Source organism: Cupriavidus sp. P-10 (assembly GCF_003402535.2).
Lineage (GTDB): Bacteria > Pseudomonadota > Gammaproteobacteria > Burkholderiales > Burkholderiaceae > Cupriavidus.
Genome location: NZ_AP025170.1, coordinates 1863883 through 1919016 on the forward strand (window position 1 = coordinate 1863883; position 55134 = coordinate 1919016).

A 55134-nucleotide genomic window follows, 5' to 3' on the forward strand; every position below is an offset into this window, starting at 1 on the left:
CAGGCCAGAGATCTTCACGGCAACATTGGGTTGCCCGGCCAGCTCGGCCATCGCGGCGCGCCACCCGGCAAGGCCAGCTTCGCTGCGGTCAGCCGGCAGCCCGGTATGGTTCAGGATCAGCTGCGTGCCCGGAAAATCCCGCGCCAGCGCAGCCGCCTGATCCAGGTTCCACCACGGCGCCTGCAGGTCGAAGGACATGCCATGCCGGGCCAGCAAGGCATAGCCTCGCCGCCAGCGCTCATCGTCCATCGAGCCCGGCACGCCGCGCCGCGCGTCCTCGCGCCGCGCCGCGTTGACTGGCTTGTTGCGGATGCCGCGCATCATGGCGAAGGCGGCATGGCCTGCCAGCACTTCCTCGACATCGCCGCGGTCAAGCTGGGCATGGCCGACGATCACCGTGGGCCGCCCCGTCCGCGCGGCGAGCTGCGTCAGCCAGGCGGTCTCGTCGACGGGATTGGCGCGCGCCCATTCGGCTTCCACGTGCACCGTCTTCACCGGCACGCAGCCGGCCGTGTCGCGGGCCAGATCCTCGGGAAGATAGTTCCTGCGCAGCGCCGCGTAATCGCCATAGCGGAAGTTCGGCACCGTCTCGTCCTGCAGCCACGGGTATGGGTTGCGCTGCAGGTCCCAGAAATGCTGGTGCGCGTCGATAAAGGGCTCGACGGGCGCCGCGCCCTCCGCGTTTGTATCGCGCATCGACCTACTCCTTGACACTGATGCGGCTGGCGAGCTGCTTGAACTGCGCCGACTCCTTCACCATGGCGGCCTGCAGCGTCACGTCGTCGGCATAGGTGTCGGTGCTGAAATGCAGCTTCTCCAGCGTCTGGCGCATCACCGGCTCCTGCACGGATTTCGCAATCGCTGTCTTCAGTACCGCGATCACCTCGGGCGGCGTGCCCTTCGGTGCCGAGATGCCGCGCCAGATCCCCATCGACAGGTCGATATTGCGCTCCTTCAGCGTCGGCACGTTCTCGAAGCCGCTGACCCGCTTGTCGGCCATCACCGCCAGCACCTTGAGCTTGCCCGCCGCGACATGCGTGAAGACCTCCGCCGTACTGACCGTGACCGCATCGATATGCCCGCCGAGCAGAGCGAGCGTGGCGGGAGCGCCGCCGGCATAGGGGATATGGTTGAACTTCGCACCGGTCTTGTCGGCCAGCGCTGCAGCGGCCATATGCCACGCGGAGCCCTGCCCTGCGTTACCCACTCGGATATTGGCGTCCGGCTTGCGCCCATCGGCGACAAACTGCTCGATCGTGCTCCACGGCGCATCAGCCCGTACCGCCACGGCGGCCGGGTCCGCGTTCAGGCGTGCGATGGGGATCAGGTCCTGGTAGGTGAACTTGGCCAGCCCAAGGTAATTCAGGAAGGTCAGCTCGCTGGACGACAGCACCAGCTTGTAACCGTCCGGCTTCGCGTGGACCACTTCACCCAGGCCTACCGCGCCGGTGGCGCCCGGCTTGTTGATCACCACGATCGGCTGCGGCAGGTGTTTGGCAGCCGCGGCGGACAGCGCGCGCGCCACCACGTCCGCCCCGCCGCCCGCCTGCCACGGCACAATCAGTTCGATGCGCCGGCTAGGGTATGTTTCCGCATTCGCCGTGGCCGTACCGCCCAGCAGCCCCAGCACCACGGCCGCCGGCATCGCCCAGCGCCGCATTAGCGAACGTGACATCGTCATGGTTGTCTCCTGTCTTTTATCGGTATAGATGATGATCGCGGTGCGCTCAGGCGGCACCGCGTTCCAGTTCCTGTGCGCGGGCCGGTGCGCCGAACGCCCCCTGCGCACGCAGCCGCGTGACCGTGGCCGCGTCCAGGCCGAACTCGCCCAGCACCTCATCGGTATGCTGGCCCAGCAACGGCGCCGGATAGCGCACCTGCTGCGGCGTTCCGCTCAGCTTGACCGGAAAGCCCAGCGCCTTGACCCGCCCTTCGACCGGGTGATCGATCTCCAGCACCATGTCCCGCGCCACCGCCTGTTCGCTGGCCAGCGCTTCGTCGTAGGTGAAGATCGGGGCCGCCGGCACACCGGCCGCGAGCAGCGCGTCCACCCACTCCGCCGCCGGCTTGCGCGCGAATTCTGCCTCAATTTCAGGGATCAGCGCAGCGCGGTTGCGGATGCGGGCGGCGTTGTCGGTAAAGCGCGGATCGGCCAGCAGGTCGGGCCGTTTGATCACCTCGCACAGCGCGGCCCACAGCTTGGGGTTGGCCGCGCCGATGACAAAGTGCCGGTCGGCGGCCCGCACCGCCTGGTACGGCGCGCTCATGCGGTTGGCGCTGCCGATCGGCACCGGCACGTCGCCGGTGCCCCAGAACTCGGCCGACTCCCATACCGACAGGCCCAGCGCCGTTTCGAACAGCGACGCATCCACGTATTGCCCCTGCCCGGTATGTTCGCGCCCCATCAGCGCGCTGAGGACGCCATACGCGGTGAACAGCCCGGCCCCCAGGTCGGCGATCGGCACGCTGGCCTTGACCGGCGGCGCGTCCGGATGCCCCATCACGCTCATCACGCCCGACATGGCTTGCGCGATCAGGTCCAGCCCCGGGCGCCGCGACCACGGCCCGGTCTGGCCGAAGCCGGAGATGCTGGCATAGACCAGGCGCGGGTTGATCTCGCGCAGCACCGCATAGTCGATCTTCAGGCGAGCCGCCACGCCCGGACGGTTGTTTTCCACCAGCACGTCGGCACCGCGCACCAGTTCATAGAAGGCTTCCAGTCCGGCCGGGTTCTTCAGGTCGATCTCGACACTGCGCTTGTTGCGGTTCAGCGCCAGGAAGCCGCCGCTGTCATCGCCCTTGAGCCGGAAGCCCATCGACTTGCGGGTCTGGTCGCCGGCACCCGGCGCTTCGACCTTGATGACGTCGGCGCCCATGTCGCCCAGCAGCATGCAACAGAACGGACCCGCCATGATCTGGCTGACGTCCAGGACCTTGATTTTGGATAACGGCAAATTCATGGATACCACCTGAGGTTAGGGCAGCCGACATGTGAGTGACGGCGCCGCGATGTTTGCAGAGAAGGTGCTTTCAACGGCCTACGAACTGCGGCCGGGTCTTGTCGATAAAGGCGCGGTGGCCGATGCGGAAATCCTCGGTGTCGAAGCAGGCATAGGACTCGGCATGCTCTTCCGGACGCAGCGGCGTGGGATCGAGCAGCCTGCGCACGAACTGCTTGTGCCAGCGCGCCACCAGCGGCGCGCCGGCGGCGATGCGCCGTGCCGCCGCGTAGGCTTCGTCCGGCACGGCCTCGTCCGCCACCACGCGATTGACCAGGCGCTTGTGCAGGGCCTCGTCAGCATCGAACACGCGGCCTTCCAGGACGATCTCCAGCGCGGTCGCCGGCCCCGCCAGCGCCACCAGTCCGCCCAGTTCGCCATACGACATCACCAGCCCGAGCCGGTTGACCGGCACGCCGAACCGGCTCGACTTGCCGCAGATGCGCAGGTCGCACATCGACGCGATCTCCAGCCCGCCGCCGACGCAGGCGCCCTGGATCAGCGCGATGGTGGGGTGCCGGCATTCGGCGATGGCGCGCATGGTGGTGTTGGTGATCTCGCCATACTGCTGCGCCTGCGCGGCATTGGCGCGCATGGTGTCGAACTCGGCGATGTCGGCGCCGGCGGCGAAGGCCTTGTCGCCGGCGCCGCGCAGCACCACGCAGCGCAGCGTGTCGTCGGCCGACAGGCCGTGGATGGCTTCGGTCAGGTCCTGCCACATGGACAGATCCATCGCATTGAGCTTGTCCGGGTTGTTCAGCGTGATGGTGGCGACCTGCGCGTCGCGCTCGATCAGGATCGGTTGTCTCATGGTTGTCATTGGTGTGGAGGAGGCCCGGCAGGTGCGGGCGGTGGTCCGGAATCCGGCTGATCTGCGCCAGTCTAGGGCCCGCGCCGCGCGCCGCAAAACGAGAAAATCTCAGCGCCGTTTCAAGAAAAACTAGGCGTACGTTGCTGTGAGTTTTTCTTGGGGTGCCTTCAAGTAAATCCACGTTGTGACCCGCGGGGCTTGTTCCTAGACTTCGTCACCAATGCAGCCGGCCCGCCCACCCCGCGGCATCCGGCACACCAAACACAGCATGGAGACAAGATGGCCCTCATCAACTACATCACCCAGATCCAGATCGACTTCGGCGCGATCGGGCTGCTCGCCCAGGAATGCGAACGCATCGGCATCACGCGCCCGCTGGTGGTCACCGACGCCGGCGTCAAGGCCGCCGGCATCGTGCAGCGCGTGCTGGAGCAGCTGCGCCCCGGCTGCGAAGCGGTGATCTACGACGGCACGCCGTCCAACCCGACCGAAGCCGCCATGCGCGATGCCATGCGCCTCTATGGCGAGTACCGTTGCGACGGCATCATTGCGGTGGGTGGCGGCTCGCCGATCGACCTCGCCAAGGGGGTTGCGGTCTGCGCCACCCACGACGGGCCGCTGCGCCAGTTCGCCGCGATCGAGGGCGGCGTGGCCCGCATCACGGCGGCCACGGCACCGGTGATCGCGATCCCGACTACCGCCGGCACCGGCAGCGAAGTCGGCCGCGGCGCCGTGCTGATCCTCGACGACGGCCGCAAGGTCGGCGTGCTGTCGCCCTACCTGGTGCCGCGCGTGGCAATCTGCGATCCGGAGCTGACGCTGGGCCTGCCGCCGATGCTGACGGCGGCCACCGGCATGGATGCCATCGCGCATTGCCTGGAAACCTTCATGGCCCCGGCCTTCAACCCGCCCGCCGACGGCATCGCGCTGGATGGCCTGCGCCGCGCCTGGCTGCATATCGAGCGCGCGCGCCGGGATCCGCAGGACCGTGCCGCGCGCCTGGCCATGATGAGCGCATCGATGCAGGGCGCGCTCGCTTTCCAGAAGGGGCTGGGCTGCGTGCACAGCCTGAGCCATGCGCTCGGCGGGCTGATGCCGACCCTGCACCACGGCACCCTGAACGCCGTGCTCCTGCCTGCGGTGATCCGCTTCAACGCCGACGCGCCGTCGATGCGCGCCGACGACAAGCTGGCCCGCATCGCGCAGGCCATGGGACTGTCCGATGCCGGCGCCGTCGGCCCGGCCATCACCGACATGAACCGGCGCCTGGGCCTGCCCTCGGGCCTGCGCGAGATGGGCGTCGATCCGGCCCTGTTCCCGCGCGTCATCGACTACGCGCTGGCCGACCACTGCCACAAGACCAACCCGCGCGAAGCCAGCGCGCAGGACTACCTGGCGATGCTGCAGGCCTCCCTGTAAGGCCAACGCTTTCCCTACAGCAACAACAACATCAGGAGACAACGCATGCAACGTCGCACATTCCTGTCCGCGGGCGCGGCCGCATTGGCCACGCCGCTGGCAGCCTGGTCCCAGGCACTGCCGGCCGGCCCAATCCGCATCATCGTGGGGTTCCCCCCAGGCGGCGGTACCGATGTGATGGCGCGCGTGATCGCGCAGCAGCTCTCGGCGCTATGGCGGGTGCCGGTCATCATCGAGAACCGGCCTGGCGCCGCCGGCGTGGTCGCCGCCGAGTACACCGCGCGCCAGGCGCCGGACGGCACCACGCTGCTGATGACCAATATCAGCAACCATGCCATCGCCCCCAGCCTGTACCCGAAGCTGGGCTACTCGGTGGAAAAGGACTTCACGCCGGTCATGCTGGTCGGCGTCACGCCCAATCTGCTGATCTGCCATACCGGCGGGCGCGCGCGCTCGGTGGCCGACGTGGTCGCGCTGTGCCGCAGCCAGCCGGGCAAGGTCACCTTCGGCTCGTCCGGCGCCGGCGCGGCGCAGCACCTTGCGCTGGAGATGTTCAAGCTGCGTGCCGGCGTGGATGCGCTGCACGTGCCGTATCGCGGCTCGGCGCCGATGCTGACCGACCTGATCGGCGGCCAGATCGACTTCAGCTTCGAGACCATGACCTCCGCCACGCCGCAGATCCAGGGCGGCAAGGTGGTGGCGATCGCGCAAACGCGCCCGCGCCGCGCGGCCAGCTATCCCAACGTGCCGACGCTGGCCGAATCGGGCTTTCCCGGCTTCGATGCCGGCACCTGGTACGGGCTGGTCGGCCCCGCCGGGCTACCCACGCCCATGGTCCAGCGCATGAACGCGGACATGAACAAGGTGCTGGCGATGCCCGACGTGGCGGGCAAGCTAGCCGGCTTCGGTGCCGAGGACGGCGGCGGCACCGCGGCGCGCTTCGCGCAGTTCATCGCCACGGAGCGCGCCAAGTGGGCGCGCGTGGTCAAGGACGCCAACGTCAAGGTGTGACATGACACGACGCATCCCGGTTGAGGAAACCCTGCCGCGTGACGCGGACCGCGCCTTGCTGGTGGGACGCGCGTGGCTGCCCGGCCCGCACGGCGGCCCCGTGACGGTAGTCGTACGCGGCGCGGAGCTGTTCGATATCACGGCCACCGCGCCCACCATTGCCGGCCTGCTCGCACTCCCTGACTGCGCCGAACGCGTGCGGCAGGCCGTCGGGCCTTCGCTGGGGCCGCTGCAGGACTGGCTCGACGCGACCTGTGCGCACGGGCCGGACCCGGAGCATCGCCACCTGCTGGCGCCGAACGACCTGCAGGTGGTCAAGGCCGCCGGCGTGACCTTTGCCGCCAGCCTGGTCGAGCGCGTGATCGAGGAGCGGGCGCGCGGCGACGCGGCCAGCGCCGCCGCGGTGCGCGACAGCGTCAGCGCCATCGTCGGGACGGGCTTTGCCTCCATCCGCCCGGGCTCGCCCGAAGCCATGCGCATCAAGGATGTGCTGGTCGCGCAGGGGTTGTGGTCGCAATACCTGGAAGTCGGCATCGGACCGGACGCGGAGATCTTCACCAAGGCCGCGCCGCTATCGTCGGTCGGCACCGGCGTGGATGTCGGCCTGCATCCGGCATCGACCTGGAACAACCCCGAGCCGGAGGTGGTGCTGGCAGTATCGCCGCGCGGCGAGATCGTCGGCGCGGCGCTGGGCAACGATGTCAATTTGCGCGACTTCGAAGGGCGCAGCGCGCTGTTGCTGGGCAAGGCCAAGGACAACAACGCGTCCTGCGGCATCGGCCCGTGGATCCGGCTGTGCGATGCGCATTTCGGCATCGACGAGATCGCGCGTACCGAGATCGGCCTGACCATCGAGGGCGAGGATGGCTTCGTGCTGCATGGCGCCAGCGCGATGACGCAGATCAGCCGTTCGCCGCAGGAACTGGTGGCGCATGCAATGGGCGCGCACCACCAGTACCCCGACGGCATGATGCTGTTCTGCGGCACGCTGTTCGCGCCGGTGCAGGATCGCGACGCGCCTGGCGCCGGCTTTACCCATCATCCAGGCGACCGCGTCAGCATTTCGGCGGCGCGCCTCGGCGGGCTGGTGAACTGGGTCGGCACCAGCAGCGCGTTGCCGCCGTGGACCTTCGGCATCGGCGCGCTGATGGACAGCCTGGCCCGGCGTGGCCTGCTGCATCCGCCGCCCTGACCACAGCCGCCCCTGATCCGCCCCTGCATGGGGCAACCAGAGCCCGGCGCACAACGACCGGGCCGCATGACAAACCCAGGAGACACCATGAAACACGTTATCCCGCATATCGTGCTGGCAGCGCTATTGTCCGTTGCCGGCGTGGCACAGGCAGAGGCACCGGTAAAGCTGCGCTTCGCCCATACCGTTCCGGAAAGCGATTCGCAGCACCTGGCCGCGCTCGCCTTCAGCAAGAAGGTCAAGGAGCGCACCCAGGGCGGCGTCGAGATCCAGGTCTTTGCCAACAGCCAGCTCGGCAACGACACCACGCTGGTCACCGGCGTGCGCAGTGGCACCATCGATATCGGCGCCACCGGCAATCCCTTCGTCACGGGCCTGGCGCCACGCCTGAACGTGCTCGACCTGCCCTACCAGTTCGAGGACGGGCCGTCTGCCTACAAGGTGCTGGACGGCCCGGTCGGCCGCTCGCTGCTGGAGGAGCTGGGCGCCCACCGCATCAAGGGCCTGGCCTTCTGGGAGATCGGCTTCCGCAGCCTTGGCAACAACAAGCGCCCGGTCAACAAGGCCGAGGACATCCGCGGCCTGAAGATCCGCACCACGCCCAACCCGTCGCATATCAAGGCCTTCCAGTTGCTGGGCGCGAGCCCGCAGCCGATGCCGTTCGCCGAGGTCTTCGGCGCGCTGGAATCCGGCGCGGTCGACGGCCAGGAGAATCCGCCCACGCTGATGGTCTCGGCCAAGATGTACGAGGTGCAAAAGTACGTGTCGATGACGCGCCACGCCTATACCGCGCTGGTGGTGTTGATGAACAAGACGAAGTTCGACGCGCTCAGGCCCGAGTACCAGAAGGTGCTGCTGGAAGAGGCCGCTGCCGCCGCCACCTACCAGCGCAAGCTCAATGCCGACAACGAGTCCGCGGCAATCGCCACGCTGCGCGCCAGGGGCGTGCAGGTCAACGAGCATCCCGACAATGCCGGCATCCGCAAGGTGGTGCGCGAGGAGACGCGCCAGCTGTTCGTGCAGAAGAACGGCGACGCCGTGCTGCGCGCCATGGACGCCCAGCGCTAGGAGAGCCCGCGATGCCTGCCATGCCCGCTGCCATCGTCGATGCCCACCACCACCTGTGGCGGCTCGGCTCCGCGCGTCATCCCTGGCTGCAGGGAGGGTACGACCCTGCCGCCTTCTTCCTCGGCGATTACGCCACGCTGCGGCAGGACTTCGATCCGGCCGACTACCTGCGCCAATGGGACGGCCTGCCCCTCATCGCCAGCGTCCACGTGGAAGCCGAGCGGCATGCCGAAGAGTCGGTGGCCGAGACCGCGTGGCTGCATCAGGTCCACGCGCGCCACGGCTTTCCCAATGCGGTGGTGGCGCATGCCGACTTCAACAGCGACACGCTGGCGGCACAGCTGCGCGCGCACCAGGCCTTCCCGCTGGTGCGGGGCGTGCGGTGCAAGCCGCGCACCAGCCGGACGGCGGATGGGGCGGATGGCAGCGTGCGTGGCCAGCCCGGCACGCTGCAGGACCCGCGCTGGCTGTCCGGGCTGCAGCGGCTGGCCGGGCATGGCCTGGCATGGGACCTGCGGGTGCCGTGGTGGCACCTGGAGGAAGCCGCCGAGGCGATCGCGGCGGTGCCGGGGCTTGCCGTGGTGGTGGAACACACCGGCCTGCCGTGGGACCGCACCGAGGCTGGCCTGTCCGGCTGGCGCCGCGGGCTGGCGGCCCTGGCCAGCCTGCCCGGGGTGCACCTGAAGCTGTCCGAGTTCGGCTTGCCGGGCGCGGCATGGGATCGCGCCGGCAACGTCGGCGTCATCCGCCAGGCGCTGGAGATCTTCGGCTGGCAGCGCTGCATGTTCGCCAGCAACCTGCCCGTGTCGGGGCTGCGCGCATCGCTGCATGAAATCGTCAATACCGTCGCCGCCGCGCTGGAAGGCCTGCCCTACACCGCCGCGCAGGCAGTGTGGCACGACAACGCCATGCGCTTTTACCGGATCGGGGCGCCTGTGGCGAGCCTGCGCTGAGTCCCGTCCACCCAGGAGTCCTCAATCATGAACCGTATTACGCTGCGCCTGATCCAGGGCGCGATGGTGGCCATGATGGCCACCATGATCGTGCTGGTCTTTGGCAACGTGGTCCTGCGCTACGTCTTCAATTCCGGCATTGCCTTCTCCGAGGAAGCCTCGCGCTTCGTCTTCATGTGGCTGACGCTGACCGGCGCCCTGCTGGTGATGCATGACAAGGCCCACCTTGGGATGTCCACCGTGGTATCGCGGCTGGGCGAGAACGGGCAGCGTGCCTGCCGCCTGCTCGCCGATGCGGGCGCCCTGGGCTGTTGCCTGCTGCTGGCCCACGGCGCCTGGCAACTGGTGGCGATCGGCATGGACGACCGCGCTCCCGTCACCGGCGTGCCGCTGGGCGTGGTCTATGCCTGCCTGATGGTATGCAGCGTCGGCATGGCGGCGATGCTGCTGCACGGGCTGTGGCGCCTGGTCAGCGGCCGCATGGCGCAGCATGAACTGGTGCCGCAGTCCGGCGCATCCGGCGAATAAGCGCAAGGAGCCTGTCATGACCATCTTTGTCTTTGTCGGCTCGCTGCTGGGCGCGATGTCGCTCGGCATGCCCATCGCCTTTGCGCTGCTGGCGTCCGGAGTCGCGCTGATGCTGCACCTGGGCAACTTCGATACGCAGATCCTCGCGCAGAACATGCTGGAGGGCGTCAACAACTATCCGCTGATGGCGGTGCCGTTTTTCATGCTGGCGGGCGAGCTGATGAACGCCGGCGGCCTGTCGCAGCGCATCGTGCGCGTCGCCGACGCAGCGGTCGGACACGTCCGCGGCGGGCTGGGCTACGTGGCGATCATCGCGGCGACTGTGGTGGCCAGCATCTCCGGCTCCGCCGTGGCCGATACCGCCGCGGTCGCCGCGCTGCTGATCCCGATGATGCGCAATGCCGGCTACAACGTGCCGCGCGCGGCGGGACTGATCGCGGCGGGCGGCATCATCGCGCCGGTGATCCCGCCGTCGATCGCCATCGTGGTGTTCGGCGTGGTCGCGCAGGTGTCGATCACCAAGCTGTTCCTCGCCGGCATCGCGCCCGGCGCGATGATGGCGCTGACGCTCGCCGTCACCTGGCACTTCTGCGCACGCAAGGAAAAGCTCGCGCCCACCGAACCCTTCAATGCGCGCCGCCTGGCCAGGGCCGCGCTAGACGGCATCTGGGCCCTGGTGCTGCCGGTGGTGATCATCGGCGGCATGAAGATCGGCGCATTCACGCCGACCGAGGCGGCGGTGGTGGCCGTGGTCTACGCCATGGTGGTCGGCCGCTTCGTCTACGGCGAACTGAAGCTGCGCGCGCTGCCGGAACTGATCGTCAGCGCGGCCAAGACCTCCAGCACGGTGCTGTTCCTGGTGGCCTGCGCGCTGGTGTCGGCATGGCTGATCACCATTGCCAATATCCCGGCGCAGGTGACTGACCTGCTCGAACCCTTCATCGACAACAAGATCCTGCTGATGTTCATCATCATGATCCTGGTGATCGCGGTGGGCACCGCGCTCGACCTGATGCCGACGGTGCTGATCATGACGCCGATCCTGATGCCGGTGATCACCAAGGCGGGCATCGACCCGGTGTATTTCGGCGTGATGTTCGTGCTCAACAATGCCATCGGCCTGCTGACGCCGCCGGTGGGCACGGTGCTCAACGTCGTCGCGGGCACTTCGCGCTGCAGCCTGGACAGCGTGATCGGCGGCGTCTGGCCGTTCCTGCTGAGCCTGACCGCGCTGATGTTCCTGTTCGTGCTGTTCCCGCAGCTGATCCTGGTGCCGGCCGCATGGCTGCATTGAGGCCGCCCGCGTTCCGTCTTTCTTCCTTGCAGGACACATGATGTCATCCATCAACGAGATCGAGGACCTGCGCCGCCTCGCCCGGCAGCGGGTGCCGCGCATGTTCTATGAATACGCCGACTCCGGTTCGTGGACCGAGTCCACGTACCGCGCCAACCAGCGCGAGTTCGGCCATATCCTGCTGCGCCAGCGCGTGGCCGTGGATATCGGCGAGCGCCGCGTCGCCACGCGGATGCTGGACCAGGACGTCGCCATGCCGGTGGCGATCGCCCCGACCGGGCTGGCCGGCATGCAGCACGCCGACGGCGAGATCCTGGCCGCCCGCGCCGCGCGCGATTCCGGCATACCGTTCACGCTGTCCACGGTCAGCATCTGTTCGATCGAGGACGTGGCCGAGGCCACCGGCGGGCATCCGTTCTGGTTCCAGCTCTATGTGATGCGTGACCGCGCCTTCGTCGAACGCCTGATGGACCGCGCCCGCGCCGCGGGCTGCCCCGCGCTGGTACTGACGCTGGACCTGCCGGTCAGTGCGCAACGCCACAAGGACCTGCGCAACGGCCTGTCGGCGCCGCCGCGCCTGACGCCGTGGAACCTGCTCAACATGATGGGCAAGCCGCGCTGGTGCCTGGGCATGCTGGGCACGCGCCGCCGCACCTTCGGCAACATCATCGGCCATGTGCAGGGGGTCGACGACATGACCTCGCTGGCCGACTGGTCGAGCCGCCAGTACGACCCGACGCTGGACTGGGACGACGTGGCGTGGATCCGCCGCCGCTGGCCCGGCAAGCTGGTGCTCAAGGGTATCCAGGATGTCGAGGATGCGCGGCTGGCCTGCCAGTCGGGCGCGGACGCGCTGATCGTGTCCAACCACGGCGGCCGCCAGCTCGACGGCGCGCCGGCATCGATCCGCGCCCTGCCCGCCATCGCCGAAGCCGTGGGCGACCGCATCGAAGTCCATATGGACGGCGGCATCCGCTCAGGGCAGGACGTGCTGAAGGCGGTCGCACTTGGCGCCCGGGGCGTCTATATCGGCCGCCCGATGCTGTACGGACTTGGCGCCATGGGACAGGCCGGCGTGACGCGCGCGCTGGAGATCATCCGCAAGGAACTCGACCTGACCATGGCCTTCTGCGGCCATACCGACATCCGCGCGGTCGGCAGGGACATCCTGCTGCCGCCGCATCCGCCCGCTTCGTAATGTTCTTGCCATAGCCATAAACCCAACCGCAAACAAACCAGTCAGGAGACCACAGATGATCCTTAGCAAATCCCTGCGCGCCCGCCAGGCGCTCGCCACCCTCGCAGCGGCCACCGCCGTCGGCGCCGTCGCCTTGATGCCCGCGCCAGCCACGGCGCAGCCGGCTCCCTCCGCCGAATGCAAGGCTGCACTGGACGCCCGTGCCCAGAACCCGAACTACCCGCGCGACAGCGTGCCGCGCTACATCAAGACACCCACCGGCTACCTGCTGGTGCTGCGCATGGGCGACAACGTCTTCGAGCAGATCGAAGCCTTTGCCATCTGCGAGAAGGTGCCCAGCGCGAGCCTGTCCGCGATCGGCTTCGCCAACGTCACGTTCGGCTTCTGGGATGCCGGGAAGAAGCAGTTCAACCCGCGCACCTTCCGCAACGTGGAGATGGCCAGCATCGTCGGTAGCCTGGCGTGGAAGGAAGGCAAGCCGTCGATCCATGCGCACGGGGTGGCCGGCGACAGCAGTTTCGACACGTACGGCGGCCATATCCTGTCGATGGAAGTCGGCACCGGATCGCTGGAAGTGACGGTGACGGGCTATCCGCAGCAACTGGAGCGCGGCATCGACCCGAAGATCGGCGCGAACGTGCTGGGACTGCGCGATAGCCACTGACAGGCCGCGGGATTGGGCGGTGGGACCGATGGCGGCCGGTCCCACCCCGTATAATGTGCCCCCGTTTCACCGCAACCACTCGTCAACATGCCGCAGTCTCCCGAATCCGCCCCGTTCCGCCCCCAACCGGACACCGGCGCCACGGATTCCACGTTGTCCGATCGTCCGGACAGCCCGTGCATCGGCATCTGCTCCACGCTGTTCGACGAAATCTGCCAGGGTTGCGGGCGCACCGCGGCCGAAGTGAGCAACTGGGTGTTCTTCAGCGACGAGGAAAAGCAGGTGGTGTGGGAGCGCATCACGCGCGAGGGCACGGCCCGCCGCTTCCGGCAGGCCTGATACGCGCCTTCCCGAATTTCCCCCCGGGAGGCCGCTCAGCCGCCCGCCAGGCGCCGCTCCATGTCTTCGACTTCCTGCCGCTCCAGGCGCTGCCGTGCGAGCTTGCGCCAGCTTTCCGCCAGCGGGGCCAGCCCGGCCATATCGCTGAGCGCGGCATAGTCGAGCCTGTCGACATACAGCACGTGCAGCAGCCGCTGCAGCGGCCATTGCGGGAACGGACGCGCCACCAGCGCCAGCGTATCGCCCGCTTCTACTTCGCCGTCTTCCAGCACGCGGTAGTACCAACCGGTGCGCAGGCTCTGCTGCACCGCGCGTGACATGCCGGGGTAGCCAAAGCGGTGATTGAGCTTGAAGCACGGCTGGCGTGCCTGCGAGACCTCGACCAGCGCCGTGCCGAGCCGGAAACGGTCGCCGATGCAGATATCGGCCTCGGTCAGCCCCTGCGTGCTCAGGTTCTCGCCGAATGCACCGGGTGCATCCAGCACGCCAATGCCGGCCGCGCCCTGTTCCGCCAGTTCGGCACGCCATTCGGGGTAGTGGTCGCGCGGATAGTGATGCAGGGCTTTTTCCGGGCCGCCATGATGGCGCGGATCGCCCTGCTGGTCGCCCTCCAGCCCGAGCGTACCGATGCGCACACGCCCGCTGGCCGCTGCTTTGGCGATGCCGCTGGCTACGCCCCTGGGTCCGAACGGCCGCACCCCGCCGACGAGAACGGCATCGATCACGGCCCGTACGGGCGGCACCGGCAATGCCGACGTGCTCATAGTCCTGCCTGCTCCAGCCAGCGGGCAAACATGCGTTCACCTGCCGCCGCCACGCCTGCGCCGACTTCGGCCGTGCGCGCACGGATGGTGCGCGGGTCGATGCCGGCCTTGCCGAGTTCGACGGTATGGCCGATCAGCCAGGCTTCGATGTCGCCGGGCAGCACTTCGGGGTGGAATTGCAGCGCCAGTACCTGGTTGCCGATGGCATACGCCTGGTTTGTCACCGCCGTCGTGGATGCCAGCAGTTCGGCACCGGGCGGCAGGTCGAAGGTATCGCCATGCCAGTGCAGCACCTCCCAGTTGGCTGCGGCGAGCTCGCCAAGCGCCGAATCCCGTCCGGCCGGCGTCGGCACGATCGGCGCCCAGCCGATCTCGCGCGTGCCGGGATACACGCGCGCACCGGTGGCACGCGCGATCAGCTGTGCGCCCAGGCAAACCCCGATGATCTTGCCGCCGGCGGCCAGCCGCTGGCGGATCAGTGCGATCTCGCCTTCCAGCCATGGGTAGGCATCGGTTTCATAAACCCCGATCGGGCCACCCAGGATCAGCAGCAGGTCGGCCGGATCATCAACGATGGGCCGCAGGTCGTCGACACCCGCCTGGAATACCCGCAGCGCATGCCCGCGTGCGCGCAGCGCATCGCCGATCACGCCCGCATGCTCGAATGCGAGGTGCTGGATCACATGGGTGGTGCGTGTGGCCATGGGCGACTCCTGCCGGTCAAGAAGGGTACCCATGGTAGCGCCAATGGCGACGCCGCGCGAAAACCACGGCAGGATATCGCCTGTTGGAGCGGTATCCCGGCACGGCATGCCGCCGCGGTGCGCTATTTTGTCGCAGCCGGGACCAGGATCAGGGCTTCGGCCTGCGCGGGTGCCAGCGGCATGGTCACGTATTCCACCGCCGCCCACTTGCCGGTCCATTCCCGATAGCGCGGCAGCAACGCGTTGCCGGACTGGCCCGTCGAATCCATGAAGCGCGCGCCCTGCAGGTCCGCCAGGTCGTACAGCGCGCGCACGCTGGCGGCATGGGTATTTTCGAACGGCGCCTTCTCGTCGCGCAGGTTGTGGCGGCCGACATTGACCGTGTACGTGTCGCCACCGGTCGGCACGCGCAGGTTGAACAGGGGCGACAGGTACGCGACCTTGCCGAACGGCTTGTGCTCGGAGCGGGCCGTATGCGCTTCGCCCCAGCGCCAGCGTTTCGGGTCATCGCCATAGCGGCGCGACAGGTCGGTCATCGACTGCGCCCAGGCATCGGCGATCGCGTCGTTGCAGCTTTCCGCGGGGCGCGTATGCGGGCGGTCGCACCAGAACGCGCCGAGCTTGCCGGGATCGCGCAGGATGTTCAGCATCGGCTGCTGCACGTTGCGCTGGTCCCACAGGCGGACAAAGATTGCCTCGCCGACCTTCTCCTCGAACAGCCGCCGCGACAGCTCGCGCAGCCAGGCGGTGACCACCAGCGGCTCGGCCCGATCGGCATCCATGGTGCCGTCCCACTTGCGCAGCGCATCGAGCAGCGCGCGCTCGCGCTCCGGCCGTGCGGCATCGCCGCTGACCGGTGCGGCCAGCAGCAGTGGCAGGGCATCGCGCACGGCCAGCGACAGCACGTCCTTCTGGATCCCGGCGAAGCTGTCCAGGGTGTGCTTTGGCGTCGCCGCCAGCAAGGCCTGGATGCGGTCATGGCGGTACGGCACCGTCCATTCGCTGGTGATGAAGTACGGATAGTCCGGCGGCACGATGCGCTGGTTGGCCGTCACGATCGCGCCTTCGGGCGGGTTGTAGCGCTGCGGCAGAGCCTCGAACGGGATAAAGCCGGTCCAGTCGTAGCGGGCATCCCATCCCGGCGCGGGCGCCAGGCCCTTGAGGTCATTGTCGGCGCGGCGCAGCGGCACCCGGCCCGGCGCGAAGAAGCCGATATTGCCGTCGACATCGGCGTACACGATGTTCTGCTGGGGCGAATGGAAGTCGCGCAGCGCGGCGGTGAAACTGGCCCAGTCGCGCGCGTCGTTCATCTTCAGGCCGGCCTGGAAGGTGCGGTCGTCCGGACGCAGCGCGGTCCACTGGAACGCGACGACGTAGCGCGCGCCGAGCGGGCCTGCCGCGGCGGCCAGGGGCTCGGCCACGTCGGAGATCACCGGCCCGTGACGCGTGCTGCGGACCTGCAGCGTCACGTCGGGCGCGCCCTTGACGCGGAATGTCTCGGTGCGGGTCTCGAAGGTGGCCCAGCCGTCCGGGGTCTGGTACTGGGTCTCGCTGCCGGGACGCAGCCGTTCGATAAACAGGTCCTGCACGTCCGGCGCGGTATTGGTCAGCCCCCAGGCGATGCGGTCGTTGTGCCCGAGCACCACCACCGGGATGCCGGGCAGCGTGGCGCCGGCCACGTCCAGTCCCGGCGCGGTCATGCGGGCGAAGTACCACAGCGCCGGCGCCTGCAAACCCAGGTGCGGGTCGTTGGCCAGCATTGGCTTGCCCGATTGCGTGCGCGCGCCGGAGACCACCCAGTTGTTCGAGCCCATGCCCTCGACATAGCCCGGCGGCGCCTTGTCGCTGACGCTCGCCATGGCGTTAGCCAGCGGCGCCAACTGCTTGTACAGGTGGCCGTAATCCATGGTGCGCACGGGCTGCTCGCCCGGATATGGCGCCAGCAGTTCGCTGATGCGCTCCACCGGCAGCACTTGCGCCAGGCGCATGCGCAGCGTTTCCTGGTTCCAGTTGCCGCCCAGGTCCCAGGCCATCATGGTCTGCCAGCCCAGCGTATCGGCCGGCTCCCAGCGCTCCGGCTGCGTGCGCAGGATCAGGAATTCAGGCGGCAGCGGTCCCTGGCGATGGTCGATCCACGCATTGACGCCGTCGGCGTATGCCTGCAGCGCAGCCCGCGTCTGCGGCGAAGACTGCGCCAGGATCGCTTCGGCGTTGCGCCGCACGCCCAGCGTGCGCAGGAACTTGTCGGTATCGAGCGCGGACGGGCCCAGGACCTCGGCGAGCCGGCCGGCCACCACGCGCTTGTTCATCTGCATCTGCCAGAGCCGGTCCTGCGCGTGGACATAGCCGAGCGCAAACCAGGCGTCGGCCTTGCTGGCGGCACGGATCTGCGGCACGCCATTGCCATCGCGCACGATGGTGACCTGGCCGTGCAGGCCCGGGAGCGCAACGGTGCCCGATGCGGGCGGCTGCGCCGCCTGCCGATACCAGATCAGGGCCCCTGCCGTGCCGGCTACCGCCAGTACCAGCAGCCATCCCACAAGCTTGGCCAGACGACCGAACCAGCGCATTGTTGCTCCCCTCTTGTCTTTGTCTTTGTCTTTGTCGTTGTGTGGTCCCGGTGACTGCCGCCGCTTCGTTGGCGGCGATGCAAAATGCCCGGACCAGCCGGGCATTTTCACATGTCGCGCAGGCCTCAGGCCGGCTTCTTCAACTGCAGGGCCTTGTATTCGAGGAATTCCTCCAGCCCGTACTTGCCGGCCTCGCGCCCGTTGCCGGACTGCTTGTAGCCGCCGAACGGCGCCTGCATGTTGAACGGCCCGCCGTTGATGTCCACCTGGCCGGTACGGATGCGCCGCGCCACGCGGATCGCACGGGCCTCGTCGCCCGACCACACGCCGCCGCCGAGTCCGTAGATGCTGTCGTTGGCGATGCGCACCGCCTCTTCCTCGGTGTCATAGCAGATGATCGACAGCACCGGCCCGAAGATCTCCTCCTGGGCCACAGTGGCGCGCGGCTCGACGTTGCCGAGCACGGTCGGCTTGACGAAGAAGCCCTGGTCCAGCCCTTCGGGCACTTCGGGGCCACCGGCCACCAGTTCGGCGCCTTCTTCCAGCCCGCGACGGATATAGCCGGTGACGCGCTCCTTCTGCACGGCGGAAATCAGCGGGCCGAGCCGGGTGGTTTCCTGCAGCGGATCGCCCACGGTAAAGCCGGCCACCACCTTCTGCGCGATCGCCTTGATCTCGTCATAGCGGGCACGCGGCACCAGCATGCGGGTATGCGCCGAACAGGTCTGTCCGGAATTCAGGAAGCAGGCGCTGATGGTGCCCTTGACCGCCGCCGGCAGGTCGGCATCGTCCAGGATCACCGAGGCGGACTTGCCGCCCAGCTCCAGCGCCACGCGCTTGACCGTCTGCGAGGCCAGTTCGGACACGCGCTTGCCGGCGCGGGTGGAACCGGTGAACGACACCATGTCGACCTCCCGATGGCTGGCCAGCACCTCGCCCACCACCGGGCCAAAGCCGGTCACCAGGTTGAACACGCCCGGCGGCAGGCCCGCGGCCTCGATCACCTCGGCCAGCACGAAGGCATTCAGCGGCGCCACTTCCGACGGCTTGAGCACGACAGTGCAGCCCGCGGCCAGTGCCGGCGCAACCTTCAGCGTGATCTGGTTGAGCGGGTAGTTCCACGGCGTGATCGCCGCCACCACGCCAACCGGTTCGCGCACCACCAGCGAATTGCCGACTTCTTCCTCGAAGTGGAAGGTATCCAGCAGCTTGGCGGCCTGTCCCCAGTTGTAGACCGGGCCGCCCACCTGGATCGCGCGCGCCAGCTTGATCGGCATGCCGACTTCGCCGGCGATCATCTGGGCCAGTTCTTCGCTGCGCGCCTTCAGTCCGTCGGCGATCTTGGCGATATAACCGGCTCGCACCGACGCGGGCGTGGCCGCCCAGCCGTCAAACGCGGCGCGCGCGGCCTGGATGGCGTCTTCGGCGTCGCGCGGCGAGCCTTCCGGGATCGTGCCCATTACCGCTTCGGTGCTGGAATGGATGACGTCGATGGTGCCGGTACCGTGGGGCGCGACCCACTTGCCGTTGATAAACAGTTTGTCTCGTTGTTGCATGGCCACAGTTCTCGGTTGGTGCGGAGTTTGACGGATGGGCAACTGGTTTTTTTTGTTACTTTTATGGTGCACGCACATTGTAGAGCGGTTTGGAGGCTATGTTTCCAGCCCTGGCAACCCCCGCGCCAGCCGCTCTTTTCAAATGGCGATAATCGGCCGCACCCGCAAACGGGATGCTCGCACGGACGGCCGGCATAACAAGGGAGCGAGACATGGTCGATCCGATCTACCGCAAGACCGACGCGGGACATGACGAGATCAGGACACGCGCGCGCAAGCTGGACCACAAGCTGCGCGCGTTGCTGTTGATGGTCAATGGCGAGCGCCGCGGGCAAGACCTGCTGGCGCAGGTGGCAGGCATGGGCGTGGGACCCGAGGCCATGGAGATGTTGGCCGCCGAAGGGCTGGTCGAGCCAGTGCCTGAGGCGGCACCGGCAGCGGCCGCTGTCGCTCCGGAAGCCCCGGCACGCACTTCGGCAACCACGGCGGATACCAACCTGTTCTCGGTGTACGCCATGCGGCACGCGCCGGCAGCCGAGCCAGCGGCGAACCCCGACCCGACGGCGCCGACGCAGCCGACGCACTCCGCCGCCGAGATCGATGCCTTCCAGCGCCTGTATCACTTCTACACCGAGGTCATCGGCCAGCACCTGGGCCTGCGCGGCTATATGTTGCAGGTCAAGGTGGAAAAGGCGCAGGACCTTCCAGCGCTGCTGGCCCTGCGAGAGTCACTGCATGCGGCGCTGCTCAGGGCCAAGGGCGAAATCACGGCGCATGCGATCTTGCGTGAACTGGAGACGATCGCACAAGACATCCCTGCCGCAGCCGGCTGAGCGTAAGCCGGCGCGCCAGACAGCAAAAAGGCCGCCTCGGAAGGCGGCCTTTTCCATGGGCATGCGTCAGACTCAGCCGACGATCCCCTGCGACTGCAGGTACTCGTCATACGTACCCAGGTAATCGGTCAGCGTGCCGTCGGTGCGCACTTCAATGACGCGCGTGGCCAGCCCGTTGATTAGCTCGCGGTCGTGCGAAACGAAGACCAGCGTGCCCGAGAACTTGTCCAGCGCGATCTGCAGCGATTCGATCGACTCCATGTCCATGTGGTTGGTCGGCTCGTCCAGCGCCAGCACGTTGTGGCGGCCCAGCATCAGCTTGCCCCAGATCATGCGGCCCTTCTCGCCACCGGACAGCACCTTGACGTTCTTCTTGATGTCGTCCGCCGAGAACAGCAGGCGGCCCAGCGTGCCGCGCAGCGAGGTCTCGTCGTCGCCGGCCTGCGTCCACTGGCTCATCCAGTCCATCACGTCGCGGTCAGCAGGGAACTCCTCGTAGGTGTCCTGCGGCATGTAGCCGACGTTGGCGTTCTCGGCCCACTTGACCTGGCCGCGGTCGACTTCCACGCCGCGCTGCACGCCGGTCTGCACCGCGCCGCTCAACAGGCTGCGCAGCAGCGTGGTCTTGCCCGCGCCGTTTTCGCCGATGATGGCGACGCGTTCGCCGGCCTGGATCGCCATCGACAGGCTGTTGATGATCTTGCGGTCGTAGCTCTTGGTGACGTTCTCCACCTCGACCGCCAGGTTGTGCAGCTTCTTCTCGAACTCGAAACGGATGAACGGGTTCTGGCGCGACGACGGCTTGATGTCCTCGACCTTGATCTTCTCGATCTGCTTGGCGCGCGAGGTGGCCTGGCGTGCCTTGGACTTGTTGGCCGAGAAGCGGCGCACGAAGTCCTGCAGTTCGCTGATGCGCTCCTTGGCGCGCGCGTTGGCGGCCATCTGGCGCTCGCGGGCCTGCATCGACGCTTCCATGTAGTCGTCGTAGTTGCCCGGGTAGACCTTGAGCGTGCCGTAGTCCATGTCGGCCATGTGCGTGCAGACCGAGTTCAGGAAGTGGCGATCGTGGGAAATGATGATCATGGTGGAGTTGCGCTCGTTGAGCACGGTTTCCAGCCAGCGGATCGTGTTGATGTCCAGGTTGTTGGTCGGTTCGTCCAGCAGCAGCACGTCCGGGTTCGAGAACAGTGCCTGCGCCAGCAGCACGCGCAGCTTCCACCCCGGCGCGACGTCGCTCATATTGCCCTGGTGCTGCGTGGTGGGGATGCCCACGCCCAGGAGCAGTTCACCGGCGCGCGCCTCGGCGGTGTAGCCGTCGTATTCGGCGTACTTGGCCTCCAGCTCGGCGGCCTTCATGTAGTCTTCGTCGGTCGCTTCCGGGTTGGCGTAGATGGCGTCGCGCTCCTGCGCGGCGGCCCACATCTCGGTGTGGCCCATCATCACCACGTCCAGCACGCGCATGTCTTCATAGGCGAACTGGTCCTGGCGCAGCTTGCCCAGGCGGATGCCCGGCTCCAGCATGACGTTGCCCGCCGACGACTCGAGGTCGCCGCCCAGGATCTTCATGAAGGTGGACTTGCCGCAGCCGTTCGCGCCGATCAGGCCGTAGCGGTTGCCCTCGCCGAACTTGACCGAGATATTCTCGAACAACGGCTTGGGGCCGAACTGCATGGTGATGTTTGCGGTAGAAAGCACGTCTGGAACCTTGTCTGGAGAATGTAGCGCCGCGGCACCGGCCGCGTTGCGCAGGTTGTTGCACCGGGGTGCACTTCATGCCGTTCAGGGGCCAGCCTTGCCAGGGAGGCATCGCGCCGGCCGGAGCATTCCGGGGCCATGGCTGGCGATGCGGCAGGGGCCGCGCCCGGTTCTTGCGAGAACCCGGCAGGAAGTCAGGAAATAACCGCATATTCTACCATCCAGATGCATTCCTTGCACCCGGATGCGGCTTGATGTGCGGTGTGGGGCGGTCGCGCCTGGCGTGCGGGGCTCAGGCCGCCGGCGGCAGCACCGGATAGCCGGAAAACGCCATCGAGAACCCATCGGCACGTGCGGCCAGCCGCACCTGTGCGCCCACCGGCAGCGTCAGCTTGCGCGCGCAGTGGCCGAACGGCAGGCCGGTCAGCACCGGCACTGGCAGCTGGTCGCGCAGGTAGGCCACCACGGCTGCCATGTCGTAGCCGTTGTCGTAGTCGGTGACGCGATAGTTGGAAAAGTCACCCAGCACGATGGCGCGCTGCGCGTCCAGCACGCCGGCCTGCTGCAGCTGGACGAGCATGCGCTCGACGCGGTACGGCGGCTCGTTGATGTCTTCCAGGAACAGCACCCCGCCCTCGACCCGCGGCATGAAAGGCGTGCCCAGCAGGCTGCACAGCATCGCCAGGTTGCCGCCCCACAGCGTGCCGGCCACCTCGCCGCTGAACGGCTGGCCACCGGACTGGGGGGCTGCCACATCGACCTGGTAGGCCGGATCGCGCAGGATGCCCTCGAAGTGCTCCCACATATACGGATCGACGCTGTCCGCGCCAAAGTCCGCCAGCAGCATCGGCCCGGAAAAGGTGATGCCGCCGGTCGCAGCCAGGTAAGCGAGCTGGAAGGCAGTGAAGTCGCTGTGGCCGACGATGGGCGTGGCGCTGGCACGCGCCTGTTCGGCAATGCGGGCAAAATCGACTTGCGCCAGCAGCCGCGCAATACCGTAGCCGCCACGCACTGCCAGCGTCAGCTCATGCGGCACGCCGGTGCCGATGGCATGCAGGTCGGCCAGCCGCTCCGTGTCGGTGCCGCCGAAGCGCAGGTAGCGCCGGGCCAGCACGTCCGGGTTGGTGGTGTGATAGCCGTGCTGCTTGAGCCAGGCAACGCCGCGCGCCGCGACGGCGACGTCGTGCGGATAGCCGGACGAGGCGATCAGTCGGACTTCGGTATGCGGCGGCCTGTTGTTCGGCGTACTCATGTGTCGGTGGTGTCGGTGGCGTTGTTCTGACCGGGAGGGGTTGGGCAGGTGCAGCCCGGTTCAGTTCCGCCAGCGTCGCGCGCGGCCTTCTGCGCGCGTCGGCGGGCAGCGAAGAAATCCTTCAGCATCTGGCCGCAGGTATCGGCCAGCACCCCGCCGGCGATGGTGGTCTGGTGGTTGAGTTGCGCATGCTCGAACAGGTTGAGCACGCTGCCGGCGGCGCCAGTCTTGGGATCGGTGGCGCCGAACACCACGTGGCGCAGCCGCGCATGCAGGATCGCGCCGCTGCACATCGCGCACGGTTCCAGTGTCACGTACAGCTCGCACTCGGGCATGCGGTAGTTGCCGATCACCTGCGCGGCGGCGCGCAGCGCCTGCATTTCGGCATGCGCGGAGGGATCGACCGAGCGGATCGGCAGGTTGTGGCCGCGCGCGATGATGGTGTCGTTCCAGACCACCACGGCGCCGACCGGCACTTCGCCGGCAGCCTCGGCCAGGCGCGCTTCGTCCAGCGCGGCGCGCATATAGTGCGCATCGCGCGCGGCGGCCTCGGCCGGATCGTCGGGCAGCGCGCGCGGGGCGCGCAGCGGCAGCGGCGGCGTCTCTGGCATCGGCTGGCTCAGTCTTGCGCCGGCAGCACCGCCGGGGCGCTGACTTCGGCCCAGCAATTGGGGGTCTCGAACAGCACCAGCCTGGTCAGTTGCAGGTGGTGGCCGAAACAGTCCTTGAACACCGGCGCCAGGATGTCGAAGGCGACCTGGGCCAGGTTCTCGACGGTGGGGATCGCATCCAGCACCACGGTCTTGTGCCCTTCCATCGATTGCAGGAAGTTCAGCAGCGCGGTGTCGCCACGGTAGATCAGGAAGGCGTGGTCCCACTTGTTGACCAGGTGCTCGTTGGCGAGCGCCTTGATGTCGCCGAAGTCCAGGATCATGCCGTCATCCGAGGCACCTTCGCGATGCAGCACCTCGCCCGACAGCGTCAGGTCAAGGCGATAGCGGTGGCCATGGATGTTGCGGCACTGGCCGCAGTGGTTCGGGATGCGGTGGCCGGAGTCGAACTCCAGCCGGCGGGTAATGGAAACTTGTTTGCTCATGTGTAGCCGCGCCGTGCCGGCCGCCTGCGTTGGACGGGCGCCGCGCGTGCGCCCGAAGCCTCTATTGTGTACGTTTGCCGCGGGTTGGGCAAAACCCGGGACAACACCCAGGGCAAAAGCCGCGCTCAGCGGATGCCCAGCAGCTTATGGGTCTGCAGCGACAGCCGCCAGCGCGGATGGCGCTGGCAGAAGTCCACCGCGGCGGCGGTATTTTCACGCTGCAGCGGGCCGTCCATGGGCTGCACCAGGAAATGCTGGAAATCAAGCTGCTCGTATGCGGCAAAATCCTGGTCCGCTTGCGGGATCACCACCTTGAGCTCGTCCCCGCGCCTGACCACCAGTTCGGAACCCATCTTGGGGCTCACGCAAACCCAGTCGATGCCGGGCGGCACGGCGATGGTGCCGTTGGTCTCGATGGCGATCTCGAAGCCCTGCGCATGCAGCGCATCGATCAGCGGTGCATCAAGCTGCAGCAGCGGCTCGCCACCGGTGCACACCACCAGCGGCTTGCCCAGCGGCTTGCCACCAGCGCCCTGCGGCCATTCCGAGGCGACCACCGCGGCCAGTTCCTCGGCAGTACGGTACTTGCCGCCGCGCGTGCCATCGGTGCCGACGAAGTCCGTGTCGCAGAACTGGCACACGGCGCTGGCCCGGTCCTCTTCGCGGCCGCTCCACAGGTTGCAGCCGGCAAAGCGGCAGAACACCGCGGCGCGGCCGGCGTTGGCGCCCTCGCCCTGCAGCGTATAGAAGATTTCCTTGACGGCGTATGTCATGCGTGGGGTCTCTCTGGGACCGTAAACGGATTTTCGGCAGCCTTCGGGCTGGCCGGGTGTCTTGGTATGGTTGGGCAAGGCCAGGGGCCAGTCATGGCGGATCGCTCGGATGCATTCGGCGGGACCGATGCCACCCCAGGCGGCGCACGATCGTGGCCATCGCTGGCAGCGCGGGCGGGGAGCACCGGGTTTCCCGTGCCGGGCTCCGGGCACTGCCGGAGGATCCGCCCTGTGGCCTGTCGCAGGCTGCGTCCGGCCGCTCCGGACGCGGTTCGGACAACGGACAAGTATACCAGAGGGCTAAGGGTTTTCGATTAGTGCCGGCATGGCGGCCGGCGTGAGGACCGGCGTGACGCGTGCGCCGCCCGCCGGCTTGCCGCGTCGCCTTACCTGAGCCCCAGGTAGTCGCGCTTGCCGATCTGCACGCCCTTGTGGCGCAGGATGTCGTAGGCCGTGGTCACGTGGAAATAGAAGTTGGGCAACGCAAACCCGAGCAGGTACGACTTGCCGTCGAACGTCACCGGCCCCTGCCGCAGTTTCAGCTCGATCACGCGCTTTTCGCTGCCCTCGAGCTGCGCCGGCGTGACCTGCTCCAGGAACACGATGGTGCGCGCGATCCGGTCCTGCAGTTCGGCGAAGGTGGTTTCGGTGTCGGCGAACGACGGCACCTCGATCCCCGCCAGCCGCGCCGCGCACCCCTTGGCCGCGTCGCTGGCGCGCTGGATCTGCGCCGACAATGGATCCATGTCGGCGATCAGCCGGGTCTGGATCAGGTCGGCCGGGTCCATGCCCTGCGCCTGCGCGTGCGCCGCGCCCTTGTCGAGGACCGCGGCAAGGTTGCCGAGCGCGCGGATAAACGGCGGGATCGATACGTCGTACATCGAGAGTGCCATGGAGTCTCCTGGTGAGGCTTGTGTTGTCGTGGTCGTTGAGGGTCGGCCTGGGCAGCCTGCCGCGAGCATAGAACGGATCGGCCTTTGCCGCAGAAAGCCTCCGCATTCTTGCAGCCAGTGCCGGCGTCCCTTGCCGCATCCGAGGGCAACACAACAGTGTCAGCGCCGCGGGCCGGCAACCTGATTTAACATATCCGGCCATCGCCCCGGATTCCGCCGGGGCCACCGCCGCGCCCCCACATGAATGCGCCGTTCCCCCTTCGCGAGGAGTGCCCGCCAGGCGCCTGCATCTGCGGGCGCGAAGCGCTTATGAGTGACCCCAACGCCGACCTGCGCGTGCTACGGCTCACCCGCCAGGAAGAAAAGCGCCTGGTCGAACGGCTCGAGAACCTCACCAGCCTGGCCGAGCTACGCCGCATGGAGGGCCTGATGCAGGCCCAGCTTGGCATCATGCTGACCATCACCCCCAGCGCGCGTGGCGTGAAGACGGTGCGCGGCATCAATATCCAGGTGCAGGAACAGCCGGGCCTGTGCCGCAAGATCCGCCAGTCCATTCCCGCGGCGATCCGGCGCAGCATGGAACAGCACCCCGAGATCGCCTATGCGATCGTCGACGCGCACGACCTGCTGGGCGGGATCTGAAGGGCCGCGACGCCCTACTCGTCAAACGGCCGCCTGCCCAGCGCCTCGACCACATGGTCGACAAAGCAGGTGATGCGCGAAGCGAGCGTAGTGTTCCGGTAGTAAACCGCGTTGATCGGCTGGCGCACATCCAGCGACTGCGCGCCAAACAGCGGCATCAGCCGCCCGCTGCGCCGATCGTCTCGCGTCATGAAATCCGACAGGCATACGATGCCGAGCCCCGCCAGCGCCAGATGGCGCAGGGTTTCGCCGCTGGACGAGGCGATCGTCGGCTTGATATGCACCGCGTCGCCGCGCTCGCCACGCTCGTCGCGCAGCGGCCAGTCGTTAAGCGACTCAGGCTGGGTGAAGCCGAGCAGCGCGTGCCCGGCCAGGTCGCCCGGCGTTGCCGGCGTGCCATGCCGCTGCACGTAAGCCGGGCTGGCCAGCACGCGCACGCGGCTGCTGCCGATCGGACGCGCATGCAGCGTCGAGTCCTTCAGCGCGCCAATGCGGAAGGCCACGTCGGTCCGCTTCTCGATCAGGTCGATGATGCCCTCGTTCGAATTCAGCTCCAGTTCCACCTGCGGATAGCGAGCACGGAAGCCATCCACCAGCGGCACGATCACATGCAGCATGAACGGCGTGGCGGCATCGACACGCAGACGCCCCACGGGCTGCATCCGGCGCGCCGCCATCTGCTCTTCCGCGGCGTCCACCGAGGCAAGGATGGCGCGGGCCTGCTCCAGGAACGCAGCGCCTTCCTCCGTCAGCTCCAGCCGGCGTGTGGTGCGCCTTAGCAGCGTGGTCTGCAGCTTTTCCTCCAGCCGGCCCAGGGTACGGCTGGCCGCCGAGATGGTCAGCCCGAGGTGGTCGGCTGCCGCCGTGATCGAGCCGGTGTCGACGACCGCGACGAACGCCTGCATTTCATCGAGGGTGGTCTTCATTGTTGATTTCAAATCAAATGTATTTGGCTTATACACGGCTTTTTCTGCAAATGTAAAGCCGTCACACTGCGATCCATTCCCTGTCCACCCGTTCAAACGCAACCCGGATCGCAGACATGCCCCTCGCACTGCTCGCCCTGACCCTGGCGGCCTTCGCCATCGGCACCACGGAATTCGTCATCGTCGGCCTGATTCCGACTATCGCGGCTGACCTTGGCGTCACGTTGCCGTCGGCCGGCCTGCTGGTCAGCCTGTATGCGCTGAGCGTCGCCATCGGCGCCCCGCTGCTGACCGCGCTCACCGGCCGGCTGCCGCGCAAGCCGCTGCTGGTCGGGCTGATGGCGCTGTTCACCGTCGGCAACCTGGTCGCCTGGCAGGCGCCCGGCTACGACACGCTGATCGTGGCGCGCATACTGACCGGGCTGGCACACGGCGTGTTCTTTTCGGTCGGTTCGATCATCGCCACCGGGCTGGTGCCGCGCGACAAGGCCGCCAGCGCCATCGCCACCATGTTCAGCGGCATGACGGTGGCCTTCGTCACCGGCATTCCTCTCGGCACCTTCATTGGCCAGCACTTCGGCTGGCATGCCACCTTCCTTGCCGTGTCGGCATTCGGCGTGGTGGCGCTGGTTGGTGCACTCGTGTTCGTGCCCAGCAAGATCCCGCACACCCCGCCGGCACCGCTGCTGCGGCAGGCCCGCGTGCTGCTGCAACCGCGCCTGCTGCTGGTCTACGCCATGACGGCGGTCGGCTATGGCGGCTCGCTGATCGCCTTCACGTTCCTGGCGCCGATCCTGCAGGACATCGCCGGCTTCCAGCCGGACATGGTCGGCCTGGTGTTGCTGGCCTACGGCATCTCGGTCGCGGCGGGCAATGTCTGGGGCGGGCGCCTGGCCGACCGCAAGGGCGCGGTCAGCGCGCTGAAGACGATCTTCCTGCTGCTGGCGGCGGTACTGCTGGTGCTGACCTTCACCGCGCCGAACAAATGGCTGGTGGTGTTGACCGTGCTGGCCTGGGGCGCCGTGGCCTTCGGCAACGTGCCCGGCCTGCAGGTGTACGTGGTGCAGCAGGCCGAGAAGGTCGCGCCCGACGCCATCGACGTCGCCGCCGGCTTCAACATCGCCGCGTTCAACCTCGGCGTGGCCGGCGGCGCCTGGGGCGGCGCGCTGGTGGTCGGCCACCTGGGCCTGTCGCATACGCCGTGGATCGCCGCGCTGGTGACACTGGCGGCGTTCGGCCTGACCGCGCTGTCAGGCTACCTGGACAAGCAGGCGCCGATGGCACAACCGGCCGCGGCCTGAGCCAATCCATCTGAATTCTGCATTGCCCCATCCACTGAACCAAGGAGTCATTCCATGAGCATCCCTTCCTTCGGCGTCGGCACGTTCCGCCTGACCGGCCAGACCGTGATCGATTCGGTGCGCACCGCGCTGGACCTCGGCTATCGTGCCATCGACACCGCGCAGATCTACGGCAATGAAGCCGACGTCGGCCAGGCCATCGCCGAGAGCGGCGTGCCGCGCGGCGATCTGTTCGTCACCACCAAGATCTGGGTGGAAAACTACGCCGCCGACAAGCTGGTGCCCAGCCTGCGCGACAGCCTGGCCAAGCTGCGCACCGACTATGTCGACCTGACGCTGATCCACTGGCCGGCGCCGGGCAACGGCGTCGCGCTGCCCGAGTACATGGCCGCGCTGGCCGAGGCCAAGGCACTGGGGCTGACGCGCCAGATCGGCATCTCGAACTTCAATATCGATTTGACGCGGCAGGCCATCGCCGCGGTCGGCAAGGATGCCATTGCCACCAACCAGATCGAACTCAGCCCGTATCTGCAGAACCGCAAGCTGACTGCGTTCCTGAAGGACCAGGGCATCGCCGTGACCTCGTACATGACGCTGGCTTACGGCAAGGTGCTGAACGACCCGGTCATCGCCGAGATCGCACGCAAGCACGACGCCACGCCGGCACAGGCGGTGCTGGCCTGGGCGCTGCAGCTTGGCTATGCGGTCATCCCGTCGTCAACGAAGCGAGAGAACCTCGCCAGCAACCTGCTGGCCCGCGACCTGCGCCTGGACGAAACCGACATGCTGAAGATCGCCGCGCTCGAACGCAACGGCCGTGAAGTGAGCCCCGAGGGCCTGGCCCCGGTGTGGGACTGACGGCGCCAACCCTTGATTCCGCCGGTGCCGCGGCACCGGCGATGGAGACCCATGATGACTGACCAAACCGCATTCGATCCCCTGTTCCAGCCGCTGCCCCTCGGCGGCCTGGGCCTGCCCAACCGTATCGTGATGCCACCGATGACGCGTTCGCGGGCCAGCCAGCCTGGCGACGTCCCGAACGCGCTGATGGCCGAGTACTATGCGCAACGCGCCGGCGCCGGCCTGATCGTCAGCGAAGGCACGTGGATCTCGCCGCTCGGCAAAGGCTATGCGTGGACACCCGGCATCCACACCGACGAACAGATCGAGGGGTGGCGCAAGGTCACCGGGGCCGTGCATGCCGCGGGCGGGCGCATCTTCGCGCAGTTGTGGCACGTGGGCCGCCTCAGCCACAGCAGCCTGCTTGGCGGGCAATCGCCAGTATCGTCGTCCGCGCTGCAAGCCGAAGGCGTCAACGTGTTTATCGCCGACAACGACGGCCGCCCCGGATTCGTCCAGGCATCGAAGCCGCGCGCGCTCAGCGTGGAAGAGATCCGGGAAATCGTCGGGCAATACCGGCAGGCGGCGCGCAATGCGATGGCGGCAGGTTTCGATGGCGTCGAACTGCACGCCGCCAACGGCTACCTGGTCAACCAGTTCATCGACTCCGGGGCCAATGACCGCACCGACGCCTATGGCGGCTCGCTGCCAAACCGCCTGCGCTTCCTCGACGAGGTGACGCGCGCGCTGATCGAGGGCACTGGCGACAGGCAGCGCGTGGGCATCAGGCTGGCACCGCTGACCACGCTCAATGGCTGCGTCGACGCGGATCCGGAGACCACCTACACCGCCGCCGCGAAACTGCTCGGCGAGATCGGCATCGGCTACCTGCACATCGCCGAAGCGGACTGGGACGACGCGCCGCACATGCCGGTCGCGTTCAAGCAGCAACTACGCGCGGCCTTTCCCGGCGTGCTGATCTACGCCGGCAAGTACACCGGCGAACGCGCGCGCACGGCTTTGGATGAAGGCTGGGCCGACATGGTCGCCTTCGGCAGGCCATTCGTCGCCAACCCCGACCTGCCTGAGCGCCTGCGGCACGGCGCACCGCTCAACATGCATGACCGCGACACGCTGTTCGGCGGCGATGCGCGCGGGTTGACCGACTATCCCACGCTGGCTGCGGCTGCCTGAGCGTCTCAGCACAGCAATCAAGTCATGACATGGGTTGACAGGTTCTGGTGGCGCCCCGGTGCGCCAATCGCCGCGCTGCAGCGGCGCCATGCTAGTCGAGGCGCTGGCGCTGGTCCTGGCTGAAATAGGCAAGCCGGTACAACCGCCATGGTGCCTGCGCACGGTCGCGGCAATAGCCATAGCGGAAGATGTCTTCCACCGCGGGCAGGTCATAGCGCAGGTCGGTGAACCAGACGCAGGCGGCCGTTTCGCCCGGCGGCGGTGTTGCCGGCATCGCGGTCATGGCGGAAATGGCCGGATAGACTGCAAACCGCCTGAAATCGGCAAAGTCCGGCCGCACCCAGAGCTGCCATGCAAGCGCCCGCTCAGCCCGCGCCTGCGGCAGCTGCGGCCGCTGCGTCCACGCGATGCGCGCGGGCGGCACATAGGCCCTGGCCATCGCGGGCAGGCGCCCCAGCACCCGCCATGGCGGCACCCATGCAGAATGCCCGGCCAGGTTGACGTGGGCAACATGGTAGTCCGTCCCTGCGCGGGCGATCAGCTTCCAGTTGAATGGAGAAAACGGCTGGGGGAGCGCGTTTACGCCCTGCGCCCGGATGCCGGCAGCATGCAAGGATTCGTTCGCCAGTTCCAGCGCACGTTGCCTGAGCACGCCCTGGACGCCGACATAGGCGCACAGCAGCACCATGCTCGCCAGCGCTGCCCGTGCACGCCGCTGCAGCGGCAGGCAAAGTGCCAGGCCCAGGCCAGACACCACGATACCGCTCAGCAGCGGATCGAACAGGAAGGTGGTGCCGAGGCTGAAGCGCCGTTCGGAGCCGGGATAGAAGATGCGGGTGCCATAGACGGTGATCAGGTCCAGCGCGATGTGGCTGGCCACGCCGAGGCAACTGACGGCGAGCGCTTCGCGCCAGGCCTGGCGCCGGCGCGTCACCAGGCAGAACAGTCCGGCAAGCAATGCGCCCCAGGCCGGAAGCAGCAGCAGCGAATGCGTCGGCCCCTGATGCCACTGGGCCAGGAAACGCAGCGGATGGACCAGGAAGCCCAGGAAATCAATATCCGGAAAGGCTCCGGCGGCAGCGCCAAGCAGCAGTCGTTCGCAAGTGCGGAGGCGCCGGCCGGGAGCCTCGTCCATGGGGACGGCCAGCGCAACCTGCGCGCCCATCAAGGCGTGGGTGATCGTGTCCATCCGGGCCGGGCTCCGGTGTCGCCAGGACGGCGCAAGGCCAGGCGCTCGGCGCAGCGCAGCTGCCGATCGAGCCAGGCCCGCGTGCGGCCGGCATCGGGTGAATGGTCGCGCAGCCAGCAGCCGAAAGTAGAGAGGAAGATGCCGGTCAGCACGACCTCCCCCACTTCGCGGCGCCAGCCGGATTCTGGCAGGCGGGCAGCTTCCCGCAGCCACTGCACGGTGCGGCTGATATGCAGCAGGCCCTGCACCTGCAGATGCACGTGCTCCGGCTGCAGCTTGTAGCACAGCATCTGGGCAGTGAGTCGCCGGTGCGGGGCCAGCGCCTCCAGCCAGGCGAGGATGGCCTGCTCCAGCCGCTCGCGGTGGGACAGGGCGCCCCAGCCTTCACGCGCGGACGCGCGCACCAGCGCAAGGTCCGCGCGCTCGAACCACGCTTCGGCCAGGTCGTCCTTCTGCCGGTAATGCCGATGGATCTCGTCCAGGCCGATGCCCATCTCGTCGGCGACATCATGCAGATGCAGGGCGTCCCAGCCGCTGCGCTCGCCGAGCATCACAGCGGCCTCCAGGATCCGGCCGGCCAGGGCTGCATTGTCGTTCATGGCGTTCATGGCTTTGCCGTCCTCGGGAATGCGTCTCCACGATACTTTCCAGCATAGAAAGGCAGCGCGCATCCGGGCGCCGATTTCTGCGCCATGTGCGCGATGCTGCCGAACCAGGCGCAGCGAGGAGCCTGCCCGCCTGCGCACGGTTCGGCACCTGCCACGCCAATTCGGCTGCGGCGCTATAGACACTGCAGGCGGCCGACGTACCGGGCTGATGCCTATGGCGTGACGACGACGGAGCGGAATTGCTTGCGGGCAGCCGGCACGTCCTTGCATATTCGCTCGCCGTACCGCACATCGCCGTCGTCACTGAGGACGCGGACAGCCGTCGTGCCCGGCAGCTCGAACAGGCCCTCGGGCTTCATGCCGGCGATAGCGTCCGTACTGAATGCCACGGGCGCATCCGAGCTGGCGCCAGACCACCGGTACAGCGCAAACGTCCCGTCGTCGGCCACCGGCCCGGCGGCGATCACGTATTCCTTGCCCACCCGCTCGATACCACGAATGCCTCGGCCGCCGAGGTCAATCAGGATCGGCGCGCCGAAGCGCGCGGCCTTCCCGTTGATCACGGCAGCGGGGTTGTCCAGCGGCACGAGGATCGCCTTGCCGCCGACCAGCGGATTGCGGAATCCGATCAGCAGGCCGCTATCCGCGGCGGCCAGCCCTTCGATATTGAAGCCATCACACTGCTCGGGCGGCAGCTTCGCGGCTGCCTTCAGCCGCAGATCGTCCAGCGCCGGTGTTGCCAGCAGATCTCGCTGCAGCTTTTTGTACGGCTTGCCCACCGGCGATACCGACAGCCGTGCCGGATCGATGTCCACCGCGAAGAATCGATGGCGCCTTCCCTTTTCCTTGCCCCCGGACGTCCGCCCGTGCGAGGAGACGATGTAGACGCGGTCACCCACCACCGCTGCGGCCTCGAGGTCGGAATCGTCATCCTCGTCGGTGCCGAGGAAGGCGTGCAGCGGCACGACCCGAACCGGCCGCGCCTGCCCGTTCTTGTACAGGGTCAGCACGTTGTGCTCGTTGTCCACCACCACGAAGTGACTGGCACCGAGCGCAAAGCCGGCCGACGCATCGCACAACCCGGCATAGGTTTCCACGCTCGCCGCGCCGGCGCTCCCCGCGCCCAGCAGCAGGCACAACATCAGACCCGCGATCTTGCGCGCACCACGCATGACGGTTCCTCCTTTACTTTGAATGTCCTATGCCCCGAGGGGCGGATGGGAAGCAATGGATGTCTTTGACAGACTAAGGATAGGAGCCTAGGCTATAGCTCAAATTACCAACTTCCCTCGTTTTAGGCCAGCATGAAACGCATCGGACTCGTGGTGTTCCCCGGCTTCCAGATCCTGGACATAGTGGCGGTCTCCGTGTTCGAGATGGCTAACCTGGCCGCACCCAAGGCGGCTTACGACATCCATGTCGTCTCCGAGTGTGGCGGTGCGGTGAAAAGCTCGATGGGCACGGCCGTTCAGACGGTTGCGCTCGATCCGAACATCTATGACACGCTCATCATGGCCGGCGCGACCACGCCGCAGCCGTCATCGCCCAGACTCCTGCGGCTGCTCGCGCGTGCGCTCGAGCCCACTCGCCGGATGGCCAGCATTTGCACCGGCGCTTTCGTCCTGGCCGAGGCCGGGATCCTGGAAGGCCGTCGCGTGACAACGCATTGGGCCCATGCGCGGGAGCTTCAGCGGCGCTATCCGTCGATCCGGGTCGAAGAAGACCGGATCTTCGTGCGCGATGGCACCGTCTGGACCTCGGCCGGGATGACCGCCTGCATCGACCTCGCGCTGGCGCTGGTGGAGGGCGACCTGGGCCATGATGTGTCGAGGGCGGTCGCAAGACAGCTGGTCGTTCACCATCGGCGCTCGGGTGGGCAGTCCCAGTTCTCGGCGCTGTCGGAGCTGGAATCCAAGTCCGATCGCATCCAGGCGGCACTGACCTACGCCAAGAACCACCTGCGCGAAGACCTGTCGGTGGAGCGGCTCGCCCATGCCGTCCACATGAGCCCGCGCCACTTCAGCCGCGAGTTCCGGTTGAACACCGGTCAACCTCCCGCGCGCGCCGTCGAGCGGTTGCGAGCGGAAACGGCTCGCATTCTTGTCGAGGCGGATCGACTCACGATCGAGCGCATCGCGAGTGAAACTGGCTTTTCCGACCCGGAACGAATGAGGCGGGCGTTCCTGCGCGTCTTTGGCCAACCGCCCCAGGCGTTGAAGCGAGCGGCCCGCTCGCGACATGCAGCAGATTCGTCTCTGACGTGAACGGCTGGCTGCTGGGAGATGTCGGTTGTGCGGATAGTTGCGGGTACCGTAGTGAGGACGCGGACGAGTGAAGCGCGCGCGTTCACGTCCTCGTGCCCAGCCTTAATGCGAGTGCGTTTTCGCGCCCTCAGGCACGGTGAACGCCAGTGTCACCACCTGTCCGGGAAACACGTTGTGATTGGCGTCAACCAGCGAGATCTTCACCTTGTGCTGGCCGGGCGGCAGCCCCGCTATGTCGACGGTGTTGTTGTCGCTCGGATCCGCCCACCACCATGGCAGGTCGTCGACCGTGATGTGCAGATGCCCGATGCGTGGAGATACCTTGGCGGCCTCCGGCCCGAACACGGGCGCGATGCGCAAGTTCTCCACTCGGTACTGCGCCCAGAAGATGCCGTGGGCCAGCCCCTCCGGAAGCGGGGGATCCACGATCAACTTCGGGGCGGGTTCATTCTCGACCGCGACGTATGGTGAAGCGCCGCGGATGTCCTTCGCGCTCTGGGCGAAGGCGCTCGTAGCGAGCACGGTGCCCGCCGCGACTACGGCAAGCGTCTTGATGAGCAGGGTCATTGCAGTTTCTCGTTCAAGCGTATGGATTGCGGTTGTGCGGGATGCGGGTCCAGGGGCGGTTCGCAATGAAGACGCGGACGCGGTACGGGTTGGCGCGAGGGACGTTCGCGTCCTGCGACTCATCTCGGCGTCCTGAACGCCGCACGCTGCTTACAGAATCTCGAACTGCACGTCGACGTTGCCGCGAAGCGAGCGCGAGTATGGGCAGGTCTGGTGGGCGGTTTCCACCAGTTGCCTCTTCACGGCCGCGTCCAGGCCCGGCAAGCTGACCTTCAGCGTCACTCCGAGGGCATAGTTGGCGCCGCCGTCAGTCTTGCCCAGCGACACCTCGGCGTCGATGGCCGCGTCCTTCGGCAGCCTGACACCCAGTTGCTTGCCGGCACTTTCGACGGCAACGATGAAGCAGGCTGAATATCCGATGCCGAACAGTTGTTCGGGGTTGGTACCGGGCCGGCCCGAACCGGGCGTGCTCAGCTTGACGTCGATGGCGCCGTCACTGGAACGGCCGGCGCCTTCGCGGCCGCCGGTAACGTGGGTGTGGGCCGTGTAGATTACTTGATCGAGTTGGTTAGCCATGATGATTTCCTCACATTGGTTGAGCAATGCCCCGTTTGCCGAGGCATATATATCGCTTACGTTTTAATCGCATGCGATGGATGTGATAATAGGAGATCGAACTTCGGCTTGAAGGACTAACTTCCCTCGTTTTACGCCAATGTGGAATGCACGGGTTGGACTCTATCTCTGGCGCGTGGCGCACAGTAGTCCGCGGGCTGGTTGCGCCCTTTCGACCGCTGCTTCGGGATCGTCCAGATCGCATGTCTCGCGCTGCTTCTCTTGCGCGGGGACTGGGACGGGACGACACCTTGCTGGCATCCAGCAGCATTTCGCGGGCCAGGGCCGGCGAAATGCCGGCCGGCCCATAGCGGCCAGTGGTGAGCCTCTCCCGATCGCCGGTGAGACGGTAGTCGCCACCAGCCTGTTCCGCTGGGCGGCGAAAGCCCGTCGCCCGCTACCGTGACGTATTTTCTTGAAACTCAATACGTTACGACAGCTTGTCGACGGCCGGTTTCCGAGGAACCCGGCTTCACTCCCACTCGATCGTCGCCGGCGGCTTGCCCGAGACGTCGTACACCACCCGGTTCAGGCCGCGCACTTCGTTGATGATGCGGTTCGAGCAGCGTCCCAGCAGCGCGTACGGCAGATGCGCCCAGTGCGCGGTCATGAAGTCAGTGGTCTGCACCGCGCGCAGCGCCACGACATAGTCGTAGGTGCGGCCATCGCCCATCACCCCCACCGACTTGACCGGCAGGAACACGGCAAACGCCTGGCTGGTCAGGTCGTACCAGCTCTTGCCGACCTGAGCCGGTTCGCACAGGCCCGCGGCGGCGTCCTGTTCGGTGGCGATGGTCTTGCGCAGCTCTTCGATGAAGATGGCATCGGCACGGCGCAGCAGGTCCGCGTAGTCGCGCTTGACTTCGCCGAGGATGCGCACGCCCAGGCCCGGGCCCGGGAACGGATGCCGATAGACCATTTCCGGCGGCAGGCCCAGTTCCACGCCCAGCTCGCGCACTTCGTCCTTGAACAGGTCGCGCAGCGGCTCCAGCAGCTTCAGGCCCAGCGTTTCCGGCAGGCCGCCGACGTTGTGGTGGCTCTTGATGGTGGTGGCCTTCTTGGTCTTGGTGCCGCCCGATTCCACCACGTCCGGGTAGATCGTGCCTTGCGCCAGCCACTTGGCGTTGGTCAGCTTCCTGGCCTCGGCCTGGAACACTTCGACGAACTCGCGGCCGATGATCTTGCGCTTCTGCTCGGGGTCGGTCACTCCGGCCAGGTGGCCGAGGAACTGTTCGGAGGCATCGATATGCACGACCTTGGCGTGCAGGCGGCCCGCGAACATCTCCATCACCATCTTGCCTTCGTCTTGGCGCAGCAGGCCGTGGTCGACGAAGACGCAGGTGAGCTGGTCGCCAATGGCGCGATGGATCAGCGCCGCGGCCACGGACGAATCGACGCCGCCCGACAGGCCCAGGATCACCTCTTCGTCGCCGACCTGTTCACGGATCTTGGAGACGGCTTCCTCGATGTGGTCGCGCATGACCCAGTCAGCCTTGCAGCCGGCGATCTCCAGCACGAAGCGCTCGAGCATCTGGCGGCCCTTGACGGTATGCGTGACCTCGGGGTGGAACTGCACGGCGTAGTAGCCGCGCGCTTCGTCGGCCATGCCGGCGATCGGGCAGCTGGGGGTCGACGCCATCAGCTTGAAGCCCGGCGGCAGGCCGGTAACCTTGTCGCCGTGGCTCATCCAGACCTTGAGCATGCCGTGGCCTTCCGGCGTGCGGAAGTCCTCGATGTCCTTGAGCAGATTGGTATGGCCGTGGGCGCGCATCTCGGCATAGCCGAACTCGCGCTGGTCGCTCCACTCGACCTTGCCGCCGAGCTGCACGGCCATGGTCTGCATGCCGTAGCAGATGCCCAGCACCGGCACGCCCAGGTCCCACACCGCCTGCGGCGCGCGCAGCTGGTGGTCTTCATAGGTGCTGGCGTGGCTGCCTGACAGGATGACGGCCTTGGGCGCGTACTCGCGCACGAAGTCGTCGGAGACGTCGTTCGGGTGGATTTCGCAGTAGACGTGCGCCTCGCGGACGCGGCGGGCGATCAGCTGCGTGACCTGCGAGCCGAAATCAAGAATGAGGATTTTGTCGTGCATGATGGGCCGATGGCGTGTCTTCCGTTGCGGGGTCGGTCACGACTTCCGTGCCGGGGCCATAGCCCGGCGGCGGCGTGATGACCGGCTCGCGCCGGTATTCTGGGGTATTCGTTGAGCGCGCCGCGGGGGCGACGCCGGGTTCCTTCGTGGTTTCCTGTTCCTTCAGCGCGCGTTCCATCTTCAGCTGGCGCTCGCGCACGCGCACGCGTTTCGCCGCGGGAATCTGCACCGCGGCAAAAAACAGCAGCACCACGGCCATGGTCGGCAGCCAGATCTTGCCGGCGCCTTCGAGCGGCAGCTCCAGGAACACCATCCAGGCAATGATCAGCATCGCGCTGGCCAGGTTCACATAGCCGGCCGTGCGCGCCACCGGCACCGTCAGCTGGCCGTTGAATGCGGCCTGCCACAGCAGCACCGACAGGCCGACCAGCGCCACGCCCAGCAGTTGCCCGAACAGCGCGGGTTGCGGCTGCGGCAGTTGCAGCGCCGCGTACAGCGTGGTGAACGGGGACATCAACAGCAGGACGCCCAGCAGCAGGTCCACCAGGGCATCCAGAAACAGCACGGCTCGCAGCAACACCTTCATTGGCGCTCCTCGTCTTGGGCCCCGCCGGTGATGCAGCCGGTGATGCAGCCATTGGTGCGGCCGTTGGTGCGGCTGCCAGCAAGGCTCACCGGGACAGGCAACGCCGGCGTGGCGCGCGGCCGGGGGCCAGGGTCGGGGCCGGATAGGATTCCGGTCAGGCCAGGGCGGCGCTGCGTGCATCGCACCGGACCTCGCACGCCCTGGTCTCGATAATCGCGGGTAGCGCACCGCCGCCGCGGCGGACGGCGGGCGCAACCGTTGCGCGTCAGTCGATATGGTAGTTCGGCGCTTCCTTGGTGATCTGCACGTCGTGCACGTGCGACTCACGCATGCCGGCTGCCGTGATCTGGACGAACTGGGCATTCTCGTGCCAGTCGGCGATCGACTTGCTGCCGCAGTAGCCCATCGAGGCACGCACGCCACCGGTCAGCTGGTGGATGATGGCCATCACCGAGCCCTTGTAGGGCACGCGGCCTTCAATCCCCTCGGGGACCAGCTTGTCGACGTTGGCGGTGTTGTCTTCCTGGAAGTAGCGGTCGGCAGCGCCGTCCTTCATCGCACCGACGGAGCCCATGCCGCGGTAGCTCTTGAACGAGCGCCCCTGGTACAGGAACACTTCGCCCGGCGCTTCTTCGGTGCCGGAGAACATGCCGCCCATCATCACGGTGTGGGCGCCGGCCGCCAGGGCCTTGGCCACATCGCCCGAGTAACGGATACCGCCGTCTGCGATCAGCGGCACGCCGGTGCCCTTAAGCGCCTCGGCCACGTTGGAGACGGCCGTGATCTGGGGCACGCCCACGCCTGCCACGATACGGGTGGTGCAGATCGAGCCCGGGCCGATGCCGACCTTGACGCCGTCGGCGCCATGCTCGACCAGCGCACGGGCGGCGTCGCCGGTGGCGATATTGCCGCCGATCACCTGCACTTGCGGGAAGTTCTGCTTGACCCAGCGCACGCGATCCAGCACGCCCTGGCTGTGGCCGTGCGCAGTATCCACCACAATCACGTCGACGCCGGCCTTCACCAGCAGTTCGACGCGCTCGTCGTTGTCCGGACCCACGCCGACTGCGGCGCCTACGCGCAGCTGGCCGTGGTCGTCCTTGCTCGCCAGCGGGTTATCGACCGCCTTCTGGATATCCTTCACCGTGATCAGGCCGCGCAGCTCGAAGGCCTGGTTGACCACCAGCACGCGCTCCAGGCGGTGGCGGTTCATCAGGCGCTTGGCTTCTTCCAGCGGTGCGCCTTCGGCCACGGTCACCAGCTTCTCGCGCGGGGTCATCTTGGCGCGCACCGGGGCGTCGAGTTCTTCCTCGAAACGCAGGTCACGGTTGGTGATGATGCCGACGACGGTCTTGCCTTCCAGCACCGGGAAGCCCGAAATGCCGTGTTGCTGCGACAGCGCGATCACATCGCGGATCTTCATGTCCGGCGAAATGGTGATCGGATCACGCAGCACGCCCGACTCGTAGCGCTTGACGCGCGACACTTCGCGGGCCTGGTCAGCGGGCTTCAGGTTCTTGTGGACGATACCGATGCCACCGGCTTGCGCCATGGAGATCGCCAGGCGTGCCTCCGTCACCGTGTCCATGGCAGCGGACACCAGCGGAATGTTCAGTTCGATCGAACGGGACAGGCGAGTGCGGAGGGAAACATCCCGGGGAAGAACGGCCGAATAGGCCGGGACGAGCAGCACGTCATCGAATGTGAGTGCTTTCTGGACAAGACGCATAGCAAATCCTCTAGGCGCAAAAGCGAATTATACAGGAATGCGCGCCACGCTGATGCACGGCAACGGTTTTCGGGAGTGCCGTCTGCTATGCTCGTCGTCTTTTTAGTCGGGCGTAGCGAAGTATGGGAATCGGCGTATTGTGCGGGCTGCTGGCGGGTGCGTTCTGGGGCATGGTCTTCATCGCGCCCAAGCTGCTGCCGGTGTTCTCGCCGTGGGAGCTGGCCATCGGGCGCTACTTGGCGTATGGCCTGGTAGCGCTTGTTGCCGCCCTGCCGCTGATGAAGCGCATCGCCCGCAAGCTGACCCGCGCCGACTGCGTGGCGCTGCTGCGCCAGGCCTTTACCGGAAACCTGCTCTACTACGTGCTGCTCGCCTTTGGCGTGCAACTGGCCGGGGTCGGACCGACTTCGCTGATCATCGGCATCCTGCCGATCACGGTCACCATCATGGGCCGGCGCGACCACGGCGCGGTGCCGCTGTCGCGGCTGCTGTGGCCGCTGCTGGTGGTGGCCGCGGGCATCGCCTGCATCAACATCGACCTGTTCGGCGGCGGCCAGAGCGCACATGCCGCCGCGGCCGGCGACGCCGTACGGCCAGTCTGGCAGAAGCTCGCCGGCGTCTGTTGCGCCGCCGGGGCACTGGTCTGCTGGACGCTCTACGCGGTCGACAACGCGCGCTACCTGCAGCGCAACCCGCACTACAGCGGCAATGAATGGTCGGCACTGTACGGGCTGTCGACCGGCGCGGTATCGGCCGTGCTGGCCGTTATCGGCTGGCTGGCAGCGGGCGACGCCCTCACTTCCGGCGACAGCGGCCGCGACTGGCGGTGGTTCTGGATGGTCAACGCCGCGGTGGCGCTGGGCGCGTCGCTGATCGGCAACAACCTGTGGAATATCGCCAGCCGGCGCCTGCCGCTGACGCTGTCGGGCCAGATGATTGTGTTCGAGACGCTGTTCGCGCTGGCCTACGGCTTTGTCTTCGATCACCGCTGGCCGCGGCCGCTGGAAATCGCCGCCATTGTGTTGCTGATGGTCGGCGTGGCCTGGTCGGTGCGCTTGCACGCCAGCGACAAGTCTGCGTAGACTAGCGGACGATGGCGCGGAGGTCACACGCGCCACATCAGAACAGAAATACCAGGGTCAACCCGGCGCCATGCTCAGGCGCCAAGCCATCGCCCGCGGCAGACGTGCCGCGGCATTGCCTCGCGCGCAGCCGGCGGCCCAGCAGTCTTCCAGCCGCATCCGTTCCTTACCAGCCACTTTGAGACGCCTCGCCATGACACGATCGTCCGTGCTGTGCCTGCTTGCCGCCGCCGTCACCGTTGCCGCCCCGGCCCCCGCCCATGCCTACTGGCAATGGCGCGATGCCAACGGCCGCATGGTCTACAGTGACGTGCCGCCGTCCGACGCGGCGGCCAGCGTGCTGCGCGCCCCTGGCCGCCCTGCCGGCGAGTACCGGCCGGCAGAGGCGGCCGGCGCGGAAAGCGCCAAGCCGCCCGTGGCCGCACCAGCCCCCACCAGGGCCTCCAGCAAGCCCAAGGATGCCCCGCCGCCGACGGCGGAAGAGGCGTTCCAGAAGCGCCGCGAATCCCGCCTGAAAGCCGCCGCGGAAGAGGCACGCAAGGAAGGCGAGACCGCCGAGCGCGACGCCCGCTGCGCCCAGTTGCGCAACTATGCCAACGGCCTGCAGCAAGGGATGCGCGCGGCGGTGGCGGGTCCGGACGGCTCGCTGCAGCACCTGAACAGCGAGCAGCGCCAGGCCGAACTGGTCAAGACCAGCGCCAGCCTCGAAAAGAACTGCACTTGAGTGGAAGCAAAAACGGGGCATCCAGCCCCGTTCTTGCCGTCAGGTCGCCGCCTGGGTGCAAGCGTGGCGGCTCAGCCGTTGCCGCGCAGCCATTTCTGGCCTTCACGCGCCCCGCCCTCGCGCAGCTTCTGCACGCGCTTGCGCCGCGCCTGCTTGGGGTCGGCCGTCAGCGTCCGGTACACCTCCACGCGATCACCCTCGCGCACCACCGTTTCGGGCGTCTTGAGCTTGCCGAAGATGCCCACCCGCATGGTCGACGGATCCACTTCCGGACATGCCTGCTGCAGCCCCGAGCCGACGATGGCCGCGGCGATCGTGGTGCCCGCGGGCACGTCGATCTCCTTCAGGAATACCGCATCGGGCCGCGCATAGCACACCGCGACATGCACGGTGCCCGCGCTCTCAGTTGGCGCCATATACCACCTCGGCGCGCTTGACGAAGGCATCGACGAACGTATTGGCGATCATGCTGAACACCGGGCCGATGAGCTTTTCGAGCAGCAGGCTCGAAAACTCATAATGCAGGTGGAATTCGATCTTGCAGGCGTCCTCGCGCAGTGGCGTAAAGCGCCACGCGCCATTGAAGGTCTTGAACGGCCCATCGGCAAAGGTCATGTCGATGCGGGTCGGGCGCTCCTGCGTATTGCGGGTGTGGAAAAACTGCTGGATGCCCTTGAAATGAATGTGGATCTTGGCGTCGAGCGTGGTTTCGGTCTGCTCGAACACCTCCACGCCACCGCACCATGGCAGGAACTTGGGATAGTCCTCCACGCGCGTGACCAGGTCGTACATCTGCGCGGCGGAATAGCCGAGCAGCACGGATTTATGGACGTCTGCCATGTATTAAGAAATCTGGCCCCCGGCCATGCCCCGCGCGTATCGTGCCAGGACATCGGCCGGTGCCGGGGCTGGTTTGCTAGAATCCCGATTTTAGCCGACGCCGGTCGCTGGCGGCACCTTGCCATGCGGCACTGCAGTGATCCGGCCCGCTTTCACCCATTGTTCCCCTACCCGCACGCATGACCATTGCAGACAACAAGAAGGCCTTTTTCGACTACTTCATCGAAGAGCGATATGAGGCCGGAATGGTGCTGGAAGGCTGGGAAGTCAAGGCGATCCGCGCCAACCGCGTCCAGATCAAGGAAGGCTACGTGGTGGTGCGCGACGCCGAGATGTTCCTGATCGGCGCCCATATCAGCCCGCTGCAGAGCGCCTCCACCCACGTCACGCCCGACCCGGTGCGCACGCGCAAGCTGCTGCTCAAGGCCGACGAGATCAAGAAGCTGATCGGCAAGGTCGAGCAACGCGGCTACACGCTGGTGCCACTAAACCTGCACTACACGCGCGGCCGCGTAAAGTGCGAGATCGGCCTGGCCAAAGGCAAGAAGCAGTTCGACAAGCGCGAGACCGAGAAGCAGCGCGACTGGCAGCGCGAGAAGGCGCGCATCATGAAGGGCGACACCAAGGAGTAACGCCGCCCCGCCCCGCGCGCCTGCCGGTCAGGCGCCGGCCTTCTGCCCCTTCACGATCTGCAGCGCGGACGCAATCATGCTGCTCATCTCGCCCATATTCCCGGGCACGATCAGCGTATTGCCCTGCTTGGCCAGGTTGCCGAACGCGGCGACGTACTCCTCGGCCACCTTCAGGTTGACCGCATCCATGCCGCCTTCGCTGCGGATGGCGTTGCCCACCTTCTGGATCGCCTGGGCATTGGCCTCTGCCACTGCCAGGATCGCCGCCGCCTCGCCCTGCGCCTTGTTGATCGCGGCTTGCCGCTCGCCTTCCGACTTCTGGATCGCCGCTTCACGCGCGCCCGTGGCCAGGTTGATCTGTTCCTGGCGCTTGCCCTCGGACGCGGCGATCAGCGCCCGCTTCTCGCGCTCGGCGGTGATCTGCGCCTGCATGGCGTGCAGGATCTCCTTGGGTGGCGTCAGGTCCTTGATCTCATAGCGCAACACCTTGACGCCCCAGTTGGCGGCGGCTTCATCGAGCGCGTTGACCACGCTGTGGTTGATGAACTCGCGCTCCTCGAAGGTCTTGTCCAGCTCCAGCTTGCCGATCACCGAGCGCAGCGTAGTCTGCGACAGCTGCGTGATCGCCACCACGAAATTGCTCGAGCCGTAGGATGCCTTCATCGGGTCGGTCACCTGGAAGTACAGCACGCCGTCCACCTGCAGCTGCGTATTGTCCTTGGTGATGCAGACCTGGCTGGGCACGTCCAGCGGGATTTCCTTGAGCACGTGCTTGTAAGCGACGCGGTCGACAAACGGCACCACGATCGACAGCCCCGGCGTCAGCGTCGCGTGGTAGCGCCCCAGGCGCTCGAGCACCCAGGCGTGCTGCTGCGGCACGATCTTGATGCCCTTGGCGATCAGCACGATCACGGCAATAAGGATGATCAGCGGCAACAGGCCAAGCTGAAAAGCGAGCATGTAACAACCCTCCGGTCAGGAAACAGCGGTACGGCGCCGCCGGAACGGCGGCAGGCGGATGGTTGCACGGCGGCCGCCGGGCAACCTTGGATACGGATCAGCGCGGCGAAACGACCAGCGTGCTGCCGCGTACTTCGACGATACGGTAGCGGCCCGGTGCCGCGGCGCAGTTCGGCGCGAGTTCGACGGTCCAGTCAGCGCCGCGGTACGGCACGCGAGCGCGGCCATTGGCATCCCAGGCGGAGACGTCGAGTTCCTGGCCGATGTCGAGATTGACGTTGGGATCGGCGGCGGCATTGCCGCGCCGCAGCTTGCCGAAACGGGTACGGCGCAGTCCGGCGATCAGCACCGCCGCGACCAGCGCCGCGGTCACGGTCTGCGCGGCGGGCGACAGGCCCAGCAAGGCGGCGACCCCGCCAGCGGCGAGACCCACGGCCACCATCAGCAGGTAAAACGTGCCGGTATTCAACTCGACGATCACCAGCACGACCGCCGCCACGAACCAGATGTAGTACGCCATCCGAACTCCCCGTCCAATCGATTTCCGGAAACGATTCCCGGAATCGATTCGATTCCCGAAAAACAAAAACCCCGCAGCGCCAGGGGCGCCTGCGGGGCCGATTCAACACCTGACGCAGGGGCCGGTGCCAGCCGGCTGCCCGAAGGCGTGCCGGCTAATTTCGTTATTGTGACGTCAAAAGCCTCAGGAAGCCAGCTTCTGCCAGGTGTCGACCACCGAATCAGGATTCAGCGAGATCGACTTGATGCCTTCCTTGGTCAGCCACTCGGCAAAATCCGGGTGGTCCGAAGGACCCTGGCCGCAAATGCCGACGTACTTGTCCAGGCGGATGCAGGCCGAAATGGCGCGCGACAGCATGAAGCACACCGCCGGATCGCGTTCGTCGAAGTCCTTGGCCAGCAACTCCATGCCCGAGTCGCGGTCCAGGCCCAGCGTCAGCTGCGTCAGGTCGTTCGAGCCGATCGAGAAGCCGTCGAAGAACTGCAGGAACTCTTCGGCCAGGATTGCGTTGGACGGCACTTCGCACATCATGATGATGCGCAGGCCATTCTCGCCGCGCTTCAGGCCGTGCTTGGCCAGCAGCTCGATGACCTTCTCGGCCTGGCCCAGCGTACGCACGAACGGCACCATGATCTCGACGTTGGTCAGGCCCATTTCATCGCGCACGCGCTTCATGGCCTTGCATTCCATCTCGAAGGCTTCGGCGAAGTCTTCGGCGATGTAGCGCGAGGCGCCGCGGAAGCCCAGCATCGGGTTTTCCTCGTCCGGCTCGTAGCGCGAACCGCCGATCAGCTTCTTGTACTCGTTGGACTTGAAGTCCGACAGGCGCACGATCACGGGCTTCGGGTAGAACGCCGCCCCGATGGTGGCGATGCCTTCGGCCAGCTTGTCGACGTAGAACGCACGCGGGCTGGCATGACCACGGGCCACGCTTTCCACGGCCTTCTTCAGGTCGGCATCGACTTGCGGGTAGTCGAGGATGGCCTTCGGGTGGACGCCGATGTTGTTGTTGATGATGAATTCCAGGCGCGCCAGGCCGACGCCGCAGTTCGGGATCTGCGCGAAGTCGAAGGCCAGTTGCGGGTTGCCCACGTTCATCATCAGCTTGACGTCGATTTCCGGCATCTCGCCACGCTGGACTTCGGTCACTTCGGTTTCCAGCAGGCCGTCGTAGATACGGCCTTCGTCGCCCTCGGCGCACGACACGGTTACCAGCGTGCCATCCTTCAGGATGTCGGTAGCGTCGCCGCAGCCCACCACGGCGGGAACGCCCAGCTCACGCGCGATAATGGCCGCGTGGCAGGTACGGCCGCCACGGTTGGTGACGATCGCCGAGGCACGCTTCATCACCGGCTCCCAGTTCGGGTCGGTCATGTCGGCCACCAGCACGTCGCCGGGCTGCACGCGCTCCATCTCGGACGGATCGTTGATCACGCGGACCGGGCCGGTGCCGATCTTCTGGCCGATGGCGCGGCCGCTGGTCAGCACGGGGGCGGTGCCCTTGAGCTTGAAGCGCTGCTCGGCCTTGCCGGCCGACTGGCTCTTCACCGTTTCCGGGCGGGCCTGCAGGATGTAGATCTTGCCGTCCTTGCCGTCCTTGCCCCATTCGATGTCCATCGGGCGGCCATAGTGCTTCTCGATGATCATCGCGTACTTGGCCAGCTCGGTCACGTCTTCGTCGGTGATCGAGTAGCGGTTGCGCAGTTCGCCCGGCACGTCGACGGTCTTCACCCGGCCGGCTTCGCCCGGCTTGGTGAATTCCATCTTGATCAGCTTGGAGCCGATCGAGCGGCGGATGATGGGGTACTGGCCGGCTTGCAGCGTCGGCTTGAAAACGTAGAACTCGTCCGGATTGACCGCGCCCTGCACCACCGTTTCACCCAGGCCGTAGCTGGAGGTGATGAAGACCACGTCAGGGAAGCCGGATTCGGTGTCGATGGTGAACATCACGCCCGACGAAGCCAGGTCCGAACGGACCATGCGCTGGATACCGGCGGACAGCGCCACCACGTCATGGGCGAAGCCCTTGTGCACGCGGTAGGAAATGGCGCGGTCGTTGTACAGCGAGGCGAACACGTGCTTGATCTTGTCCAGCACGTCGTCGATGCCGCTGACGTTCAGGTAGGACTCCTGCTGGCCGGCGAACGAGGCGTCGGGCAGGTCTTCGGCCGTGGCCGACGAACGAACCGCGAACGAGGCCTCGGCGCCTTCGCGCGCCGACACGCGGGCATAGAACTCACGGATTTCCTGTTCCAGGCGCGGCTGGAACGGAGCGGTGGCGACCCAGTCGCGAATCTCGGCACCGGCCTCGGCCAGGGCCTTGACGTCGTCGACGTCGAGCGCCTTCAGGCGCTGGGAGATACGCTCGGTCAGGTTGTTGTGGGCGAGGAAGTCGCGGAAGGCAAGCGCGGTGGTGGCAAAACCGCCCGGAACGCGCACGCCGGCTTCCGCCAGCTGGGAGATCATCTCGCCCAGCGACGAATTCTTGCCGCCGACGATTTCCACGTCAGCCATGCGCAACTGCTCGAACGGCAACACGTAGGCGCCGTTATCTGCCTGGTTAGTCATGAGAGCCTCAAAACAAAGTAGAAAACTTGTTGCGCATGCCCGGTATGTTGTTCGTGTTCTGTTCCCGGACTGATCGCTTGGCTAAGCAACCCCGAACTGGCGCTGCTGGACCCTGGCGCTACGGCTCTCATCGCGCAGCGCACATTGTCGACAATTCCGGACCCGATTGATTGCATGGCTTGTTGCACATGCGGGCCCCTCGCGGAATTGCTTAGCGAAAAGATCGCCGCTATTCTACCGTGCTGCGCCGCACTTTTCTGCGGAAGATTGAATCTATTTATTTGCGCAACCCCATGTCCCAGCCAGAAGCGCCCGGTACAGCGGATTCCGGGACCCAGCCTGGAACGCAGCCTGCCTCCCCGTCCACCCAAGCGACCGCGGCGACGCCCGCCGCAGCGGCCCAGACCGGCGATCGTCCGCCGGTGCGTACCGTCTTTATCGTCTCGGATGGCACCGGGATTACTGCGGAAACCTTCAGCCACTCGATCCTGGCCCAGTTCGAAATGCGCTTCCGCAAGGTGCGGATGCCGTTCGTCGATACCCCGGAAAAAGCACATATCGCGGTCGGCAAGATCAACGAGGCGTTCCATAACGAGGGTGTGCCGCCCATCGTGTTCACCACGCTGGTCAACCAGGAAGCGAACAAGGCACTGCGCCGCGCCAAGGCGATGATCCTGGACATGTTCCAGACCTTCATCGAGCCCCTCGAGAAGGAACTGGGACTGAAGTCCACCCACGCCATCGGCCGCTTCCACCAGAATGCCGATACCGAGGCGTACAAGAACCGGATCGAGGCGATCAACTTCTCGCTCGCACACGATGACGGCCAGTCGCACAAGAACCTCGAAGAAGCCGATGTGATCCTGGTCGGCGTGTCGCGCAGCGGCAAGACCCCGACCAGCCTTTACCTTGCGATGCAATACGGGCTGAAGGCGGCGAATTACCCGCTGATCCCGGACGATTTCGAGCGCGGCAAGCTGCCGTCGGCGCTGTATGCGTTCAAGAGCAAGATCTTCGGGCTGTCGATCGACCCGCAGCGCCTGACCGAGATCCGCAACGAGCGCCGGCCCGGCAGCAAGTACGCGGCGGTGGAAAACTGCCGCTACGAGGTCAATGAGGCCGAGGCGATGATGCGGCGCGAAGGCATCAAGTGGTTGTCTTCGACGCACAAATCGATCGAAGAAATCGCGACCACGATCCTGCAGGAGATCAAGGTCGATCGCGACAACTACTAAGAAAAAAGCGGCCACCTGGCCGCTTTTTTTATCGCCGCTGCCGCACCGCCTCGAACAGGCAGATCGCGGTGGCAGCCGCCACGTTTAGCGATTCCAGGCCGCCCGGCTGGGGAATGCCGACCTTGCGCTTCACGTGCTGCATCCACGCGTCGCTGACGCCGGCGCCTTCATTGCCGACTACCCATGCCACCGGCTCGCGCAGGTCGGTATCGAACACCGCGGCGTCGGCATGCGAGGACGTCGCCAGCAGCGGCAACGCCAGCCGTGGCGCCAGCGACTCCACGGTGCAGTGTTCGACGATGTTCAGGTGGAAATTGGCGCCCATGCTGGCGCGCAGCGTCTTCACCGACCAGGCGAACGCACACCCCGTTGCCAGGAACGCATGGCGGATACCCGCCGCGGCGGCGCTGCGCAGGATCGAGCCGACATTGCCCGCGTCCTGCACGCCGTCGAGGATGATGCAGTCCTCTTCGATGCGCGACGGCAGGTGGCCGGCAGGCGTCTCGATCACCAGCATCAGGTCGATGCCGTTGACCACGCCGGAAATCTGCGTGAACAGCGTATCGGCCAGCACAACCAGGCGCTCCGCGTCGACGCGCGCCAGCAATGGCGCGACCTCGGCATGGCCGTAGTGACGCTCGGATACCACGCAGGTGACTGGCTGGCCCAGTGCGTCCACATAGGCCTGGGCCAGGTGCACGCCGTCGAGCAACGACTGCCCGGCCTTGCGGCGCTGGTGGGTGGAGGTGGCCAGCGCCTTCAGGTGCTTGAACAGCGCGTTGTCGCGCGAGGTGACATGCTTCACGGTGCGTCGGTTTGCAGGGTGCCTGTCGGCGCGGCCTGGATGGGGGTGGTGAATTCGCTGACTTGGTCGCTGACTTCGATGACCTTGGCAACTGCCGTCACCGCGGTAAACATCGGACGCCGTGCCAGCGCCTCGCGCACCGGCGCGAACGTGCGGCGGTGATGCGGCGTGGCGCCGAACTCGGCCAGCGCGGCCAGATGCTGCGGCGTGCCATAGCCGACATGCGAATCGAAGCCGTACTGCGGATAGCGCTCGTGCAGCACCATCAGTTCGCGGTCGCGCGCCACCTTGGCCAGGATCGACGCGGCCGAGATCGCCCTGACCAGCGCGTCGCCCTTGACGATGGCTTCCACCGGGAACGGCACCTGCGGGCAGCGGTTGCCATCGACCTGCACCAGGTCCGGCACTACGCCGCTGGCGGCCAGTCCCTGCACCGCGCGCTGCATCGCCAGCATGCTGGCGTGCAGGATGTTGATCGTATCGATTTCCTCGACCGTGGCGAAGGCGATATGCCAGCCTAGCGCGCGTTCGCAGATCTTCTCGTACAGCGCCTCGCGCCTGGCGGCGGTCAGGATCTTGGAATCGGCCAGGCCGCGGATCGGGCGTTTCGGATCGAGCACCACGGCGGCGGCATACACCGGCCCTGCCAGCGGGCCCCTGCCCGCTTCATCGACGCCGCACAGCCGCTGGATCGCAGCGGCGGCCGGCGCCAGGTCCAGGCCCATCTGCGGCGAGGCCGCATTGCGACGCGCCATCAGACGGTCCCCCGGCTGTGCATCAGGTCCACCACTACATCGGCGGCCAGTTGCGCGGTATTGCACTTGAGGGTCTCGTGCATGCGGGTGAAATGCTCGTACAGGAAGGCGGTATTGCCCTCGTCGTTGAGCTGCAGCAGCGTTTCGCGGGCCAGCGCCTCGGGCGTGGCGTCGTCCTGCAGCAGTTCGGGCACGACAAAGCGTCCTGAAAGGATATTAGGCAATCCCACGTACGGCAGGTAACCCTGGCGCTTCATGATCTGCGCGGTCAGCCAGGGCACCTTGTACGAGATCACCATCGGCTTCTTGTAGAGCGCCGCCTCCAGCGTCGCGGTACCGCTGGCCAGCAGCACCACGTCAGCCGCCTCCATGGCCTGGTGCGACTTGCCGTCGACAATGGTCAGGCGCAGTTCCGGATACTGCTGGTGCAGTTCTTCGACAATGGCGCGCAACGGCGCGCTTGCCGCCGGCAGCACGAACGCCAGGTTCGGGTCCATGCGCTGCATCTGCGCCATCGCGGCAAAGAAGGTGGCGCCAAGATTGCGCACCTCTGACTGCCGGCTGCCAGGCAGCACCGCGACCACGCGGTGGCCGGCAGGCAGCCCCAGTTCGGCGCGCGCACCGGCGACGTCAGGCACCATCGGGATCACGTCGGCCAGCGGGTGTCCTACGTAAGTGGCGGGAATGCCGGCCTTGGCGTAGATCTCGGGCTCGAACGGGAACAGGCACAGGATGTGGTCCACCGCGCGCGCGATGGTGCGGATGCGCCCGCCACGCCAGGCCCAGATCGACGGGCTGACGAAATGCACCACCGGGATGCCGGCGCGGCGCAGCGGCACTTCCAGGCCGAAATTGAAATCCGGGGCATCGACCCCGATAAAGCACTGCGGCGGCTCGGCCAGCAGCCAGTCGCGCACCTCGCGCCGGGTGCGCAGGATCTCGCGCAGCGAGCCCAGCACCTCGACATAGCCATTGACCGACAGCGTTTCCATCGGCCAGCGCGAGACAAAGCCCTGCGCCATCATGCGCCTGCCGCCGATGCCGGCGAAGTCCACGGAATCACCCAGGCGGGCCTGCAGCCCGCCCATCATCAACGATGCCAGCAGGTCGCCGGAGGCCTCCCCGGCCACCATGGCGATGGTGCCGCGCCTGGCGGCGGCAGAACCGTTGCCCGTGGGCAAGCCACCCCGAATCGCGGCGTCGACCATGTGCGGACCGGTCTCAGCGCACGATGCCGCGCTGGGTGGCGGCAAGGAAGTCGGCGAACGCCTGCAGCGGCGCCGCGGTGCCGGCATCTGACTGGGCCAGCAAGGCGGCGATCTCGGTGCGGGCCTCGTCAAAGCTGAGGTCGGACTTGTAGAGCAGCTTGTAGGCCTGGCGCAGCGCGGCGATCTGGCCAGCGTCGAAGCCGCGGCGGCGCAGTCCCTCGACGTTGACGCCGTGCGGCGTCGCCTTGTTGCCGCCCTTGTCGCTGGCGGCGATCACGAATGGCGGCACGTCCTGCACCAGTGCCGAAGCGCCGCCCAGCATCGCGTGGGCGCCGATACGCACGAACTGGTGCACGCCGCTCATGCCACCCAGGATGGCCCAGTCGCCCACGTCGACGTGGCCGGCGATCTGCGCGTTGCTGGAGAACACGGTGTGGTTGCCGACCGAGCAGTCATGCGCGATATGCACGTAGGCCATGATCCAGTTGTCGCTGCCGATGCTGGTCACGCCGCGGTCCTGCACCGTGCCTGTGTGGATCGTGGTGAATTCGCGGATGGTGTTGCGGTCGCCGATATCGAGCCGGGTCGGCTCGTTGCGGTACTTCATGTCCTGGGGCACGCCGCCGACCGACGCATAGGGGCCGATATTGTTGCCCTCGCCGATCGTGGTATGGCCCTCGACCGTCGTATGCGAGCCGATCCGGGTACCGCTGCCGATCCGCACGTTGGGGCCGACGATGGAGAACGGGCCGACGGTCACGTCGGATGCCAGTTCGGCCTTCGGGTCAACCAGGGCGGTGGGGTGGATTTGCGTCATACGTCCTGTCCTGTCTGTGTCTGGTGAAGAATGGGGCCCGTGCGCAGGGCAAAGGTTCCCGTCGGTGCCGCGCGGCCGGACGGCACGCGGCGGCCGGCCTCACTCAGCCTGCTTCACGGTGCACATCAGCTCCGCCTCGCAGGCGACCTTGTCGTCCACGGTGGCGAAGGCCTTGAATTTCCAGATGCCGCGGATGTAGCGCTCGACCGTCACATTCATGTGCAGTTGGTCGCCGGGATACACCACCTGCTTGAAGCGGGCCCCGTCGATGCCGACGAAGTAGTACAGCGAGCCTTCCTTGCGCTCCATGTCGGCGCCGAAGGTCAGCAGGCCGGCCGACTGCGCGAGCGCCTCCAGGATCATCACACCCGGCATCACCGGCTGGTCCGGGAAATGGCCCTGGAAGTACGGCTCGTTGATGGTGACGTTCTTCAGCGTCTTGATCCGCTTCTGCGGTTCGAACTCCAGCACGCGGTCGACCAGCAGGATCGGGTAGCGGTGCGGCAGCAGCTTGAGGATCTTCCGAATGTCAATGTCGGCTGCGGTCATGATGATTTCTCTTAGTCTTGTGAGGTTTGGGAGCCGGCGGATTGTCCGCGCAGGCGACGTTCCAGCGCCACCACCCGTTCGCGCAGCTTGCTCAGGCCGCGCACGATGGCTGCGTTGCGCTCCCATTCGCCGTGCGGCAGGAACGGGAAGACGCTGGTGAAATGGCCCCCGGGCTTGGTAATGGATTTGGTGATCGAAGTACCGCCTGACACTGTGGTCCGGTCGGCAATGGTCAGGTGGCCGGCAAAATTGGCCGCGCCCCCGATCACGCAGAAACGGCCGATGCGCGTGCTGCCCGATACCGCGGCGCAGCCGGCTATGACCGTATGGGCCCCGACCCGCACGTTGTGCGCAATCTGGACCTGGTTGTCGATCTTGCAGCCGTCCTCGACCACGGTGTCGGCCATGGCGCCGCGGTCGATCGCCGTATTGGCGCCAACCTCGACGTCATTGCCCAGCACCGCGCGTCCAGTTTGCGGGATCTTTACGTATTCGACCCCGGTGGCGCTGATATCGGGCGCGAAACCGAAGCCATCTGCGCCGATCACCACGCCGCTGTGCAGGATGGCGCGCGCGCCGACCACGCATTGATGGTAGACCGAGACGTTGGCGTACAGCAGCGAATCGTCGCCGATCTCCGCGCCGGCACCGACGTAGCCGTTGGCCAGGATGCGGACGCGCTCACCCAGACGTGCGCCGCGCTCGATGACCACGTTCGGGCCGATGTAGCACGACGCCGGCACGACCGCGTCGGGCGACACGCTGGCGCGCGGATCGATGCCGACGCGGGGGTCGGCATTGGCCTCGCGGTCGAAGCGCTGCGCCACGCGGGCAAAGCAGACGTAGGGATTGCGCGCGACCAGCCAGTTGCGGCCGTCGGCACGGCCCTCGGCGCGAATACGCTCGAGGTCGGCCGTCGACACGATCACGGCGCCGGCCTTTGAATCCAGCGCCTGCTGCAGGTAGAGCGGATTGGACAGGAACGAGAGTTCGCCTGCCGCAGCCTGGTCGAGAGGAGCCAGGCCAACGATCGCCAGGTCGGGATCACCCACAACCTGCGCGCCGTTCTCGGTGGCGAGCTGACCCAGTGTGGGTGTCTTCATGGCAGTACTTCCTGAAAAAAACGGTACGAAAGAACAGCGGCGGCTTACTTGCTGCCGCTGTTCAGCGCCTTCATCACCTCATCGGTGATATCGATGCGCGGGTTGACGTACACCGCTTCCTGCACGATGAGGTCGTACTTGCGCTGCTCCGCCAGCTGGCGGATCACGCGGTTGGCGCGCTCGAGCACCTGCGCCAGTTCTTCATTGCGACGCTGGTTCAGGTCTTCGCGGAACTCGCGCTGCTTGCGCTGGAACTCGCGATCGAGGTCGGCCACCTCGCGCTGGCGGCGCTGGCGGTCGGAATCGGCCAGCACGGCGGTGTCCTTGTCGAGCTTGTCGGCCATGCCCTTGATCTTCTGGGCCATGTCCTGCAGCTCGCGGTCGCGCTTGGAGAATTCCTGCTCCAGCTTCACCTGGGCCAGCTTGGCCGGCTGCGAATCGCGCAGGATGCGCTCGGAATTGACGGCGGCAATGCGTGCCTCCTGGGCCATTGCCGGCATCGCGGCGCAGAGCGCGGCGGTGGCGAATGCAGCGGCGCCCAGGGATTTGACCAGTTTGGATGTTGTCATCATGAAAACAGATCCTTTTACAGAATCAGAATGCCGTCCCGATCTGGAACTGGAAGCGCTGGACCTTGTCGGTTTCCTCCCGGTTGAGCGGGAAGCCCATGCTGATCTTCAGCGGGCCGATCGGCGACAGCCACGACATGCCGAAGCCGGTCGAGTACTTGAGATCGCTGAACGAAATCGGTGCGCCTTCCTGGTAGACGTTACCGAAATCGAAGAACGTGAACAGGCGCAGCGTGCGGTCGACGCCCGAGCCCGGCAGCGGGAAGATGAATTCCACGTTACCGATCATCTTGGAGGCACCGCCCACCGGGTTGCCGTTCTGGTCCTTCGGACCCAGCGTGCTCGTCTGGTAGCCGCGCACCGAGCCGATACCACCGGCGTAGAAGTACTTGAACACCGGGAACGGCGTGTTGCCGTAGCCGTGGCCGTAGGCGACTTCACCGTTCAGCGCCAGCGTGAACGATTTCGAGATCGGGTAGAAGTACTGCTGCTGCACGCTGGCGCGGTAGTACTGCGTATCGCCGCCCGGCAGGCCGACTTCCAGGTTGGCCTGGGTGTACGGGCCCTTGGTCGGGACCAGCGCGCTGTCGCGGCGGTCACGT

The 55134-nt window shown here is 66.8% G+C and carries 56 protein-coding genes (2 of these 56 cut by a window edge); 20 read left to right on the forward strand and 36 right to left on the reverse strand.

The annotated features are described in order from the left end of the window. The 4 genes from CTP10_RS08560 to CTP10_RS08575 form a co-directional block, all read right to left on the reverse strand. Positions 1–696, reverse strand: partial view of an amidohydrolase family protein gene (locus CTP10_RS08560; RefSeq protein WP_116320701.1) — the 5' portion only. 231 nt of this gene lie to the left of the window's left edge; 696 of the gene's 927 nt are visible here — the first part of the coding sequence; its start codon is at positions 694–696; its stop codon lies beyond the left edge, outside the window. 4 nt (positions 697–700) lie between these two features. Then, positions 701–1681 (reverse strand): Bug family tripartite tricarboxylate transporter substrate binding protein, encoded by a 981-nt coding sequence (locus CTP10_RS08565; protein ID WP_233528188.1) that lies wholly within the window; start codon positions 1679–1681, stop codon positions 701–703. Positions 1682–1727: 46 nt separating this feature from the next. Then, on the reverse strand, positions 1728–2960 hold the full coding sequence (locus CTP10_RS08570; RefSeq protein ID WP_116320700.1) for a CaiB/BaiF CoA transferase family protein: 1233 nt from the start codon (positions 2958–2960) through the stop codon (positions 1728–1730). A 70-nt stretch (positions 2961–3030) separates the two neighbouring features. Then, positions 3031–3810: an enoyl-CoA hydratase-related protein gene (locus CTP10_RS08575; RefSeq protein WP_116320699.1), complete on the reverse strand. Its 780-nt coding sequence runs from the start codon at positions 3808–3810 to the stop codon at positions 3031–3033. A 279-nt stretch (positions 3811–4089) separates the two neighbouring features. Between CTP10_RS08575 and CTP10_RS08580 the strand changes: the two genes are divergently transcribed. The 10 genes from CTP10_RS08580 to CTP10_RS08625 all read left to right on the forward strand — a co-directional run bounded on the left by CTP10_RS08580 (position 4090) and on the right by CTP10_RS08625 (position 13476). Continuing rightward, positions 4090–5229 carry an iron-containing alcohol dehydrogenase gene (locus CTP10_RS08580; protein WP_116320698.1) on the forward strand — a complete coding sequence of 380 codons (1140 nt, stop codon included), beginning with the start codon at positions 4090–4092 and terminating at the stop codon, positions 5227–5229. A gap of 45 nt (positions 5230–5274) precedes the next feature. Continuing rightward, the gene (locus tag CTP10_RS08585; RefSeq protein WP_116320697.1) at positions 5275–6240 is read left to right on the forward strand and encodes a Bug family tripartite tricarboxylate transporter substrate binding protein; all 966 of its coding nucleotides are present in this window, start codon (positions 5275–5277) and stop codon (positions 6238–6240) included. Position 6241: 1 nt separating this feature from the next. Then, positions 6242–7432, forward strand: coding sequence for a fumarylacetoacetate hydrolase family protein (locus CTP10_RS08590; RefSeq protein WP_116320696.1), 1191 nt, complete (start codon positions 6242–6244; stop codon positions 7430–7432). Positions 7433–7519: 87 nt separating this feature from the next. Further along, complete coding sequence (locus CTP10_RS08595; protein WP_116320695.1) at positions 7520–8500, forward strand: DctP family TRAP transporter solute-binding subunit; 981 nt, start codon at positions 7520–7522, stop codon at positions 8498–8500. An 11-nt stretch (positions 8501–8511) separates the two neighbouring features. Further along, a complete protein-coding gene (locus CTP10_RS08600; RefSeq protein ID WP_116320694.1) occupies positions 8512–9453 on the forward strand; it encodes an amidohydrolase family protein in 942 nt (313 codons plus the stop codon). Positions 9454–9480: 27 nt separating this feature from the next. Beyond that, positions 9481–9981, forward strand: a complete 501-nt coding sequence (locus CTP10_RS08605) for a TRAP transporter small permease (protein ID WP_116320693.1) — start codon at positions 9481–9483, stop codon at positions 9979–9981. Between the two features lie 16 nt (positions 9982–9997). Next, entirely contained in the window at positions 9998–11275 is a 1278-nt protein-coding gene (locus tag CTP10_RS08610; RefSeq protein ID WP_116320692.1) for a TRAP transporter large permease, read from the forward strand. Between the two features lie 40 nt (positions 11276–11315). Continuing rightward, entirely contained in the window at positions 11316–12473 is a 1158-nt protein-coding gene (locus tag CTP10_RS08615; RefSeq protein WP_116320691.1) for an alpha-hydroxy acid oxidase, read from the forward strand. 55 nt (positions 12474–12528) lie between these two features. Beyond that, a complete protein-coding gene (locus CTP10_RS08620) occupies positions 12529–13137 on the forward strand; it encodes a PPC domain-containing DNA-binding protein (protein ID WP_116320690.1) in 609 nt (202 codons plus the stop codon). Between the two features lie 87 nt (positions 13138–13224). Beyond that, complete coding sequence (locus CTP10_RS08625) at positions 13225–13476, forward strand: DUF1289 domain-containing protein (RefSeq protein ID WP_116320689.1); 252 nt, start codon at positions 13225–13227, stop codon at positions 13474–13476. A gap of 35 nt (positions 13477–13511) precedes the next feature. On the opposite strand, the gene CTP10_RS08630 is transcribed toward CTP10_RS08625, so the two are convergent. From CTP10_RS08630 to CTP10_RS08645, 4 genes are all read right to left on the reverse strand, one after another. Next, positions 13512–14240 carry an MOSC domain-containing protein gene (locus CTP10_RS08630; RefSeq protein ID WP_116320688.1) on the reverse strand — a complete coding sequence of 243 codons (729 nt, stop codon included), beginning with the start codon at positions 14238–14240 and terminating at the stop codon, positions 13512–13514. Further along, entirely contained in the window at positions 14237–14944 is a 708-nt protein-coding gene (locus CTP10_RS08635) for a glutamine amidotransferase (RefSeq protein ID WP_116320687.1), read from the reverse strand. The genes CTP10_RS08630 and CTP10_RS08635 overlap by 4 nt, the downstream gene beginning before the upstream one ends. A gap of 122 nt (positions 14945–15066) precedes the next feature. Continuing rightward, positions 15067–17514, reverse strand: coding sequence for a penicillin acylase family protein (locus CTP10_RS08640; RefSeq protein ID WP_116320686.1), 2448 nt, complete (start codon positions 17512–17514; stop codon positions 15067–15069). Positions 17515–17639: 125 nt separating this feature from the next. After that, on the reverse strand, positions 17640–19070 hold the full coding sequence (locus CTP10_RS08645; RefSeq protein WP_116320685.1) for an aldehyde dehydrogenase family protein: 1431 nt from the start codon (positions 19068–19070) through the stop codon (positions 17640–17642). Between the two features lie 212 nt (positions 19071–19282). Between CTP10_RS08645 and CTP10_RS08650 the strand changes: the two genes are divergently transcribed. Continuing rightward, on the forward strand, positions 19283–19903 hold the full coding sequence (locus CTP10_RS08650; RefSeq protein ID WP_116320684.1) for a hypothetical protein: 621 nt from the start codon (positions 19283–19285) through the stop codon (positions 19901–19903). Positions 19904–19975: 72 nt separating this feature from the next. Here CTP10_RS08650 and CTP10_RS08655 read toward each other — a convergent pair whose 3' ends face one another. The 6 genes from CTP10_RS08655 to CTP10_RS08680 all read right to left on the reverse strand — a co-directional run bounded on the left by CTP10_RS08655 (position 19976) and on the right by CTP10_RS08680 (position 25612). Then, complete coding sequence (locus CTP10_RS08655; protein ID WP_116320683.1) at positions 19976–21598, reverse strand: ABC-F family ATPase; 1623 nt, start codon at positions 21596–21598, stop codon at positions 19976–19978. Between the two features lie 292 nt (positions 21599–21890). Continuing rightward, positions 21891–22850, reverse strand: a complete 960-nt coding sequence (gene ldcA, locus CTP10_RS08660) for a muramoyltetrapeptide carboxypeptidase (RefSeq protein WP_116320682.1) — start codon at positions 22848–22850, stop codon at positions 21891–21893. Further along, positions 22847–23461 (reverse strand): tRNA adenosine(34) deaminase TadA, encoded by a 615-nt coding sequence (gene tadA / locus CTP10_RS08665; RefSeq protein WP_116320681.1) that lies wholly within the window; start codon positions 23459–23461, stop codon positions 22847–22849. The genes ldcA and tadA overlap by 4 nt, the downstream gene beginning before the upstream one ends. A gap of 8 nt (positions 23462–23469) precedes the next feature. Then, a complete protein-coding gene (locus CTP10_RS08670; protein ID WP_010809539.1) occupies positions 23470–23946 on the reverse strand; it encodes a 6-pyruvoyl trahydropterin synthase family protein in 477 nt (158 codons plus the stop codon). Positions 23947–24071: 125 nt separating this feature from the next. Then, the gene (gene queE, locus CTP10_RS08675; protein ID WP_116320680.1) at positions 24072–24719 is read right to left on the reverse strand and encodes a 7-carboxy-7-deazaguanine synthase; all 648 of its coding nucleotides are present in this window, start codon (positions 24717–24719) and stop codon (positions 24072–24074) included. 386 nt (positions 24720–25105) lie between these two features. After that, a complete protein-coding gene (locus CTP10_RS08680; RefSeq protein WP_116320679.1) occupies positions 25106–25612 on the reverse strand; it encodes a DUF1993 domain-containing protein in 507 nt (168 codons plus the stop codon). A gap of 240 nt (positions 25613–25852) precedes the next feature. On the opposite strand from CTP10_RS08680, the gene CTP10_RS08685 reads away from it, so the two are divergent. Beyond that, on the forward strand, positions 25853–26254 hold the full coding sequence (locus CTP10_RS08685; protein ID WP_116320678.1) for a hypothetical protein: 402 nt from the start codon (positions 25853–25855) through the stop codon (positions 26252–26254). A 14-nt stretch (positions 26255–26268) separates the two neighbouring features. On the opposite strand, the gene CTP10_RS08690 is transcribed toward CTP10_RS08685, so the two are convergent. Beyond that, positions 26269–27180, reverse strand: coding sequence for a LysR family transcriptional regulator (locus CTP10_RS08690; protein WP_116320677.1), 912 nt, complete (start codon positions 27178–27180; stop codon positions 26269–26271). A 116-nt stretch (positions 27181–27296) separates the two neighbouring features. Here CTP10_RS08690 and CTP10_RS08695 point away from each other — a divergent pair, with 116 nt between their 5' ends. The 3 genes from CTP10_RS08695 to CTP10_RS08705 are packed head-to-tail and all read left to right on the forward strand — an operon-like array spanning position 27297 to position 30515. Then, entirely contained in the window at positions 27297–28481 is a 1185-nt protein-coding gene (locus tag CTP10_RS08695) for an MFS transporter (RefSeq protein ID WP_116320676.1), read from the forward strand. Between the two features lie 54 nt (positions 28482–28535). Further along, entirely contained in the window at positions 28536–29339 is an 804-nt protein-coding gene (gene dkgB, locus CTP10_RS08700; protein ID WP_116320675.1) for a 2,5-didehydrogluconate reductase DkgB, read from the forward strand. A 54-nt stretch (positions 29340–29393) separates the two neighbouring features. Then, the gene (locus CTP10_RS08705; protein WP_442875123.1) at positions 29394–30515 is read left to right on the forward strand and encodes an alkene reductase; all 1122 of its coding nucleotides are present in this window, start codon (positions 29394–29396) and stop codon (positions 30513–30515) included. Between the two features lie 91 nt (positions 30516–30606). Here CTP10_RS08705 and CTP10_RS08710 read toward each other — a convergent pair whose 3' ends face one another. The 3 genes from CTP10_RS08710 to CTP10_RS08720 form a co-directional block, all read right to left on the reverse strand. Continuing rightward, entirely contained in the window at positions 30607–31704 is a 1098-nt protein-coding gene (locus CTP10_RS08710; RefSeq protein WP_116320673.1) for a metal-dependent hydrolase, read from the reverse strand. Further along, positions 31680–32312, reverse strand: a complete 633-nt coding sequence (locus CTP10_RS08715) for a TetR/AcrR family transcriptional regulator (protein ID WP_233528187.1) — start codon at positions 32310–32312, stop codon at positions 31680–31682. The genes CTP10_RS08710 and CTP10_RS08715 overlap by 25 nt, the downstream gene beginning before the upstream one ends. 212 nt (positions 32313–32524) lie before the next feature. Then, complete coding sequence (locus tag CTP10_RS08720) at positions 32525–33484, reverse strand: DUF3616 domain-containing protein (protein WP_116320672.1); 960 nt, start codon at positions 33482–33484, stop codon at positions 32525–32527. 132 nt (positions 33485–33616) lie between these two features. Between CTP10_RS08720 and CTP10_RS08725 the strand changes: the two genes are divergently transcribed. Further along, positions 33617–34576, forward strand: a complete 960-nt coding sequence (locus tag CTP10_RS08725; RefSeq protein WP_116320671.1) for a GlxA family transcriptional regulator — start codon at positions 33617–33619, stop codon at positions 34574–34576. Positions 34577–34678: 102 nt separating this feature from the next. On the opposite strand, the gene CTP10_RS08730 is transcribed toward CTP10_RS08725, so the two are convergent. The 5 genes from CTP10_RS08730 to guaB all read right to left on the reverse strand — a co-directional run bounded on the left by CTP10_RS08730 (position 34679) and on the right by guaB (position 40165). Further along, positions 34679–35143: a DUF6130 family protein gene (locus CTP10_RS08730; RefSeq protein ID WP_116320670.1), complete on the reverse strand. Its 465-nt coding sequence runs from the start codon at positions 35141–35143 to the stop codon at positions 34679–34681. Between the two features lie 150 nt (positions 35144–35293). Then, complete coding sequence (locus CTP10_RS08735) at positions 35294–35719, reverse strand: organic hydroperoxide resistance protein (RefSeq protein WP_116320669.1); 426 nt, start codon at positions 35717–35719, stop codon at positions 35294–35296. Positions 35720–36230: 511 nt separating this feature from the next. Then, positions 36231–37850 (reverse strand): glutamine-hydrolyzing GMP synthase, encoded by a 1620-nt coding sequence (guaA, locus tag CTP10_RS08740; RefSeq protein ID WP_116320668.1) that lies wholly within the window; start codon positions 37848–37850, stop codon positions 36231–36233. After that, positions 37825–38436: a hypothetical protein gene (locus tag CTP10_RS08745; protein ID WP_116320667.1), complete on the reverse strand. Its 612-nt coding sequence runs from the start codon at positions 38434–38436 to the stop codon at positions 37825–37827. Before CTP10_RS08745 ends, guaA begins: the two co-directional genes overlap by 26 nt. 265 nt (positions 38437–38701) lie before the next feature. Next, a complete protein-coding gene (guaB, locus tag CTP10_RS08750; RefSeq protein WP_116320666.1) occupies positions 38702–40165 on the reverse strand; it encodes an IMP dehydrogenase in 1464 nt (487 codons plus the stop codon). Between the two features lie 122 nt (positions 40166–40287). Between guaB and CTP10_RS08755 the strand changes: the two genes are divergently transcribed. Together CTP10_RS08755 and CTP10_RS08760 are read left to right on the forward strand one after the other, a co-directional pair. Beyond that, positions 40288–41247, forward strand: a complete 960-nt coding sequence (locus tag CTP10_RS08755) for a DMT family transporter (RefSeq protein ID WP_116320665.1) — start codon at positions 40288–40290, stop codon at positions 41245–41247. Positions 41248–41440: 193 nt separating this feature from the next. After that, positions 41441–41971, forward strand: coding sequence for a DUF4124 domain-containing protein (locus tag CTP10_RS08760; protein ID WP_116320664.1), 531 nt, complete (start codon positions 41441–41443; stop codon positions 41969–41971). 71 nt (positions 41972–42042) lie between these two features. On the opposite strand, the gene CTP10_RS08765 is transcribed toward CTP10_RS08760, so the two are convergent. Together CTP10_RS08765 and CTP10_RS08770 are read right to left on the reverse strand one after the other, a co-directional pair. Next, complete coding sequence (locus CTP10_RS08765) at positions 42043–42387, reverse strand: RnfH family protein (protein ID WP_116320663.1); 345 nt, start codon at positions 42385–42387, stop codon at positions 42043–42045. Next, positions 42374–42811 (reverse strand): type II toxin-antitoxin system RatA family toxin, encoded by a 438-nt coding sequence (locus tag CTP10_RS08770; RefSeq protein ID WP_116320662.1) that lies wholly within the window; start codon positions 42809–42811, stop codon positions 42374–42376. Before CTP10_RS08770 ends, CTP10_RS08765 begins: the two co-directional genes overlap by 14 nt. Before the next feature lie 179 nt (positions 42812–42990). Between CTP10_RS08770 and smpB the strand changes: the two genes are divergently transcribed. Then, positions 42991–43443 carry an SsrA-binding protein SmpB gene (gene smpB / locus CTP10_RS08775; RefSeq protein WP_116320661.1) on the forward strand — a complete coding sequence of 151 codons (453 nt, stop codon included), beginning with the start codon at positions 42991–42993 and terminating at the stop codon, positions 43441–43443. A 27-nt stretch (positions 43444–43470) separates the two neighbouring features. Here the strand turns inward: smpB and CTP10_RS08780 are convergent, their stop codons facing one another. From CTP10_RS08780 to ppsA, 3 genes are all read right to left on the reverse strand, one after another. Further along, positions 43471–44403 (reverse strand): SPFH domain-containing protein, encoded by a 933-nt coding sequence (locus CTP10_RS08780; protein WP_116320660.1) that lies wholly within the window; start codon positions 44401–44403, stop codon positions 43471–43473. Positions 44404–44500: 97 nt separating this feature from the next. Beyond that, entirely contained in the window at positions 44501–44923 is a 423-nt protein-coding gene (locus CTP10_RS08785; RefSeq protein WP_116320659.1) for an NfeD family protein, read from the reverse strand. 183 nt (positions 44924–45106) lie between these two features. Next, complete coding sequence (ppsA, locus tag CTP10_RS08790; protein ID WP_116320658.1) at positions 45107–47491, reverse strand: phosphoenolpyruvate synthase; 2385 nt, start codon at positions 47489–47491, stop codon at positions 45107–45109. 293 nt (positions 47492–47784) lie between these two features. Between ppsA and ppsR the strand changes: the two genes are divergently transcribed. Continuing rightward, positions 47785–48726 carry a posphoenolpyruvate synthetase regulatory kinase/phosphorylase PpsR gene (ppsR, locus tag CTP10_RS08795; protein ID WP_376790602.1) on the forward strand — a complete coding sequence of 314 codons (942 nt, stop codon included), beginning with the start codon at positions 47785–47787 and terminating at the stop codon, positions 48724–48726. Positions 48727–48754: 28 nt separating this feature from the next. On the opposite strand, the gene CTP10_RS08800 is transcribed toward ppsR, so the two are convergent. The 8 genes from CTP10_RS08800 to bamA form a co-directional block, all read right to left on the reverse strand. Next, complete coding sequence (locus CTP10_RS08800) at positions 48755–49531, reverse strand: TrmH family RNA methyltransferase (RefSeq protein WP_116320657.1); 777 nt, start codon at positions 49529–49531, stop codon at positions 48755–48757. Beyond that, a complete protein-coding gene (rnhB, locus tag CTP10_RS08805; RefSeq protein ID WP_233528193.1) occupies positions 49528–50256 on the reverse strand; it encodes a ribonuclease HII in 729 nt (242 codons plus the stop codon). Before rnhB ends, CTP10_RS08800 begins: the two co-directional genes overlap by 4 nt. A gap of 29 nt (positions 50257–50285) precedes the next feature. Next, positions 50286–51494 (reverse strand): lipid-A-disaccharide synthase, encoded by a 1209-nt coding sequence (lpxB, locus tag CTP10_RS08810; protein ID WP_116320656.1) that lies wholly within the window; start codon positions 51492–51494, stop codon positions 50286–50288. Between the two features lie 13 nt (positions 51495–51507). Beyond that, positions 51508–52311, reverse strand: a complete 804-nt coding sequence (lpxA, locus tag CTP10_RS08815; protein WP_116320655.1) for an acyl-ACP--UDP-N-acetylglucosamine O-acyltransferase — start codon at positions 52309–52311, stop codon at positions 51508–51510. Positions 52312–52410: 99 nt separating this feature from the next. Beyond that, complete coding sequence (gene fabZ, locus CTP10_RS08820) at positions 52411–52860, reverse strand: 3-hydroxyacyl-ACP dehydratase FabZ (RefSeq protein WP_116320654.1); 450 nt, start codon at positions 52858–52860, stop codon at positions 52411–52413. A gap of 11 nt (positions 52861–52871) precedes the next feature. Continuing rightward, a complete protein-coding gene (gene lpxD, locus CTP10_RS08825) occupies positions 52872–53963 on the reverse strand; it encodes a UDP-3-O-(3-hydroxymyristoyl)glucosamine N-acyltransferase (RefSeq protein WP_116320653.1) in 1092 nt (363 codons plus the stop codon). Positions 53964–54007: 44 nt separating this feature from the next. Beyond that, positions 54008–54535 carry an OmpH family outer membrane protein gene (locus tag CTP10_RS08830; RefSeq protein ID WP_116320652.1) on the reverse strand — a complete coding sequence of 176 codons (528 nt, stop codon included), beginning with the start codon at positions 54533–54535 and terminating at the stop codon, positions 54008–54010. A 22-nt stretch (positions 54536–54557) separates the two neighbouring features. Next, a protein-coding gene (bamA, locus tag CTP10_RS08835; protein WP_116320651.1) for an outer membrane protein assembly factor BamA crosses the window boundary here: on the reverse strand, positions 54558–55134 show its 3' portion. 1733 nt of this gene lie beyond the right edge of the window; only the last 577 of its 2310 coding nucleotides appear in the window; its start codon lies off the right edge, out of view; its stop codon occupies positions 54558–54560.

What these genes read in the sequence shown, in the direction of transcription:
- CTP10_RS08715 (WP_233528187.1), bottom strand. Translation starts at nt 32,312, where the DNA reads ATGAACGCCATGAACGACAATGCAGCCCTGGCCGGCCGGATCCTGGAG.
- CTP10_RS08755 (WP_116320665.1), top strand. Translation starts at nt 40,288, where the DNA reads ATGGGAATCGGCGTATTGTGCGGGCTGCTGGCGGGTGCGTTCTGGGGC.
- lpxB (WP_116320656.1), bottom strand. Translation starts at nt 51,494, where the DNA reads ATGGTCGACGCCGCGATTCGGGGTGGCTTGCCCACGGGCAACGGTTCT.
- CTP10_RS08630 (WP_116320688.1), bottom strand. Translation starts at nt 14,240, where the DNA reads ATGAGCACGTCGGCATTGCCGGTGCCGCCCGTACGGGCCGTGATCGAT.
- CTP10_RS08620 (WP_116320690.1), top strand. Translation starts at nt 12,529, where the DNA reads ATGATCCTTAGCAAATCCCTGCGCGCCCGCCAGGCGCTCGCCACCCTC.
- dkgB (WP_116320675.1), top strand. Translation starts at nt 28,536, where the DNA reads ATGAGCATCCCTTCCTTCGGCGTCGGCACGTTCCGCCTGACCGGCCAG.
- CTP10_RS08575 (WP_116320699.1), bottom strand. Translation starts at nt 3,810, where the DNA reads ATGAGACAACCGATCCTGATCGAGCGCGACGCGCAGGTCGCCACCATC.
- rnhB (WP_233528193.1), bottom strand. Translation starts at nt 50,256, where the DNA reads ATGGGCCTGGACCTGGCGCCGGCCGCCGCTGCGATCCAGCGGCTGTGC.
- CTP10_RS08710 (WP_116320673.1), bottom strand. Translation starts at nt 31,704, where the DNA reads ATGGACACGATCACCCACGCCTTGATGGGCGCGCAGGTTGCGCTGGCC.
- ldcA (WP_116320682.1), bottom strand. Translation starts at nt 22,850, where the DNA reads ATGAGTACGCCGAACAACAGGCCGCCGCATACCGAAGTCCGACTGATC.
- CTP10_RS08600 (WP_116320694.1), top strand. Translation starts at nt 8,512, where the DNA reads ATGCCTGCCATGCCCGCTGCCATCGTCGATGCCCACCACCACCTGTGG.
- CTP10_RS08770 (WP_116320662.1), bottom strand. Translation starts at nt 42,811, where the DNA reads ATGGCAGACGTCCATAAATCCGTGCTGCTCGGCTATTCCGCCGCGCAG.
- fabZ (WP_116320654.1), bottom strand. Translation starts at nt 52,860, where the DNA reads ATGACCGCAGCCGACATTGACATTCGGAAGATCCTCAAGCTGCTGCCG.
- ppsR (WP_376790602.1), top strand. Translation starts at nt 47,785, where the DNA reads ATGTCCCAGCCAGAAGCGCCCGGTACAGCGGATTCCGGGACCCAGCCT.
- CTP10_RS08585 (WP_116320697.1), top strand. Translation starts at nt 5,275, where the DNA reads ATGCAACGTCGCACATTCCTGTCCGCGGGCGCGGCCGCATTGGCCACG.
- CTP10_RS08760 (WP_116320664.1), top strand. Translation starts at nt 41,441, where the DNA reads ATGACACGATCGTCCGTGCTGTGCCTGCTTGCCGCCGCCGTCACCGTT.
- lpxA (WP_116320655.1), bottom strand. Translation starts at nt 52,311, where the DNA reads ATGACGCAAATCCACCCCACCGCCCTGGTTGACCCGAAGGCCGAACTG.
- CTP10_RS08615 (WP_116320691.1), top strand. Translation starts at nt 11,316, where the DNA reads ATGTCATCCATCAACGAGATCGAGGACCTGCGCCGCCTCGCCCGGCAG.
- CTP10_RS08650 (WP_116320684.1), top strand. Translation starts at nt 19,283, where the DNA reads ATGGTCGATCCGATCTACCGCAAGACCGACGCGGGACATGACGAGATC.
- CTP10_RS08745 (WP_116320667.1), bottom strand. Translation starts at nt 38,436, where the DNA reads ATGAAGGTGTTGCTGCGAGCCGTGCTGTTTCTGGATGCCCTGGTGGAC.
- smpB (WP_116320661.1), top strand. Translation starts at nt 42,991, where the DNA reads ATGACCATTGCAGACAACAAGAAGGCCTTTTTCGACTACTTCATCGAA.
- CTP10_RS08725 (WP_116320671.1), top strand. Translation starts at nt 33,617, where the DNA reads ATGAAACGCATCGGACTCGTGGTGTTCCCCGGCTTCCAGATCCTGGAC.
- CTP10_RS08705 (WP_442875123.1), top strand. Translation starts at nt 29,394, where the DNA reads ATGACTGACCAAACCGCATTCGATCCCCTGTTCCAGCCGCTGCCCCTC.
- CTP10_RS08580 (WP_116320698.1), top strand. Translation starts at nt 4,090, where the DNA reads ATGGCCCTCATCAACTACATCACCCAGATCCAGATCGACTTCGGCGCG.
- CTP10_RS08695 (WP_116320676.1), top strand. Translation starts at nt 27,297, where the DNA reads ATGCCCCTCGCACTGCTCGCCCTGACCCTGGCGGCCTTCGCCATCGGC.
- tadA (WP_116320681.1), bottom strand. Translation starts at nt 23,461, where the DNA reads ATGCCAGAGACGCCGCCGCTGCCGCTGCGCGCCCCGCGCGCGCTGCCC.
- CTP10_RS08590 (WP_116320696.1), top strand. Translation starts at nt 6,242, where the DNA reads ATGACACGACGCATCCCGGTTGAGGAAACCCTGCCGCGTGACGCGGAC.
- CTP10_RS08765 (WP_116320663.1), bottom strand. Translation starts at nt 42,387, where the DNA reads ATGGCGCCAACTGAGAGCGCGGGCACCGTGCATGTCGCGGTGTGCTAT.
- CTP10_RS08610 (WP_116320692.1), top strand. Translation starts at nt 9,998, where the DNA reads ATGACCATCTTTGTCTTTGTCGGCTCGCTGCTGGGCGCGATGTCGCTC.
- CTP10_RS08720 (WP_116320672.1), bottom strand. Translation starts at nt 33,484, where the DNA reads ATGCGTGGTGCGCGCAAGATCGCGGGTCTGATGTTGTGCCTGCTGCTG.
- CTP10_RS08735 (WP_116320669.1), bottom strand. Translation starts at nt 35,719, where the DNA reads ATGGCTAACCAACTCGATCAAGTAATCTACACGGCCCACACCCACGTT.
- CTP10_RS08690 (WP_116320677.1), bottom strand. Translation starts at nt 27,180, where the DNA reads ATGAAGACCACCCTCGATGAAATGCAGGCGTTCGTCGCGGTCGTCGAC.
- ppsA (WP_116320658.1), bottom strand. Translation starts at nt 47,491, where the DNA reads ATGACTAACCAGGCAGATAACGGCGCCTACGTGTTGCCGTTCGAGCAG.
- lpxD (WP_116320653.1), bottom strand. Translation starts at nt 53,963, where the DNA reads ATGAAGACACCCACACTGGGTCAGCTCGCCACCGAGAACGGCGCGCAG.
- guaA (WP_116320668.1), bottom strand. Translation starts at nt 37,850, where the DNA reads ATGCACGACAAAATCCTCATTCTTGATTTCGGCTCGCAGGTCACGCAG.
- CTP10_RS08565 (WP_233528188.1), bottom strand. Translation starts at nt 1,681, where the DNA reads ATGACGATGTCACGTTCGCTAATGCGGCGCTGGGCGATGCCGGCGGCC.
- CTP10_RS08625 (WP_116320689.1), top strand. Translation starts at nt 13,225, where the DNA reads ATGCCGCAGTCTCCCGAATCCGCCCCGTTCCGCCCCCAACCGGACACC.
- CTP10_RS08595 (WP_116320695.1), top strand. Translation starts at nt 7,520, where the DNA reads ATGAAACACGTTATCCCGCATATCGTGCTGGCAGCGCTATTGTCCGTT.
- CTP10_RS08830 (WP_116320652.1), bottom strand. Translation starts at nt 54,535, where the DNA reads ATGATGACAACATCCAAACTGGTCAAATCCCTGGGCGCCGCTGCATTC.
- CTP10_RS08570 (WP_116320700.1), bottom strand. Translation starts at nt 2,960, where the DNA reads ATGAATTTGCCGTTATCCAAAATCAAGGTCCTGGACGTCAGCCAGATC.
- CTP10_RS08685 (WP_116320678.1), top strand. Translation starts at nt 25,853, where the DNA reads ATGAATGCGCCGTTCCCCCTTCGCGAGGAGTGCCCGCCAGGCGCCTGC.
- CTP10_RS08780 (WP_116320660.1), bottom strand. Translation starts at nt 44,403, where the DNA reads ATGCTCGCTTTTCAGCTTGGCCTGTTGCCGCTGATCATCCTTATTGCC.
- CTP10_RS08640 (WP_116320686.1), bottom strand. Translation starts at nt 17,514, where the DNA reads ATGCGCTGGTTCGGTCGTCTGGCCAAGCTTGTGGGATGGCTGCTGGTA.
- CTP10_RS08670 (WP_010809539.1), bottom strand. Translation starts at nt 23,946, where the DNA reads ATGAGCAAACAAGTTTCCATTACCCGCCGGCTGGAGTTCGACTCCGGC.
- guaB (WP_116320666.1), bottom strand. Translation starts at nt 40,165, where the DNA reads ATGCGTCTTGTCCAGAAAGCACTCACATTCGATGACGTGCTGCTCGTC.
- CTP10_RS08605 (WP_116320693.1), top strand. Translation starts at nt 9,481, where the DNA reads ATGAACCGTATTACGCTGCGCCTGATCCAGGGCGCGATGGTGGCCATG.
- CTP10_RS08785 (WP_116320659.1), bottom strand. Translation starts at nt 44,923, where the DNA reads ATGGCGTACTACATCTGGTTCGTGGCGGCGGTCGTGCTGGTGATCGTC.
- CTP10_RS08680 (WP_116320679.1), bottom strand. Translation starts at nt 25,612, where the DNA reads ATGGCACTCTCGATGTACGACGTATCGATCCCGCCGTTTATCCGCGCG.
- CTP10_RS08645 (WP_116320685.1), bottom strand. Translation starts at nt 19,070, where the DNA reads ATGCAACAACGAGACAAACTGTTTATCAACGGCAAGTGGGTCGCGCCC.
- CTP10_RS08730 (WP_116320670.1), bottom strand. Translation starts at nt 35,143, where the DNA reads ATGACCCTGCTCATCAAGACGCTTGCCGTAGTCGCGGCGGGCACCGTG.
- queE (WP_116320680.1), bottom strand. Translation starts at nt 24,719, where the DNA reads ATGACATACGCCGTCAAGGAAATCTTCTATACGCTGCAGGGCGAGGGC.
- CTP10_RS08635 (WP_116320687.1), bottom strand. Translation starts at nt 14,944, where the DNA reads ATGGCCACACGCACCACCCATGTGATCCAGCACCTCGCATTCGAGCAT.